Annotated in this window: 44 protein-coding genes and 1 pseudogene (1 of these 45 cut by a window edge); 19 read left to right on the plus strand and 26 right to left on the minus strand. The window is 73.9% G+C overall.

From position 1 onward, the window contains the following. Positions 1–420 precede the first annotated feature (420 nt). Positions 421–870, plus strand: a complete 450-nt coding sequence (locus IH25_RS0134365; protein WP_030620007.1) for a PTS sugar transporter subunit IIA — start codon at positions 421–423, stop codon at positions 868–870. 75 nt (positions 871–945) lie between these two features. Continuing rightward, positions 946–2,616, plus strand: coding sequence for a phosphoenolpyruvate--protein phosphotransferase (gene ptsP, locus IH25_RS0134370; RefSeq protein WP_030620010.1), 1,671 nt, complete (start codon positions 946–948; stop codon positions 2,614–2,616). Positions 2,617–2,719: 103 nt separating this feature from the next. On the opposite strand, the gene IH25_RS0134375 is transcribed toward ptsP, so the two are convergent. Both IH25_RS0134375 and IH25_RS0134380 read right to left on the minus strand, forming a co-directional pair. Beyond that, positions 2,720–3,613 (minus strand): hypothetical protein, encoded by an 894-nt coding sequence (locus IH25_RS0134375; RefSeq protein WP_030620013.1) that lies wholly within the window; start codon positions 3,611–3,613, stop codon positions 2,720–2,722. 190 nt (positions 3,614–3,803) lie between these two features. After that, positions 3,804–5,771 carry an acetoacetate--CoA ligase gene (locus IH25_RS0134380; RefSeq protein ID WP_030620016.1) on the minus strand — a complete coding sequence of 656 codons (1,968 nt, stop codon included), beginning with the start codon at positions 5,769–5,771 and terminating at the stop codon, positions 3,804–3,806. A 213-nt stretch (positions 5,772–5,984) separates the two neighbouring features. Here IH25_RS0134380 and IH25_RS0134385 point away from each other — a divergent pair, with 213 nt between their 5' ends. Then, entirely contained in the window at positions 5,985–8,345 is a 2,361-nt protein-coding gene (locus IH25_RS0134385) for a glycoside hydrolase family 31 protein (RefSeq protein WP_030620020.1), read from the plus strand. A gap of 10 nt (positions 8,346–8,355) precedes the next feature. Here the strand turns inward: IH25_RS0134385 and IH25_RS0134390 are convergent, their stop codons facing one another. Then, the gene (locus IH25_RS0134390) at positions 8,356–8,892 is read right to left on the minus strand and encodes an NUDIX domain-containing protein (RefSeq protein WP_030620023.1); all 537 of its coding nucleotides are present in this window, start codon (positions 8,890–8,892) and stop codon (positions 8,356–8,358) included. Positions 8,893–9,350: 458 nt separating this feature from the next. Here IH25_RS0134390 and IH25_RS0134400 point away from each other — a divergent pair, with 458 nt between their 5' ends. After that, a complete protein-coding gene (locus tag IH25_RS0134400) occupies positions 9,351–11,000 on the plus strand; it encodes a GGDEF domain-containing protein (RefSeq protein ID WP_030620026.1) in 1,650 nt (549 codons plus the stop codon). A 232-nt stretch (positions 11,001–11,232) separates the two neighbouring features. Here the strand turns inward: IH25_RS0134400 and IH25_RS0134405 are convergent, their stop codons facing one another. The 5 genes and pseudogenes from IH25_RS0134405 to IH25_RS0134420 all read right to left on the minus strand — a co-directional run bounded on the left by IH25_RS0134405 (position 11,233) and on the right by IH25_RS0134420 (position 15,999). After that, positions 11,233–11,838 (minus strand): GTP-binding protein, encoded by a 606-nt coding sequence (locus tag IH25_RS0134405; RefSeq protein WP_030620029.1) that lies wholly within the window; start codon positions 11,836–11,838, stop codon positions 11,233–11,235. Continuing rightward, a pseudogene (locus tag IH25_RS42685) lies at positions 11,819–12,055 on the minus strand (hydantoinase B/oxoprolinase family protein); the annotation flags it as partial. The pseudogene IH25_RS42685 and the gene IH25_RS0134405, both read right to left, overlap by 20 nt. A gap of 312 nt (positions 12,056–12,367) precedes the next feature. Continuing rightward, on the minus strand, positions 12,368–12,763 hold the full coding sequence (locus IH25_RS0134410; RefSeq protein ID WP_030620031.1) for a DUF742 domain-containing protein: 396 nt from the start codon (positions 12,761–12,763) through the stop codon (positions 12,368–12,370). A gap of 9 nt (positions 12,764–12,772) precedes the next feature. Next, positions 12,773–13,207, minus strand: a complete 435-nt coding sequence (locus IH25_RS0134415; RefSeq protein WP_030620033.1) for a roadblock/LC7 domain-containing protein — start codon at positions 13,205–13,207, stop codon at positions 12,773–12,775. Next, positions 13,204–15,999 (minus strand): nitrate- and nitrite sensing domain-containing protein, encoded by a 2,796-nt coding sequence (locus IH25_RS0134420; protein WP_030620036.1) that lies wholly within the window; start codon positions 15,997–15,999, stop codon positions 13,204–13,206. Before IH25_RS0134420 ends, IH25_RS0134415 begins: the two co-directional genes overlap by 4 nt. A gap of 498 nt (positions 16,000–16,497) precedes the next feature. Here IH25_RS0134420 and IH25_RS0134425 point away from each other — a divergent pair, with 498 nt between their 5' ends. After that, on the plus strand, positions 16,498–16,935 hold the full coding sequence (locus IH25_RS0134425; RefSeq protein ID WP_387875839.1) for a hypothetical protein: 438 nt from the start codon (positions 16,498–16,500) through the stop codon (positions 16,933–16,935). A 90-nt stretch (positions 16,936–17,025) separates the two neighbouring features. Next, positions 17,026–17,865, plus strand: coding sequence for an IclR family transcriptional regulator (locus IH25_RS0134430; RefSeq protein WP_245172972.1), 840 nt, complete (start codon positions 17,026–17,028; stop codon positions 17,863–17,865). 152 nt (positions 17,866–18,017) lie between these two features. Here IH25_RS0134430 and IH25_RS0134435 read toward each other — a convergent pair whose 3' ends face one another. From IH25_RS0134435 to IH25_RS0134450, 4 genes are all read right to left on the minus strand, one after another. Beyond that, on the minus strand, positions 18,018–22,658 hold the full coding sequence (locus IH25_RS0134435; protein WP_030620044.1) for a hypothetical protein: 4,641 nt from the start codon (positions 22,656–22,658) through the stop codon (positions 18,018–18,020). Between the two features lie 89 nt (positions 22,659–22,747). Beyond that, on the minus strand, positions 22,748–23,626 hold the full coding sequence (locus tag IH25_RS0134440) for a hypothetical protein (RefSeq protein WP_030620047.1): 879 nt from the start codon (positions 23,624–23,626) through the stop codon (positions 22,748–22,750). Between the two features lie 31 nt (positions 23,627–23,657). Then, a complete protein-coding gene (locus IH25_RS0134445) occupies positions 23,658–25,187 on the minus strand; it encodes a hypothetical protein (RefSeq protein ID WP_030620050.1) in 1,530 nt (509 codons plus the stop codon). Positions 25,188–25,381: 194 nt separating this feature from the next. Beyond that, positions 25,382–26,089 (minus strand): GntR family transcriptional regulator, encoded by a 708-nt coding sequence (locus IH25_RS0134450; protein ID WP_030620052.1) that lies wholly within the window; start codon positions 26,087–26,089, stop codon positions 25,382–25,384. Between the two features lie 127 nt (positions 26,090–26,216). On the opposite strand from IH25_RS0134450, the gene IH25_RS0134455 reads away from it, so the two are divergent. The 4 genes from IH25_RS0134455 to IH25_RS0134470 all read left to right on the plus strand — a co-directional run bounded on the left by IH25_RS0134455 (position 26,217) and on the right by IH25_RS0134470 (position 29,991). Next, positions 26,217–27,539 (plus strand): MFS transporter, encoded by a 1,323-nt coding sequence (locus tag IH25_RS0134455; RefSeq protein ID WP_030620054.1) that lies wholly within the window; start codon positions 26,217–26,219, stop codon positions 27,537–27,539. 127 nt (positions 27,540–27,666) lie between these two features. Beyond that, entirely contained in the window at positions 27,667–28,425 is a 759-nt protein-coding gene (locus IH25_RS0134460; protein ID WP_030620055.1) for a LamB/YcsF family protein, read from the plus strand. Continuing rightward, positions 28,422–29,039, plus strand: coding sequence for a 5-oxoprolinase subunit PxpB (gene pxpB / locus IH25_RS0134465; protein WP_030620057.1), 618 nt, complete (start codon positions 28,422–28,424; stop codon positions 29,037–29,039). Before IH25_RS0134460 ends, pxpB begins: the two co-directional genes overlap by 4 nt. 82 nt (positions 29,040–29,121) lie before the next feature. Then, complete coding sequence (locus IH25_RS0134470) at positions 29,122–29,991, plus strand: 5-oxoprolinase subunit C family protein (RefSeq protein WP_030620060.1); 870 nt, start codon at positions 29,122–29,124, stop codon at positions 29,989–29,991. A gap of 335 nt (positions 29,992–30,326) precedes the next feature. On the opposite strand, the gene IH25_RS0134475 is transcribed toward IH25_RS0134470, so the two are convergent. The 4 genes from IH25_RS0134475 to IH25_RS0134490 all read right to left on the minus strand — a co-directional run bounded on the left by IH25_RS0134475 (position 30,327) and on the right by IH25_RS0134490 (position 35,088). Then, complete coding sequence (locus tag IH25_RS0134475) at positions 30,327–31,514, minus strand: glycosyltransferase (RefSeq protein WP_030620062.1); 1,188 nt, start codon at positions 31,512–31,514, stop codon at positions 30,327–30,329. After that, positions 31,511–32,638 (minus strand): glycosyltransferase family 4 protein, encoded by a 1,128-nt coding sequence (locus IH25_RS0134480; protein ID WP_030620064.1) that lies wholly within the window; start codon positions 32,636–32,638, stop codon positions 31,511–31,513. Before IH25_RS0134480 ends, IH25_RS0134475 begins: the two co-directional genes overlap by 4 nt. A gap of 337 nt (positions 32,639–32,975) precedes the next feature. After that, positions 32,976–34,394, minus strand: a complete 1,419-nt coding sequence (locus tag IH25_RS0134485) for a hypothetical protein (RefSeq protein WP_030620065.1) — start codon at positions 34,392–34,394, stop codon at positions 32,976–32,978. Positions 34,395–34,695: 301 nt separating this feature from the next. Continuing rightward, on the minus strand, positions 34,696–35,088 hold the full coding sequence (locus IH25_RS0134490) for an ankyrin repeat domain-containing protein (RefSeq protein ID WP_030620067.1): 393 nt from the start codon (positions 35,086–35,088) through the stop codon (positions 34,696–34,698). Between the two features lie 302 nt (positions 35,089–35,390). Here IH25_RS0134490 and IH25_RS0134495 point away from each other — a divergent pair, with 302 nt between their 5' ends. After that, the gene (locus IH25_RS0134495; RefSeq protein ID WP_030620070.1) at positions 35,391–35,585 is read left to right on the plus strand and encodes a hypothetical protein; all 195 of its coding nucleotides are present in this window, start codon (positions 35,391–35,393) and stop codon (positions 35,583–35,585) included. A gap of 40 nt (positions 35,586–35,625) precedes the next feature. Next, on the plus strand, positions 35,626–37,236 hold the full coding sequence (locus tag IH25_RS0134500; RefSeq protein WP_030620079.1) for a membrane protein: 1,611 nt from the start codon (positions 35,626–35,628) through the stop codon (positions 37,234–37,236). Between the two features lie 347 nt (positions 37,237–37,583). On the opposite strand, the gene IH25_RS0134505 is transcribed toward IH25_RS0134500, so the two are convergent. Further along, positions 37,584–39,089 carry an SCO1417 family PLP biosynthesis transcription factor gene (locus IH25_RS0134505; RefSeq protein ID WP_030620089.1) on the minus strand — a complete coding sequence of 502 codons (1,506 nt, stop codon included), beginning with the start codon at positions 39,087–39,089 and terminating at the stop codon, positions 37,584–37,586. 103 nt (positions 39,090–39,192) lie between these two features. Between IH25_RS0134505 and yczE the strand changes: the two genes are divergently transcribed. The 3 genes from yczE (at position 39,193) to IH25_RS0134520 (ending at position 41,406) form a co-directional block, all read left to right on the plus strand. Further along, the gene (yczE, locus tag IH25_RS0134510) at positions 39,193–39,933 is read left to right on the plus strand and encodes a membrane protein YczE (RefSeq protein ID WP_245172973.1); all 741 of its coding nucleotides are present in this window, start codon (positions 39,193–39,195) and stop codon (positions 39,931–39,933) included. Positions 39,934–39,935: 2 nt separating this feature from the next. Further along, on the plus strand, positions 39,936–40,706 hold the full coding sequence (locus IH25_RS0134515; protein WP_030620100.1) for a glycerophosphodiester phosphodiesterase: 771 nt from the start codon (positions 39,936–39,938) through the stop codon (positions 40,704–40,706). Positions 40,707–41,031: 325 nt separating this feature from the next. Then, positions 41,032–41,406 (plus strand): RNA polymerase-binding protein RbpA, encoded by a 375-nt coding sequence (locus tag IH25_RS0134520; protein ID WP_003977404.1) that lies wholly within the window; start codon positions 41,032–41,034, stop codon positions 41,404–41,406. A 579-nt stretch (positions 41,407–41,985) separates the two neighbouring features. Here the strand turns inward: IH25_RS0134520 and IH25_RS0134530 are convergent. From IH25_RS0134530 to IH25_RS0134540, 3 genes are all read right to left on the minus strand, one after another. Next, positions 41,986–42,780: a polyprenol monophosphomannose synthase gene (locus IH25_RS0134530; protein WP_030620113.1), complete on the minus strand. Its 795-nt coding sequence runs from the start codon at positions 42,778–42,780 to the stop codon at positions 41,986–41,988. Between the two features lie 559 nt (positions 42,781–43,339). Further along, positions 43,340–44,956 carry an amidohydrolase gene (locus IH25_RS0134535; protein WP_030620117.1) on the minus strand — a complete coding sequence of 539 codons (1,617 nt, stop codon included), beginning with the start codon at positions 44,954–44,956 and terminating at the stop codon, positions 43,340–43,342. Between the two features lie 89 nt (positions 44,957–45,045). After that, positions 45,046–45,486, minus strand: a complete 441-nt coding sequence (locus IH25_RS0134540) for an Lrp/AsnC family transcriptional regulator (protein WP_030620120.1) — start codon at positions 45,484–45,486, stop codon at positions 45,046–45,048. Positions 45,487–45,721: 235 nt separating this feature from the next. On the opposite strand from IH25_RS0134540, the gene IH25_RS0134545 reads away from it, so the two are divergent. Beyond that, entirely contained in the window at positions 45,722–46,156 is a 435-nt protein-coding gene (locus IH25_RS0134545; RefSeq protein ID WP_030620122.1) for a hypothetical protein, read from the plus strand. Between the two features lie 511 nt (positions 46,157–46,667). On the opposite strand, the gene IH25_RS0134550 is transcribed toward IH25_RS0134545, so the two are convergent. Beyond that, positions 46,668–47,840, minus strand: coding sequence for an acyl-CoA dehydrogenase (locus IH25_RS0134550; RefSeq protein WP_030620125.1), 1,173 nt, complete (start codon positions 47,838–47,840; stop codon positions 46,668–46,670). A gap of 323 nt (positions 47,841–48,163) precedes the next feature. Here IH25_RS0134550 and IH25_RS0134555 point away from each other — a divergent pair, with 323 nt between their 5' ends. Then, positions 48,164–49,396: a glycoside hydrolase family 18 protein gene (locus tag IH25_RS0134555; RefSeq protein WP_030620128.1), complete on the plus strand. Its 1,233-nt coding sequence runs from the start codon at positions 48,164–48,166 to the stop codon at positions 49,394–49,396. Positions 49,397–49,503: 107 nt separating this feature from the next. On the opposite strand, the gene IH25_RS40990 is transcribed toward IH25_RS0134555, so the two are convergent. The 4 genes from IH25_RS40990 to IH25_RS0134575 form a co-directional block, all read right to left on the minus strand. Beyond that, positions 49,504–49,644, minus strand: a complete 141-nt coding sequence (locus IH25_RS40990; protein ID WP_107058523.1) for an SCO1431 family membrane protein — start codon at positions 49,642–49,644, stop codon at positions 49,504–49,506. A gap of 111 nt (positions 49,645–49,755) precedes the next feature. Beyond that, on the minus strand, positions 49,756–51,126 hold the full coding sequence (locus tag IH25_RS0134565; RefSeq protein WP_030620131.1) for a peptidase C39 family protein: 1,371 nt from the start codon (positions 51,124–51,126) through the stop codon (positions 49,756–49,758). Between the two features lie 190 nt (positions 51,127–51,316). Then, positions 51,317–52,855 (minus strand): amino acid permease, encoded by a 1,539-nt coding sequence (locus IH25_RS0134570; protein ID WP_030620134.1) that lies wholly within the window; start codon positions 52,853–52,855, stop codon positions 51,317–51,319. A gap of 82 nt (positions 52,856–52,937) precedes the next feature. Beyond that, positions 52,938–53,894 (minus strand): hypothetical protein, encoded by a 957-nt coding sequence (locus IH25_RS0134575; protein WP_209445408.1) that lies wholly within the window; start codon positions 53,892–53,894, stop codon positions 52,938–52,940. Between the two features lie 346 nt (positions 53,895–54,240). On the opposite strand from IH25_RS0134575, the gene IH25_RS0134580 reads away from it, so the two are divergent. Next, entirely contained in the window at positions 54,241–54,831 is a 591-nt protein-coding gene (locus IH25_RS0134580) for a uridine kinase family protein (RefSeq protein ID WP_030620141.1), read from the plus strand. 467 nt (positions 54,832–55,298) lie between these two features. Beyond that, positions 55,299–57,167, plus strand: a complete 1,869-nt coding sequence (locus IH25_RS0134585) for an AAA family ATPase (RefSeq protein WP_030620145.1) — start codon at positions 55,299–55,301, stop codon at positions 57,165–57,167. A 60-nt stretch (positions 57,168–57,227) separates the two neighbouring features. On the opposite strand, the gene IH25_RS0134590 is transcribed toward IH25_RS0134585, so the two are convergent. Continuing rightward, positions 57,228–57,490: the 3' end of a hemolysin family protein gene (locus IH25_RS0134590; RefSeq protein ID WP_030620148.1), read on the minus strand. The gene runs 811 nt beyond the window's last position; the window shows 263 of its 1,074 coding nt (coding positions 812–1,074); its start codon lies off the right edge, out of view; its stop codon occupies positions 57,228–57,230.

Genomic DNA, 57,490 nt, shown 5'->3' on the forward strand with positions numbered 1-57,490 from the left:
ATCTGGCGTTGATTTTTGGCACGCTGTTGAGTTCTCAAGGAACGGTCGCTTCCTTTGTACTCACCCTCTCGGGCTTTCCTCCGGGCGCTTCCCTTCGGTGTTTCAAACTCTACCAGGGTTTTTCCGTCTCTCTGACCACCCTCCTGCGAGCACGCAGAAGAAGATCCAGAGATCAGGATCTGATGAGTTTGGTTGCCGCCAGGGGCTGGGCACTGTTTCGTGCCTCTTGCCCCGAGCAGGGTTACGACTGTACACGCGGCCTTGAAGGCCATGCAAATCGCCTTGGTTGGTGGTCTAGACCACTAGCTGGTAGCTTCTATCCGGAACCGCCAGTTCATTTGACATACGCTGCTGCTCAGTGCGCCGTCCGGGACAGGCGGTGACGGTCCGCGAGCAGCTCCACTCCTTGGGAGGCTTCCCATGACCACCGTGACGTCCCCACTCGCTGGACGGGCCATCGGACTGGCCGCAGTGCCGGATCCGGTCTTCTCCGGGGCCATGGTCGGCCCGGGCACCGCTATCGATCCCGCGCGCGAGGCCTCCGAGGCGGTGGCGCCCGTGGACGGCGTCATCGTCTCTCTGCACCCGCACGCGTTCGTCGTGGTCGACGACAGCGGCCACGGGGTGCTCACCCACCTCGGCATCGACACGGTGCAGCTCAACGGCGAGGGCTTCGAGCTGCTCGTCGCCAAGGGGGACAGGGTCACCCGCGGCCAGGCCGTCGTCCGCTGGAACCCGGCCGCCGTCGAGGCCGCCGGCAAGTCCCCGGTGTGCCCGGTCGTCGCCCTGGAAGCCACTGCCGAGTCCCTCTCCGAGCTGCGTGACAGTGGTGACGTGAAGACCGGCGACAGCCTCTTCTCCTGGAACTGACGGCCGGGCCGTCCCAGGACGGTGTACAGGACAACCACCGCGGCGGGACCCGCCGCACTATCGGAGACGGGTGAGATGGAGACAACGCTGCGAGGCGTCGGCGTGAGCCATGGCGTGGCGATCGGCGAGGTTCGGCACATGGGCACGGCGGTGCTGGAGCCGCCGGCCAAGCAGATCCCCGCCGAGGACGCCGAGCGGGAGCAGGGCCGCGCCCGGCAGGCCGTGGACGCCGTGGCCGCCGATCTGATGGCGCGCGGCAATCTGGCGGGCGGCGAGGCCCAGGCCGTGCTGGAAGCGCAGGCCATGATGGCCCAGGACCCCGAGCTGATGGCGGACGTGGACCGGCGGATCGCCGTCGGCAGCACCGCGGAGCGCGCGGTGTACGACGCGTTCGCGGCGTACCGGGAGCTGCTGGCCGGTGCCGGTGAGTACCTCGCGGGGCGCGTGGCCGACCTGGACGACGTGCGGAACCGTATCGTCGCGCGGCTGCTGGGCGTGCCGATGCCGGGTGTCCCGGACAGCGACCAGCCCTATGTCCTCGTGGCCCGGGACCTGGCTCCGGCCGACACGGCGCTGCTGGACCCCTCCCTCGTACTCGGTTTCGTGACCGAGGAGGGTGGTCCGACCAGCCACAGCGCGATTCTGGCGCGGGCGCTGGGGGTGCCCGCCGTGGTGGCGCTGCCGGGTGCCGGTGAGCTGGCCGAGGGCACGGTGGTCGCCGTGGACGGCAGCACGGGTGATGTCTTCGTCAGCCCCAGCGAGGAGAAGAAGGCGCAGCTTTCGGCCGCGGCCGCGGAGCGCAAGGCGGCGCTGGCCGCCTCGACGGGTCCCGGTGCGACCGCGGACGGGCACAAGGTGCCGCTGCTGGCCAACGTGGGCGGGCCGGCCGATGTGGCGGCGGCGGTCGAGGCGGGTGCCGAGGGCGTCGGTCTGTTCCGTACCGAGTTCCTGTTCCTGGACGACAGCAAGAAGGCTCCTTCCGAGCAGAAGCAGGTGGAGGCCTACCGGCAGGTGCTGGAGGCGTTCCCCGAGGGTCGTGTGGTCGTGCGGGTGCTGGACGCGGGCGCGGACAAGCCGCTGGACTTCCTGACGCCGGGGGACGAGCCGAACCCGGCGCTGGGTGTGCGGGGCCTGCGGACGCTGCTCGACCACCCGGAGGTGCTGCGCACCCAGCTGACGGCGCTGGCGAAGGCCGCCGAGGGGCTGCCCGTCCACCTCGAGGTGATGGCGCCCATGGTGGCGGACCGCCGGGACGCCAAGGCGTTCGCGGACGCCTGCCGGGAGGCGGGGCTCCAGGCCAAGTTCGGTGCGATGGTCGAGATCCCGTCGGCCGCGCTGCGGGCGCGCTCGATCCTGCGGGAGGTGGAGTTCCTGTCGCTGGGGACCAACGACCTCGCGCAGTACACGTTCGCGGCGGACCGGCAGGTGGGTGCGGTGTCGCGGCTGCAGGACCCGTGGCAGCCGGCGCTGCTCGACCTGGTGGCGCTGTCGGCCGAGGCGGCGCGGGCCGAGGGCAAGAGCTGCGGGGTGTGCGGTGAGGCCGCGTCCGATCCGCTGCTGGCCTGTGTGCTGACCGGTCTGGGTGTCACCTCTCTGTCCATGGGCTCGGCGTCGATTCCGTATGTCCGCGCCACGCTGGCGAAGTACACGCTGGCGCAGTGCGAGCGGGCCGCGGCGGCGGCGCGTGCGACGGACAGCGCCGAGGAGGCGCGCGCCGCGGCTCAGGCGGTGCTGTCCGGCGAATAGCCGAAACGGTGCCATGGCCGTGCCGGTGGCTTGGTGCCGTCGGTCAGGGGCGTCCTGCCTTCGGGCGGGGCGCCCCTGCCGCGTTCCGGCGGTGGGCGGTGGCTCAGTGGCGGTGGGCCGCCGCCGTGCCGTCGTCTCCGAGGTCGGGAGCCGCTCCGTAGTCGACGCCGGACTCGGGTGGGACGATGTCGCCGGATTCGACGTCGGTGCAGTAGGCGTCGAAGACTTCCGAGGCCGTCAGGGGTTCGAGGGCGCCGCCGCGCAGTCGCCAGCCGTGGACGCGGTCGGCGGTGCCGGCGGCGCTGGTGCGGATGACGAGTCCGCCGGGGCTGCGGGTGGCCAGTCCGAGGGCGAGGACGCTGGTGAACTCCAGGGCCTCCGCCTCGTCCAGGCGGGTCGCGCCGGTGCCGTCCTGCTCGCCGTGCAGGACGGAGACGAGGGTGTCCGGTGGGCCGGAGACGGTGCAGACGAGGTGCCTCTCGCCGGGTGGGGCGGTGTCGAGGATGCGGACCAGGAGTTCGGAGGCGCGGGTGAAGGCGGCCCTGCCGATGTCCTCGCCGCAGGTCGGACAGGGGCCCAGGCGGGTGAGGAGGGTGGTGGCGTACTCCCAGGTGGCTTGGCGTACGGCTTCGTCCACGAGCCGGGGCAGGAGGTCGGTGAGCGGGCGGCCGTCGTAGGGCACGGTGGGGCCGGTGGCCGCGAGGTGTGCGGTGAACCGGCTGCGGCTGGCGGAGGCGTCCGGGTCGAGTCCGGTGTCCGCGCAGTACGCCGCGTAGTCCTCCGGGTCGAACAGGGCGAGTGTGGTGTGGCTGCCCTGTGCGGCCCGGGTCTTCAGGACCGTCTCCAGGTGCCGGAGGTAGGTCGTGTGGTCGTCGAAGGTGAAGCTGCGGTAGCGCCGCATGGCGCGGAAGTCGTGGTCGTCGGTGAGGACGCCGATGGTGCCGGCGATCTCGCGGCGCAGGACGCGTCGCAGGGTCTGGTGGTCGGTGTGCGCCATGAATTCCCCCAATGCGCGGTCGATCAATGCTCACTCACCGTAACGGTCGGCACTGACAACGGCCGTCCGCCGGGGCTCGCTGATCGGGGTGAGGAGGGTGTTTCCCCAGGTCATGGCTGGTGTGGAGGGAGTCGGTCCCGGACGCCGCGGTGGGGTCCGGGACCTGTGCGGAGGGTGATGTTCCGGTGGGTCAGGCGCGCTCGCGGGCCAGTTTCTCGTAGAAGGCGAGCAGGGCGAGGTTGTCGATGGAGCCGGGGTTGACCGCCTTGTCCAGGGGGGTGCCCTGCAGGAGGCGCTTGACCGGGACCTCGATGCGCTTGCCGGTGAGGGTGTGCGGGATGCCGGGGACCTCGATGATCTCGTCGGGGACGTGCCGGGGTGAGAGCTGTTCGCGGATGGCCCGCTTGACGCGGTCCAGGAGCGTCTCGTCCAGGACGGCGCCCGGTGCGAGGTGCACGAACAGCGGCATCCAGTAGCCGCCGTCGGGTTGTTCGACGCCGATGACGAGCGACTCCCTGATCTCGGGCAGGCGTTCGACGACCTCGTAGATGTCGGCCGAACCCATGCGTACGCCCTGCCGGTTGAGGGTGGAGTCGGAGCGGCCGTGGATGATCACGGAGCCCCGGGAGGTGACGGTGATCCAGTCGCCGTGGCGCCAGACGCCGGGGTAGGTGTCGAAGTAGCTGTCGTGGTAGCGGCTGCCGTCGGGGTCGTTCCAGAAGTGGATCGGCATGGACGGCATGGGCTGGGTGACGACCAGTTCGCCGACCTCGTCCACGAGGGGACGGCCGCTCGGGTCCCAGGAGCTCAGGTCGGTGCCGAGGCCGGGTGCCTGGAGTTCGCCGGTGTACACGGGCAGGGTGGGTACGGCGCCGGCGAAGCAGGAGCAGACGTCCGTGCCGCCGCTGACGGAGGCGATCCACAGGTCCTCGCGAACCTCGTCGTGCAGCCAGCGGAAGCCGTCGGGCGGCAGCGGGGAGCCGGTGGTGGCGACGCACTCGACCGTGGAGAGGTCGTAGTCGCGGGCGGGGTGGACGCCGGCCTTGCGGCAGGCCATGACGTAGGCGGCGGAGGTGCCGTAGAGGGTGGCCCCGGTGCGTTCGGCGATCCGCCACTGGGCGCCGGTGTCCGGGTGGCCGGGGCTGCCGTCGTACAGGACGATCGTGGTGCCCGTGAGGAGGCCGGAGACGAGGAAGTTCCACATCATCCAGCCGGTGGAGGTGTACCAGAAGAAGCGGTCCTCGGGGCCGAGGTCGCAGTGCAGGCCGAGCTGTTTGAGGTGTTCGACCAGGATGCCGCCCTGCGACTGGACGATGGCCTTGGGCAGGCCGGTCGTGCCGGAGGAGTACAGCACCCACAGCGGGTGGTCGAAGGGGACCTGCTCGTAGACCGGCTCGGTGTCCTGGGCGGTCAGCGCCGACCATTCCAGGGTGCCTTCGGGGGCGTCGGTGCCCAGCAGCGGGATGTGGACGACGGCGCGCAGGGTGGGCAGTTCGCGGCGCAGTTCGGCGACGATCTCGCGGCGGTCGTGCTCCTTGCCGCCGTAGCGGTAGCCGTCGACGGTGAACAGGACGACGGGTTCGACCTGCTGGAAGCGGTCGAGGACGCTGCGGGCGCCGAAGTCGGGGGCGCAGGACGTCCATACGGCGCCGACGGCGGCGGTGGCGAGGAGGGCGACGACGGCCTGCGGGATGTTGGGGAGGTAGCCGCTGACGCGGTCGCCGGGGCGTACGCCGAGCGCGCGGAGTTCGGCGGCGAGGGAGCCGACCTGGCGGCGCAGCTCGGACCAGGTCACCGGGCGGGGTTCGTGGGTCTCGTCCACGCACAGGAGGGCGGGTTCGCCGGGGCGGTCGGCCGCGGCGCGCAGGGCGTGTTCGGCGTAGTTGAGGGTGGCGCCGGGGAACCACTGGGCGCCGGGCATGGCGCGGTCGCCGAGCACGCGCGCGTAGGGCGTGGAGAAGCGTACGTCGAACCACTCCGTGACGGCTTTCCAGAAGGTGTCGAGCCGGTCGACGGACCACCGGTGCAGGGCCGGGTAGCCGCCCTCGGCCGGGGCGCCGTGGTGTTCGGCGGCCCATGCCTGGAACCGGGTGATGCGGGCCTTGGCGATCCGCTCCGGATCGGGCTGCCAGAGCGGCTGGGGGTTCGCGGTCGACATGGGAGCCTCCCGGGCTGTGCGCGTCGTGTGCGTCGGTCCGCGCACGGGCTGGGGTGTGCGCGTGACGCGGCTGACACGGACGATGCCATGTGATCGACTTCTGCACCAGGGTTCGCCCCACATAGTCGCTGTCGTGAAGATGTGGCCCGGCCACGGGTGAACGGCAGTTGAACGGCACGCGCGCGTGGGGCGCTCAGTGGCAGGGTGAGCAGCATGGACGGTCGTGACCTGGTGCGTTCGGTGAGTGTGGTCGGTTCGGGGAGGGCGGCTCGGGGTTTGCGCACCATGCGGGCCGCGTGGCGCAGGAGGCGTATCGACGCCGAGGGGCTGCCGCGGCGGGGGCCGGAACTGGCCCGGGTGCCGGGGCAGGTGCGGGACGTGGAGCCGGGTCCGGGCGGCGGTCTGATCCGGTTCGCCCGTTCCGAGCTGCGGATCGTCGTGGCGGCGAACGGAGCAGTGTTCTGGGGCTGGGACGGCGCGGGCCCGCTGCCGTCGTACGCACTCGCGGGCGATGGTCCGGAGCCGGATCCGCGGGCGGTGCTGGAGCCGGACAAAGACGGCGGCTGGCGGGTGGTGGCGGAGCGGGTGACGGTGGTCGTGTCGCGGCACGGCGCGGTGCAGGTGTGCACGCCGGGCGGGGTGGTGCTACGGCGGGAGCTGCCGCCGCGCTGGTGGGAGCCGGTCGGCGGGGGCGCGGCGCGGTGGATGCAGCGCTCGGAGGTGGCGGCGGACGCCCGGTTCTTCGGGCTGGGCGGGCGGGCGTCCGGTCCGCGGCTGCGGGACGGCAGGTACCGGCTGTGGAACACCGACCCCGGCCGGGCGTTCGGGCCGGATGACGATCCGCTGTATCTGACCATGCCGGTGCAGCTGGTGGTGGCGGACGCGGGCACGCACCTGGTGTTCCACGACACCACCTGGGACGGCTCGGTGGTGCTGCGGGAGGGCGAGGAGGGCGCCGGGTCCGGGCACGACCGGGCGGGGCGCTGCGAGGTGCACATGGACGGCGGCCCGCTGCGCTGCTGGGTGGTGGTGGGCACTCCCGCGCGCGTGCTGTACACGTGGGCCTCGCTGACCGGGGCGCCCGCGCTGCCGCCCGTGTGGGCCCTGGGGCACCAGCACGCGCGGTGGGACTTCGACGGCGAGCAGGACGTGCGCCGGACCGTCGCGGGCTACCACGAGCGGGGGCTGCCGCTGGACGCCGTGCACCTCGGTGCCGGCCACTACGACGGCCACCGGGTGTTCACCGTCGATCAGGAACGTTTCCCCAAGCTGCCGGTGCTGGCGGAGGAGCTGCGCCGGGACGGGATCCGGCTGGTGTCGGCCGTGGGACCGGCGGTGCGGGCGGAGCCGGGCGGGGCCGTGTACGACGGCGGCGGCGCGGTGGACGCCTTCGTGCGGGACGCGCGGGGCCGCACGGTGGAGGGCCTGGCGTGGGCCGGCGAGTCGGTGTTCCCGGACTTCACGCACGCGCGCGTGCGCGCGTGGTGGGGCGGGCTCTACCGGGAGCGGCTGGAGCAGGGCTTCGCGGGGTTCTGGCACGACATGAACGAGCCCACGTCGTTCGGCGCCTTCGGTGAGCCGACGCTGCCGCGTTCGGCCCGGCACGCCCTGGAGGGGCGCGGCGGTGACCACCGGGAGGCGCACAACGTGTACGCGCTGTGCATGGCCCGGGCGGCCTACGAGGGGCTGCGCGAGCTGGCGCCCGAGGAGCGGCCGTTCGTGCTCTCCCGTTCGGGCTGGGCGGGGTCGCAGCGGTACGGCGGCACGTGGTCGGGGGACGTGGCGGCGGGCTGGCCGGGGCTGCGGGCGTCGCTGGCGCTGGTGCTGGGGCTGGGGCTGTGCGGGGTGCCGTACTCGGGTCCGGACGTGGGTGGCTCCGACGGCAGTCCGTCGCCGGAGCTGTATCTGCGCTGGTTCCAGCTGGGCGCGTACCTGCCGTTGTTCCGGACCCACGCGGGTCCGCGCGCGGGGCGCAGGGAGCCGTGGGAGTTCGGTGCCGAGGTGCTGGAGCACGCGCGCGCGGCGCTGCTCGAACGCCGGCGGCTGCTGCCGTACTTCGTGACGCTGGCGCATCTGGCCCGGCGGACCGGGGCGCCTTATGTGCGGCCGGTGTGGTGGGGGTCGCCGGAGGACCGGGCGCTGCGCGACTGCGAGGACGCGTTCTTGCTGGGCGACGGTCTTCTGGTGGCGCCGGTGCTGGAGCCCGGGGCCGGCCGGCGTGTGGTGCGGCTGCCGCGGGGCCGCTGGTACGACACGGCGACGGAGGAGGTCTACGAGGGGCCCGCGCAGGTCGTGGTCGACGCGCCGCTGTCCCGGGTGCCGGTGTTCGCGCGCGCGGGGTCGGTGCTGCCCGTGCGGGGTGGCGACGGCGGGCTGGAACTGGAGGTGTGGGCGCCCGCGCGCGGGCGGGCCGGGGGTGGTCTGGTGGTGCGGGACGCGGGCGACGGGTGGGACGCGCCGGAGATCGAGCGCTATGCCGCCCGCGAGCGGGCCGGACGGGTGGTGGTGACCCGGGAGCGGGAGGACGGCGCGGCCGAGCCGCCCTACCCGGTGCGCGTGCGCGGGCTGGGGTGAACCGCCCGGCTCACACGTAGCGGCCCTCGAACCAGGCTTTGACGGCCACGGTGTGCAGCGGGAAGGCGAGTTCCTCGGGCCTGCGCAGCAGGTGCCAGCCCTCGGTCTCGTCGGTGGGGGCGGAGGCCGGCAGTGCGTCGGCCGGGCGTTCCGGCAGCAGCCCGAACAGCAGCAGGTGCCCGTCGGGCGCGCTCATGGCGTCCACGAGCCGTACGTCGCGGGCGGCCGCGTCGATGCCGGTCTCCTCCCTGAGTTCGCGGACGACGGCGTGCTTCCAGTCCTCGCGGTCGTCGACGTAGCCGCCGGGCAGGGCCGTGCCTCCGCGCGCGGGGGCGACGGTGCGGGTGATGACGACCAGGGCGGTGCCCTTGGTGTCGTACACGGGCTGGAGCGCGATCGCGACCGGCAGCGGGTTGCGGTAGGCGACGGTCCCGCAGGACGGGCAGGTGCGCGGCCAGCCGGAGATGCCCTCTCCAAAGGGCGCTCCGCAGCTCGAACAGTGCGAGTCCGGCGCGGAATTGACAGTGGGTTGTTGAGTTTCGGACACGCGCGGACTGTATCCGATCACAGGAGGAGCGCGTTCCGGCAGTGAGCCGTCAAGAACGGGCGGATCGGGAAGAGGCGGCCGGAATCACCCCCGTCGGTCCCGGCCGCCCCCGCTGTAACACGACGCCGTCCGGGGCCCTTCGGTTCACCGCTGTGGCCTGCGCATTTTCCGGTTGCCCGCGGCACACTTCTGACGGCTCGTCAGCGGGCTTTCCCGGGAAGCACCTTGCCGTACACCCGTAACCCGGTGGTCGCCGACCGTCAGGTCGCCGGGGCGCGGGTGGGCATCACCGCCGACCAGGGGCTGTTCGGACACGGGTCCTCGGCGATCGCCGTACGGTGAGCGGGACGGGCCGGCGCGGGACGGGCCGGACCACTCTGTGTGACCGCCACGGAATCCTGCGTGAACGTCTCATGAACTGCGCCCGGGCGTGCGCGGGCGGCGCCCATCATGCTCCCGTGCACTCCTGGACGGATACTCTCCGCTTCGCCTTCCAGCCGGTGGTCAACCTGAGGACGGGCGCGGTCGCCGCACTGGAGACACTCGCCCGCCCGGAGACCGGCGACATCCTGGCCGAGGCCCGCCGGGACCCGGAGTTGGACGGCAGGCTGGCCGTGCTGGCGTTCCGCGCGGCGGCGCGCAAGGAGACGCTGCTGCCGCTGCACCTGAACGTGTTCGCGGCCACGCTCGCCGACCTCGGCGGCCTCACCCCGCTGCACGACGCCGTGCGCGGCGCGGGACGCATGCCCTGGGAGGTGACGCTCGACATCGTCCCGCCCTATACGCACGTCCCGCACCGGGCTCTGCTGGAGGCGGTGGCCGCCCTGCGCGAGCAGGGGTTCCGGATCAGCGCGGACGGCATCGGGGACGGCGACGTACCACTCAGACTGCTCACCGACCTCTCCCCCGGCCTGGTCAAGCTCGACGCCTCGCTGCTGGCGCGGCCGGCCGCGGTACGGGCGATGCGGACACTGTGCGAGGAACTGGGCGCCCTGGTGGCGGTGGAGGGCGTGGAGACCGAGCACCAGTGCGCGGCGGCCCTGGCGGCCGGTGCGCAGCTGGCGCAGGGCGAGCTGTTCGCGCCGCCGGCCCGGATCCCCGCCGTGGACGTATACGTTCCGTCCCTCGCGCCCGGCGCCCCGACCGTACCCCGTTCCGGTCCGTCGGTGCGCGAGTTCGTGCGGCCCGCCGCCGTACTGCCGCTGTCCGCCTCGGCGGAGCGGGTACGGACCCTGCTGACCGGCTCCCCGGATGTCTCCGGGGTGCTGCTGGTGGACCCGGCCGGGCGGCCCGTCCGGTCGGTGCACCGCTCGCGGTTCCTGCTGTCGATGTCCACCCGCTACGGGCACGCCCTGTACGCCGACCGGCCGGCGTACAAGCTGGGCGACCCGCCCCGCACGGTCGGGGTGGACGCGACGGCCTGGGAGGTACTGGACGTGGTGGCGGTCGGCGGCCGGGACCGGACCTCGGACGATGTGGCGGTGGTGGACGAGCGGGGCCGGTGCGTGGGGGTCGTACGGCTGGCGGACCTGGTGCGGGCGCTGGCCGAGAGCCGGGTGGAGGAGGCGGCCGGGCTCAACCCGCTGACCCGGCTGCCCGGTTCGGACGCGATCGTGGGCGAGGTGGACCGGCGGATCGCCGAGGGACGGGCGTTCGCGCTGAGCTGGCTGGACATCGACCACTTCAAGCAGGTCAACGACGGGGCCGGGTTCGCCGCGGGCGACGAGCTGATCCGTGCGGTCGGCGGCGCGCTCCAGCGGGCGGCGGGGCAGGCGCGGGTGGGGCACATCGGCGGGGACGACTTCCTGGTGCTGGCCGACGAGGAGGCGCTCGATCCGCTGGCGGCGGCGGTGCTGGACGCGTCCTGGACGGCGGGCGGACGGCCGGTCACGCTGTCCCTGGCCACCGTCGTCTGCGCTCCGGGCAGCGTCGGCGACCACCACCAGGCCGCCGCCCAGCTCGCTCCGCTGAAGAAGGCGGCCAAGGCGCTGCGCGGCGGCAGCTGGGTGCTCGGCCGGGCCGGGCTGCCCGGCCAGGAGGTCCGGCGCGGCGTTCCCGGACCGGCCCCCGCGCAGACCGGGTTCGCGGCCGCCGAGCCACAGCGGTGAACGGCCGTCGCGGCGCGCCTGTGTCCGGGAGGCGGCAGGGGGGCCGCTGTCACCGCCGCCGTCCACAGCCTTGACGCCCCTGCGACGCCGGTGAAAACTTCCCGGTGTCAGACGACATCGCCGTACATTTTCGGTGTTATCCGGCACCAGGGCACGGGTGCGTCCTGTCGCACGGCCCGTACCCCGGTCGGCGGGGGTACGGGCCGTGTCCGCAAGGGGGCGCGGGAGGCGGTCAGCCGGTGGCGGCCCGGCGGCGTTCGGCCGTGTGCGCCATCGCGTGCCGGACGAGGCCGATGAGCACCTCCTTGACCGACTCCCGGTCGCGGGCGTCGCACAGCAGCAGGGGCACGCCGTCGTCCAGGTCCAGTGCCTGGCGGACGGCCTCGGCGGGGTAGCGCGCGGCGTCGTCGAAGCAGTTGACGCCGACCAGGAAGGGTATGGAACGCCGCTCGAAGTAGTCGACGGCGGCGAAGCAGTCCTCCAGGCGGCGGGTGTCGGCGAGGACGACGGCACCGAGCGCGCCCTCGGACAGCTCGTCCCACATGAACCAGAACCGTTCCTGCCCGGGTGTGCCGAAGAGGTAGAGCACCAGGTTCTCGCGCAGGGTGATGCGCCCGAAGTCCATGGCCACCGTGGTGGTGTGCTTGCCCTCCACACCGCTGATGTCGTCGACCGGCCGTCCGGCCTCGGTGAGCAGCTCCTCGGTGCGCAGCGGTCTGATCTCGCTGACCGCGCCGACGAGGGTCGTCTTGCCCACGCCGAAGCCGCCGGCCACGAGGATCTTGAGCGTGACGGGCTCGACCGGGGGCTTGCCGCGCTCAGAACGCCCGAAGATCATCGATCTCTTCTCCTGCTTGATGGGGGTCGGGCGACGGTCGGCCGTAGCCGCCGCCACCGGGGGTTTCGATGACGAGTACGTCTCCGGCGCGGACGTCGGCCGAGCCGCTCCCGCCGAGGCCGGTGACCGTGCCGTCGGCCCGCTCCACCCGGTGGGCGCCGAGCGTTCCGGGTGCGCCGCCGGCCATGCCGTGCGGCGGCACGCGGCGGTGCGGTGGAGGGGTACGTCGCGCCAGTGGCCGCCGGTGTGCGGACGGGCGGCGCCGGGCGCCTGGGCGCGGCCTTCGCACGGGGCGAGGGCGGAGAGACCGGGGGCTTCGATCACCACGGGGCGGTCGAGGGTGAGAGTACGTGGCGCGATGACGTTCTTCGCAGTCCCGCCGCATGGCTTCGGGACCGGTCAGGGCGGACAACAGCGTGTGCGTGAGCAGCCGGCCGTCCGGGCGCCGCGCGACGATGTCCGTGAAGGTGCCGCCTCGGTCCACCCGGAACTGCCGGCCAGTCACGTCACTACCCCGCTCTCGCGCCGGTCACAGCGCCCGGAGGCCGTTGATCACGTCGCGCAGAATACTCTCGTCCGGCAGCTCGGCCGGCGGCACCGGGCGGGTCACGTGGACGTAGCCGGTGTGCACCAGATCGCCGATGAGCACGCGGACCACGCCGATGGGCAGGTCGAGTTCCGCGGCCAGTTCGGCGACCGACTGGGGCTCGTCCCGGCACAGCCCGACGATGTCCACGTGCTCGGGGGACAGCGTCGGGTCCGTTTCCGGGTCGTCGGCGTCGAGCTCGGTGACGACCACCGCGATCAGGTCGAGGCGATGCTGGCCCTCACTCGTGGTGCGACCACGCGTCATGGCGTACGGCCGGACCACCGGCCCGGCCTCGTCGTCGAACCAGTGCTTTCTTCCCTGACCGTCTCCGCTCATGCCATCCCACTACCCGCCTGCGGGCAGATCGGTGCGCGGGGCGGTGCCCAGATGCACGCCGACCCGCTTGACCAGCAGCGTCATCTCGTAGGCGACCTGTCCGACGTCGGAGTCGGCGTCCGAGAGGACGGCGAGGCAGCTGCCGTCGCCGGCGGCGGTGACGAAGAGGAAGGCGCCGTCCAGCTCCACGATGGTCTGCCGGACGCCGCCCGCGTCGAAGTGGCGGCCCACGCCCTTGGCGAGGCTGTGGAAGCCGGACGCGACGGCGGCCAGGTGCTCGCTGTCCTCCCTGGCCAGGTCCTTGGACACCCCGGTCGGCAATCCGTCGCCGGACAGGATGACGGCCTTGCGGATACTGGCGACCCGGTCCACCAGGTCGTCCAGGAGCCAGTTCAGCTCCCCCTTGTTCGTCGCCGTGTGGCCGGTGGCCTTCGGTGCGGTCATCGACCGTCTCCCTTGGTCGTTCCTTGTGCTGTGCCGTTGTGTGCCCCGTCGCCCGCGGCGTTCTCCTCCCGGCCGCGCTGCCAGCCGCGCTGGAGCGAGGCCATCCGGCTGCGGACCTCGTCGGCGTCCCGGTCGGCGGGCTGCGCCGCGCGCCCGGCGCGCCGTTCGGTGTCCTGCTTGAGCTGGGGGGCCAGGCTCGCCTGGCGTACCCGCCGGGGCAGCGGGCCGGCGCCCGGCTGCGGGGCCGGGTCGCCGGCGGGCGCGGTGGTGCCGCCGGGGGGCGGCGCCTGGTCTCCCGGACCGCCGGGGCCAAAGGACCGGGACCGGGTGCGCCTGGGCAGCTCCGGGGCGTCGGGGGTCTCGCCGCCGCCCGGAGCCGGGGTCCCGGGCCGGTCGCCGGCGGGGTCGGCCGGGGAGCGCCGGGCGGCGGTGCCGCGGCGGCGGGAGGGCAGGGGGGCCAGTCCGCCCGGGTCGGGGGCCTCCGGTCCGGCGGTGGATCCCGGGGCCGGTTCGCCGCGGCGGGGCCGCTGGTCGGTGACGGGCTTGCCGTGCGAGCTGACCAGCTTGGGGGTCTGCCGCCGGGGCAGCGGTACGGCCCCGCGGTCGCCGTTCTCCCGTGCCGGCCGGCCGGCGGGCTGCTCGTCGCCGCCCGGGCGGGACCGGCGGGGCCGGAACAGGCCGCCGCGCTCGCTGTCCTCGTCCGGGAGGGCGCCGGGGAAGTCCTCCAGCGCGTCGAGATCGACGGGCGCCTCCAACTCGACGGGGCCGTCCAGCACGGAGGTCGGCGGGCCGGGCAGCCGCAGCGGTTCCGGGGACCGCCCGCCGCGGCCGAGCGCCTGCTCGGCGCCGTTGCCCGCGCGGTCCCGGTCGAGCCGGAAACCGACGCCGTTGGTGTCGGGGACGTCCTCGGTGAGCAGCGCGTCGGGGATGAACACCACGGCGGTGGTGCCGCCGTACGGCGACGGCTGGAGGGAGACCCGGACGTTCTGGCGCTGGGCGAGCCGGCTGACGACGAACAGGCCCAGCCGGTCGGTGTCGGAGAGTTCGAACTCGGGCGTCTCGGCGAGGCGGAGATTGGCGTCGAGCAGCGCCTCGGCCGTCATACCGAGGCCCCGGTCGTGGATCTCCAGGGTGAAGCCGTTGGCGACCCGCTCGCCGACGACCTGGACGGCGGTGTGCGGCGGCGAGAAGACCGTGGCGTTCTCCAGGAGTTCGGCCACGAGGTGGGTGAGGTCGGCGACGGCGGGTCCGGTGACGGCGACCCGCGGCAGGCGCCGGACCTCGATGCGCTCGTAGTCCTCGACCTCGGCGACGGCGGCGCGGACCACGTCCATCAGCTGCACGGGGCGGCGCCACTGCCGGGAGGGCGCGGCACCGGAGAGGATCACCAGGCCCTCGGCGTGCCGGCGCATGCGGGTGGTGAGGTGGTCCAGGCGGAACAGGTCGGCGAGTTCGTCGGTGTCCTCGGTACGGCGCTCCATGCTGTCGAGCAGGGTGAGCTGCTTGTGCAGCAGCACCTGGCTGCGGCGGGCGAGGTTGACGAAGACCTCGGAGACCCCGGCGCGCAGCTCGGCCTGCTTGACGGCGGCCTCCACGGCGGCCCGCTGCAGGGTGTTGAGGGCCTGTCCGACCTCGCCGATCTCGTTCTTGTCGTACTCCAGGCGCGGCACCTCGGTCTCGACGTCGACCTGCTCCCCGGCGGACAGCCGGCGCATCACGCTGGGCAGCCGGACGCCGGACGCCTCGTGGGCCTCCAGGCGCAGCTGGCGCAGGTCGCGGATGAGGGCGCGGCCGATCCGGATGGACAGGACGATGGAGACGAGGAGGGCGATCAGTCCGAGGAGGCCGACGACGGCCGCCTGCGCGATGACGCCGACGGCCACCGGGCGCATGCGGTCCTGGTAGCGGTCGCTCGCCTGGTCGTCCAGGGTGCCCAGTTCGTCCAGGACGGTGGCCGCGGCGGAGTCCCAGCTCTTGGCGGTGACCCCGCGGGGGGTGCCGGAGTCCATGGCCGCGACGGTCCGTTCGGCTCCGCGCAGGGGTGCCGTGGTGGGGTTCTTCCAGAAGCGTTCGTAGCGTGCGCGTTCGGCGGCGGGCAGCAGCGGGAGGCTGATGTCGTACAGCAGGGTGCGCTGGGCGACGAGGTCGGAGATCTGACGGGCCTCGTCCCGGGTGAGCCGGCCGACGACGAGGGACGAGCCGAGCAGGGCGTCCTCGCGGGCGAGCAGTTCGCGGGCCCGGGTGAGGTTGACCAGGGCGCGGGCCTGCTTCTCGACCTCGACGTCGTCGATGCCGACGAGGGAGGCGAGCAGCGCGTAGCAGGGGTCGACGAGGCGGTTGTAGAGGCCGAATGCCTGGGCCCGGGTGAGGGAGCGCTCCTCGACGCTGTGGCGCAGGGAGCCGAGGTCGTCCAGGGAGTCCAGGACGGCGGCCAGGTGTTCGCGGTCGTCCGCCTCCAGGTCGTCCCGGGTGTCCTGGTCCTCGGCGTTCCGGCGCAGCACGGTGATCGACCGGTCGGTGGCGGCGCGGGTGCGCCGCAGTGCGGACAGGGCCTCGGAGGCCCGCGGGTCGGCGAGGTAGACGAGGGCCTGACGGCGTTCCTGCTGGAGGGCGCGGACGGTGTCCTCGGCGGGGTAGCCGATGTCCTCGACGGTGTCGGACACGCGGAAGAGCTGGGCCACTTCCCGGCCGGCGAACACGGTGGCGAACGCCCAGACGCCGGTCAGGGACACGAGCGGCACGAGAAGCAGCGCCACGATCTTCCGGCGGATCGACTTCCCGCGAAAGCGCATGGCCTCCCCCAGCTCGACCCCCGCAGGTCGGGGGTGTTCATGTCCGTCAGCAAACGGCGCGAGCCTACTACCGCCCCACAGGTAACTCGAAGACGTGTCCGGCGGGTGAAGTTCCGCATCGCAGGCGAGAGATGGCGAGTTGTCCGGGCATTAGGGGAGATTGCCACCGCGATCCGGAGGGACACGACCGGCCGCTGGTGGCAACTTTGGCGGGCGGTTGGCCGGATTTTTTCGCCACGCGGGAATCTTCGCCCGGTCTCGTTCGTCCTTCTCTATGGGAATTGGGGGCGGAATAGGCCACAGCGGCCGCACCTCGCGTCCCGGCGGCGTAAAGCGGCGCAAGCCGGGCAGCCACTGGGGAGACGGGGTCTTGGGACTCCGGGGGCGAGCGGTCTGCCGGCGGTGGGGAGTGACACGGTGACGGGCACGGCTCAATGGCGCGAGGCGCCCGGGGAAAGCAGCGGGGCGGGACGCTCGCGGACACGGTGGGAGCGCACGGTGCCGCAAGGCGGCGGGGATCCCGGCGGCGACGAACCGCGGTACGGCTACCGGCCGTTGTGGGTCGAGGAGCCCGCGCGCCGGCATCCGGTGCCCGATCCGGTGCGTGCGGCGGCGGTGCGGGCCGTCCTGGTCATCGCGGTGACGCTGATCCAGGCGATGGTGGCGTTCCTGTGCGCGCTGGCCGGTTCCTGGCTGGCGTTCCCGATGGTGATGGGCGGCGTGGCCGGCACGGTGGTGGCCACATGGGCCGCGGTCGACGTGTGGGTGACCCGCCAGGTGTGGAACCAGCGGCACGGCGTGGTCTCGGAGCCGAGCAGCACGGCCCGGGCCCTGCGCCGGGAGCGGCGGGCCCGGCGCCGCGAGGAGCGTGCGGCCCTGCGGGAACAGGAACGGATACGCCGCAGGGGTGGGGCGGGACAGCTGTCGCACTCCTGACCGGGCGCTTCGATAGCATCGGTTTCGTAGCGCGCACGACGACGCGCTGTGCGCAACGAACGCGGTCCATCAGGTGACGAGAGCCGAGCCATGCCCCGTACGCAGAAGCAGCCCGACCGCAGCGAGGAGGCCGGGCGGGAGCCGGGGCGTCCGGAGAGGCAGCGCGGTCGCGGGGCGGCCGGCGCGGTGCAGTCGGTGGACCGTGCCGTGAGCGTGCTGGAGAGCCTCGCCCGGCACGGCGAGGCGGGCGTCACCGAGATCGCCGAGGAGCTGGGCGTCCACAAGTCCACGGCGTTCCGGCTGCTCGGCGTCCTGGAGAACCGGGGCCTGGTGGCCCAGGCCAAGGACCGCGGGAAGTACTGCCTGGGGGCCGGTGTGCTGCGCCTGGCGGGTGCGGCGGCGGTGCGTCTGGACATCTCCCAGGAGGGCGTCCCGGTGTGCCGGGAGGTCGCCGACGAGCTGGGTGAGACGGTCAACATCGCCGTCCTCGACGACGACGCGGCGGTCAACATCATGCAGGCCCGCGGCACCGCGGCCGTGACCGCGCAGAACTGGCTGGGCCGACGCACCCCGCTGCACGCCACGTCCAGCGGCAAGGTGCTCCTCGCGCACCTGCCGCCGACCCTGCGCGAGGGTCTGCTGGCCCGTCCGCTGACGCGTTTCACGAACCGTACGGTCACGGGTGCGGCGGTGCTGCGCGCCGAGCTGGAGGCCGTGGTCCGGCAGGGGTACGGCGTCACGGTCGAGGAGCTGGAGCTGGGGCTCGCGGCCGTCGCGGCCCCGGTGCGCGCGCACGACGGGGAGGTGATCGCGGCGATCAGCGTCTCGGGTCCGGTGTACCGGCTCGACGCGGACCGGCTGCCCGAGGTGGCCCGGCGTACGGCCGCGGCGGGCGCCGAGCTGTCCCGGCGGATGGGGTACGGCTTCTAGCGCCCGGCTTTCACCGCGGCTTCCGACGCGTGGCTGCTGGCGCACGGCCCCTGACAGGCGGCGGCGTTCGGCGGCACCGCGCCGCCCCGGCCCGTTCCGCATCGCGCGGTGCGCTGCGCGATGCGGAACGGGCGGGGGCGGACCCGAGTCCGCTACGGAGCGCTCGGCGCCGGCTTCCGGAACATCCGCGTCGCCGTGATCTCGCTGTGCACCGTCTCCCCCGCCTGGGGCGGCTGGGGCAGACCGGGCCGCAGGTGTTCCTCGACGCTGATGTACTTCAGGCCCGCCCGCAGGTCGGCGTCGTTGCGCAGGCGGATGACCAGCGGGAACTCGGCGAGGGCGGTCGTGTCGAACAGGCCCGTGGTGTACAGCAGCTGGACGCCCAGCGCGTCGGACACGGCCCGCTGGAGCTCCAGCAGATAGGTCGCGTTGGCGCGGCCGATCGGGTTGTCCAGGAACAGCGTGCCCGCGTGCCGGTGCTTGTCTCGGCCCCGGTCGTTGGAGCGCAGCGCTGCCATCGTGCAGTACAGGGCGATGGCCGCGGTGAGCAGCTGGCCGCCGGAGAACACATCGCCCATCTGGCCGACGGGGACCCGTTCGGCGCGCAGTACGGCGTCGGGCTTGAGGATCTCGACGGCCACGCCCTTGGGCTGGAGGGCCGCGGCGACGCCCCGCAGCAGCAGCGACATGCCGTCGCGGCGCAGGTCGGAGTTTTTCTTCACGGCCGCGCGCGTGGCCTCGTCGATGACCTCGCCGAGCCGTTCGGTGAGCGTGGCCTGGTCGGGTTCCTCGAAGCGGATGCGCAGGAACTCCTGCCCGGACCACTCGCCGAGGCCCTCCGGCAGCCGGGAGAGCCGCTGGGCGGAGCGCAGGGTGGCGAGGGCCGACTCCACGAGGCCGCGCAGCCGGTCCACGATGGAGTCGCGGTTGCGTTCCAGCTGGGCCAGCTCGTCGGTCAGCACGCGCAGCCGGGGCGCGAACGCGTCCGCCCACTTCTGGGCGTGCTCGGGCAGCGCGGAGGCGGGCAGTTCCCGGATCTGCTGCCGGGCGGGGGTGCGGACCTGCTCGTAGCGCGTGGAGTTGGCGTGCCGGACGAGGACGTCGCTCGCCTCGCGCACGGCCGCCTCGGCGGCGGACAGATCGGCGGCGCAGCCGCGCAGGGAGCGGCGGGCCTCGGCGGCGGAGTGCCGGGCCTCCTCCAGGGTGCCGGGGTACGGCTCCGGCTCCTCCGGCTCGTCCTCGGGCGCCTGCTCGCGCAGCAGGTCGCGGAGCATGGCGGCGATCTCGTCGAAGCCGCCGGCCGCGTCCTCGGCGGCGCGGTGGGCCTCCAGCAGCTCGGTGTGCGCCTCCCGGGCCTCGGCCAGCGCCTCGGTGCGGGCGGCGAGTTCGGCCGTGGCGGTGCGCAGCAGGGCCTGGGCGTGCTCGGCGTCGCGCGGGATCAGTTCCTCGGGCAGCTCGGTGTGCGCCTCGCCGTCCTCGGGGGCGAGCCGCTCGGCCTCGCCGCGCAGCCGCCCGAGCTGCTCGCTCGCGGTCGACATACGGGTCTCCAGGAGCTGCACCAGCTCCTCCGCGCGCGCGGCGGCGGCCTGCCGGGACGGTCCGTCGGAGCCGTCGGGCGACTGGAGCAGTTGCTCGGCGCGGGTGCGGACCTTGTTGCTGAGCCGGTCCAGTTCGGCGCGGGCGGCGCTTTCGTCGCTCTCGGCGCGGGCCTGCTCGGCGCGCAGGTCGGCGCCGACGCCGACCTTCTCGTACAGCTGGGAGGCGGCCCGGTAGGCCTCGCGGAGGGCGGGCAGGGAGGCCTTCGGGGCGTCCGCGTCCGCCGCGGGTACGTCGTCGGGGGCGCCGGCGATCTCGGAGCGCTCGGCCCGCAGGGCGCGGGCGGTGCGGCGGGCGTCGTCGGCGGCGCGCTGCGCGGCCCGGCGGTCCTCGTCGGCGGCGCGGGCGCGCTCCAGGCAGGCCTGGGCGCGGGCCTCGGCCTCGGCCGCCTCGTCGGCGAGTTCACGCAGTTTCGCCTGCCAGCCGGCGCGCTCGCGCAGCCGGAAGGCGAGACCGGCGAGGGCGTCGGCGGCGCGCCGGGCCTTCTGCGCGGCCTCCTGCCGCTCGTCGCGGACCCGCGCGGCCTCGGCCGAGGTCTCCTCCGCCTCCGCGCGGACGGTCCGCGCCTCGGCGAGTTCGGCTTCGGCCTCCTCGGCGAACGCGCGGGCCTGCTCGGCGGCCCCGGCCAGCTCGGTCAGGCGGCCGGCGGGGCAGCCGGTGCGCCAGGAGGCGAGCCGGGCGGCCAGTTCGCGGTCCTTGCCGAGGCGGGCGGCGAGGACGCGGATCTCCTCGTCGCGCTCGGTGGCCCGGGCGCGCAGTGCCTGCCGTTCCTCGTCGGCGGCGTGTTCGTCGTGCATGGCCGGGTTCGGCGGCACCAGGAACACGTCACCGGGGGTGGTGTCGGCGGCGGGCGGCGGGGCGAGCAGCGCGGCGGCGGTGCCGACGGCCACCGCGGAGCGGGGCAGCAGGGCGGCGTCGCCGAGGACCTCGCGGGCGCGCGCGTGCGTGTCCGGGTCGGTGATGATCACACCGTCGACCAGCTCGGGGCGGGCGGCGAGCACGCGCGCGTGGTCGGCCGGGTCGACGGCCTGGGCGAGGTAGCGCCAGCCGGGGAGCGCCGGGATGCCGTGCTCGCCGAGGAACTCGACGGTGGCCAGGACGTCCGGGCCGGGCGGCAGCAGTCCGCCGTCACCGAGGGCGCCGAGGATCCGGGCGTCGTCGGCGGCGGCCGTGCGCAGGTCGAACAGGTGCCGTTCGGCGGTGGACACGGCGTCGTCGAGGAGTTCGCGCAGTTCGTCGGCGAAGCGGTCGAGTTCCTCCGGCGTGAGCGCGCCCTCCGTGACGGCGCGGGGGGCCGGGGCGGCGTCGTCCGGCCCGGTGCGCGGGCCGGGCACGCGGATTGTGCTCGGGGCGCCGGGCAGGCTCAGCAGTTCCGCGAGCCGTTCCTCGGCGGCCAGCGACTCGGCGAGGCGCCGCTCGGCCTCGTACGCCCGCTCGGCGGCGGTCGCGGCGTCCGCCGCGCGGGCCGCGGTCAGCTCGGCGCGGGACTCGGCGGCGGCGGCCTCGCGCGCGTGCTCGGTGGCCTTGCGGGCGGCCTCGCGGGCCGCGTCCCAGGCGGCCACGGCGGTCTTCTCGGCGTCGCTGGCGGCGAGCGCGGCCCGTGCCGGGTCGGCGTCCGGGGCGCTGTCGTCCAGCCAGCCCGCGCGGACCGCCTCGGCGGTCTCCTGCTCGACCTCGGCGAGCCGCTGGCGCAGGTGCCCGGCCTCGCTGCGGGCCCGCTGCGCCTCGGTGGCGGCGGCGGTGGAGTCGCGGTGGGCGAAGTCGCCGGCCTCCTGGAGGGCGGCGGAGCGCTCCTCCTCCTCGTTGGCCAGGTTCTCGGCGCTCTCGGCGGCGGCGTGCAGGGCCCGTACGAGGTCCACGGCGGCCTTGGCGCGGGCGGCGAGCGCGGGGGCCGCGTCCCGTTCGGCCTCCTGGATGGCGGCGGACACGCGTGCGACGCGGTCGGCGGCGGCCCGGTGGCGCAGCACGGCCTCGGCGGCCTGCCAGGCGGAGTGCAGGGTGCGGGCGTCGGCCAGTTCGCGCTTCTGCGCGGCGGCGGACTTCTCGGCGGCGGCCAGAGCCAGGGAGGCGTGCCGGTAGGCGAGTTCGGCGGCGATGAGGGCGCTGCGCTCGCGGGCGCCCTCGGAGTGGGTGACGGCGTAGGCGGCGGCCGTGACCCGCTGGGCGAGGTCGGCGGCCCGGACCCGCTCCCGCACGGCCCGCGCGGACAGCCGCCGGGCCAGCGTGCGGGTACGGCGTTCGGCACCCGCGTGCACGTCACGCGCGCGTGCCCGGGCGTCGGCCGCCTCCACGATCCTTCCCAGCAGGTCGACCGAGCCGGCGGTGAAGTCCCGTTCGGCGATCAGCTCGGCACGCCGGCCGAGCTTGCTGCCGAAGCCGCTGACGAGGTCGGCGAGGCCGTCGGTGTCGCGGGTGTCGGTGACGGCGCGCAGCAGCAGGTCGGTGAAGTCGGAGTCCTTCTTGACCGCGAAGAGGCCGGCCGCCTCGCCCTCGTCGGCGTTCATCTCGCGCTGGTAGCGGAACAGTTCGGGGTCCAGGCCGAGGTCGCCGAGGTGCTCGGTCCAGCGCTCGTGGATCTCCTCCCAGTGCACCTCCAGGTGCGGGTAGGCCTTGCCGGCCTCCATGAGGGCGTCGCGGAAGCCCTTCATGGTGCGGCGGCGGCCGTGCGCGCCGGAGGTGCCCTCGGCGGGCGGCCGTACGGCGGTGGCCTCGGCGACGGGCAGGCTGTCCAGGCTCAGCCCGGGGCCGGGGCGGAAGGAGTACCAGGCCTCGGCGAACTTGCGCGGGTCGTTGGAGACCTGCCGTCCGCGCCACTCGCTGACCTTGCCGACGACCACGCACTCGCCGGTCTGCACGTGCTGCCATTCCAGGGCCACGTGGCCGCAGTCGTCGGCGAGCAGGAACTTGCGCAGCACACCGGAGCTGGCGCCGCCGAGGGTGTTGCGGTGGCCCGGCAGCATCACCGAGAAGATCAGCTTGAGCAGGACGGACTTGCCGCCGCCGTTCTCCAGGAACAGCACGCCCGCGGGCGCGGGCCGGCGCGGCGGGCCGGACGGCTCCTCCTCGAAGAACTCCGCCTGCGTGGGCGCCGGGTCGGGCACGGGCTCACCGACACCCCGCAGGTCAAGCACGGTGTCGGCGTAGCGCGCACCGGCGGGACCGATGGAGTAGAGGCGGACCCGGGACAGCTCGTACATGGCGGACTCTCGTCAGTGTTCTTGCGGTGGAGGGGGGCGGGGTTCTTGCGGGGCGGGGACGTTCGAGGGTTCTTGCGGTGCGGGGGTGTTCAGGAGTGGAACGGCAGCCCGGCGTCGGCCACCAGGTCCAGGTCGTCGGTGTCCTCGGCGGGCAGCAGGGTGGCCGTGCCGTCGGTGACCGGGACGACGCCCAGCTCGGACAGTTCGGCCAGGGCGGCGTTGCCGGCCATGTCGCGGACCTGGAGCTGGTAGCGGGCGGTGGTGCGGTAGGTGCCGCCGTTGTCGTCGCCGGTGCGCTGCAGGAAGCCGGAGTCGGTGAGGAAGGCCAGGGCCTTGGCGACGATGCCGGTGGTGGAGGCGGCGGGGCGGCGGGCGTCCTTGGTGGCGCCGGTGGCGCTGCGCCGGGCCCAGATCCGCCAGGCCGCCTCCAGGCCGGGGGCGTCGGTGGCCGGGTCGGTGTTCTCGCCGCGCTCCTCGGCGCGCTCCTCCAGGCGGCGGCAGGCCTGCCGGACGAAGGCGTCGACACCGTTGACGGTGACCCGGCCGATGTAGGAGTCGTCGGCGAGGTCCTCGGGGCGCGGGAACGCCAGCGCGGCGATGGCGAGATGGGCGAGGCCGTGCAGGAAGCGGTCGCCGGAGTCGGCGGCGGTGCGGCGCGCGTAGTCGCCCATGCGGACGGCGAAGACCGAGTCCTCGGCGGCGGTGACGGCCATGCCCGCGCGCGGGGACACCTCCAGCACGATGAGTCCGAGGCCGGCGGCGACGGCGTCGGCGAGCCGGGCGAAGGCCGGGTCCTCGCGGTAGCGCCGCAGCAGTTCGGTGTACTCCTGGTCGCGCGCGGGCGCCAGCTTGGGCTGGAGCCCGAAGGCGACGAGCCGCGCCGCGTCGGCGGCGTCGGCGGGGGTGACGGCGGTGGACGCCGGCGGGGCGGGTGTCTCCGCCTCGCTCCACTCGACGTGCTCGGTCACGGGTTGGGCTCCTTGTCGCGGTGGTGCTCGGTCATGCTGCTTCCGTCCGGTCGGCCGCCATCCCGGCGGCGTCCAGCAGGGCCGTGCCCACGATGAGGTCGGCCCCGCCGAATTCGGGATCGTCCAGTTCCGTCCCGTCGTCCACGGCGAACAGCAGCTTCTCCTCGCCCTGCCGGTAGGCGGTGCCGACGGCGGGGCTGGCCGCGTGGACCGCGAGCAGCGCCACCAGGTAGGCGAGGTCGGGGTCGCCGGTGCGGCGGGCCTCGGCGAGCAGCCCGGACAGTCTTCTGGGCGCGTCCGGCGGCAGGTCCAGCAGTTCCGTCGCCGCGGCGAGCTGTTCCTCGCTGAACCGGCTGTCGTCGGGCGTGGCGATCAGGTCGGGCTCGGGCATCTCCGCGCCCAGGTGCTCCCGTTCCACCGGCGGGGTCAGCAGGATGTCGACAAGGTCGCCGACCCGGACGGACACCGGTGTGCGCGGTCCGGTGCCGCGCGCGAAGAACGCGTCGGTGACCCGGATCGCCTGCTCCAGCGACAACGGCAGGACGGGGGCGACGAGATGGCCGTAGAGGTCTATCCCGGACGCCGCCGCGGGGGTGGCGAAGGCCTGCCGGTCCTGTTCGGCGCGGAACAGCGGGCCGGCCTCCAGCAGGCGCGACTGGAGCTGGGTGTGGCGCCGGATGCAGTCCTTGACGATGTCGACCAGCTCGGCGGCGCGGCGCTTGTGCTCGGGCTCCTCGGTCTCGTCGCGGGCCTTGCGGATGTTGGTGAGGATGGCGTTCTCGTGGCGGTAGCGCTCGGCCACGTGGTCCAGGGCCTCGGCGATCATGTCGGGGACGGTGTTGAGCCAGTCGACCGCGCGGACGTTGCGCCGGGTGGCCTCCAGGGCGCGGCGCAGTGACTCGGAGTACTGCACCGTGCGGTAGCGGGCCTGTTCGGCGGCGAGCTGGGCGTCGGCGAGCCGGCCGCGGCTGATCAGCACCTCCAGCTTGACCTCGGCGGCGATCTGGGCGCTGGTGACGTCCGTGTCGAGGGCGCCGACCAGGACGTTGACCGCCTCGTCCGTGGTGCGCAGGTAGACCGTGCCGCCGGGGCCGGGGACCTCCTCGATCAGCTTGAAGTCGTAGTCACGGCGGACGTAGGTGCCGTCCGGCGCGAAGGTGCCGTAGACCGCGCGGAAACCGCGGTCCACGCTGCCGACGTTGATCAGGTTCTCCAGGACCCAGCGGGCCACGCGCTCGTGTTCGGCGGTGGACCGGTGCGGTGCCTGGGCGGCGATGCGCGGGACCAGCCGGGCGACGACCTGTTCGTGGTCGGCGCCCGTGTCGAAGTCCATGTTCAGCGTGACCAGGTCGATGGCGGCCAGCGCCACCTCGGCCATCCCGTACACCGAGTACTCGCCGGCCAGGTTGGCCTTGCGCGCGTCCAGGTCGTGCAGCGGCGCGGTGCAGGCGAGCGCGCGCAGCCGACGCGCCAGCCCCTCGTCGGCGGCCGGGCCCTGCGCGGGGCGCGGCCCCGCGCTGAGCTGGGGCGGAACACGGTCCGTCGTTGCAGGCGAAGTCACGGTGCACAGACTAGGTCCTGGGTCTGACATCGACCCAAACGGCCCAGAAGCGACGGCCGTCACACAGGCGGAAGAGGACCGGCCGCGCCGGTTCGGCCAGGGCGCGCCGCGCCGGTTCGAGGGGCCGGCCGCGCCGGTTCGCGCGGAACCGGCCGGGTCGGTCGGCTCAGCTCGGGAAGGGGTGGCCGCAGTGTTCAGGAGGGACCGGCCGCGTCCTCGCCCACGCGGCGGCGGTAGACCTCGACGACCCGCTCCAGAGAGTCCGCGAGGTACGTCTCCAGGAGCCGTTCCGCGCCTTTCGTGTCCCCGGCCTGGAGCGCCCACAGGATCCGGGCGTTGCGGGCGAGGTAGGGCTCGTGCAGCCGGTGCGGGTCGTCCACCACGTGGAAGGCCAGGCGCAGCTCGGCGAAGACGCTGCGCATCAGCTCGTCGGTGCGTTCGCTGCCGGCCAGGGCGACCAGTTCCCGGTGGAAGTGGATGTTGGCCGTGCCCACGCCTTTCCAGTCGTTCTCCGCGGCGGCCGTGTGCCCTTCCTCGACGGCCGCGACCAGTCCGCCGAGCCGGTACGGCGGTGCGCCGAGGCCGCGGACGACGGCGCACTCGACCAGCGCGCGCGTGCGGTAGATGTCCTCCACGTCCTCGACCGTCAGGACCCTGACGAAGACGCCCCGGTTGAGTTCGTGGATCAGCAGACGCTCATGGGTGAGCAGGCGGAACGCCTCGCGCAGGGTGTTGCGGGAGACGCCGAGGGCCCCGCCGATGCTGTCCTCCGACAGCCGGGTGCCGGGCGGGAAGTAGCCCTCGGCTATGCGGCTCCTGAGGATGTCGGAGACCCGTTCCGCGGTGCTGGTACGCCCCAGGAGGACACGGTCGCCGGCCAGTCCCGTCAGCTGCTCTGCCATGCCCGGAATTCAAGCGCAGACATCAGAACGAGACAACATGGGTATTGAGGGATCGTTGAACGATCCTCTACGGTGCTCCGCACGGCTCACTTCCCAGCACCCTCCGTCCCCCTTCTGCGAGGTGCCCATGAGCACGACCCCACCGCCCCGGCCCGGGCCCTCCGCCGGCGTACGGCCGGCGCAAGGCGAACGGGCCGGTGAGGACGGCGCGTTCGGCTGGCTGCGCGCCCTCGGGCCGCGCGGCCGACGCGCGTTCGCCGGGGCTTTCGGCGGATACGCCCTGGATTCGTACGACTACTTCACGCTGCCGCTGAGCATGGTGGCGCTCGCCGCGTACTTCAACCTCGACAGCGGCCAGACCGGTCTGTTCACCACGGTGACGCTGGTGGTCTCGGCGGTCGGCGGCGCCGTGGCCGGCGTGGTCGCGGACCGGGTCGGCCGGGTCCGGGCGCTGATGATCACGGTGGTCACGTACGCCGTGTTCACGGTCGCCTGCGGCTTCGCCCCCACCTACGAGACGCTGCTGGTCTTCCGCGCCCTCCAGGGCCTCGGCTTCGGCGGCGAGTGGGCGGTCGGGGCGATCCTGGTCGCCGAGTACGCGGGCGCGCGCCACCGGGGCCGTACGCTCGGCGCGGTCCAGAGTTCGTGGGCGGTCGGCTGGGCACTGGCGGCGGTGGTCTACACGCTGGTCTTCTCCTTCGTCGACGAGGACCTGGCCTGGCGGGTGATGTTCTGGACCGGGGCGCTGCCGGCGCTGCTCGTGGTGTGGCTGCGCCGCCGGGTGCGGGACGCTCCGACGGCGACGGCGGCCCGGGAGCAGGACTCGCGGCGCGGCTCGTTCGCGGCCGTCTTCCGCCCCGGCCGGGACGGCGTGCCGGGCCTGCTGCGCACGACGCTGCTGGCGAGCCTGCTGTCGACGGGCGTGCAGGGCGGCTACTACACGCTCGCGACCTGGGTGCCGACGTACCTGAAGTCGGAACGCGGTCTGTCGGTGGTGGGCACCGGCGGCTATCTGGCCTTCCTGATCTCCGGCGCGTTCCTCGGCTACCTGACCGGCGGGGTGCTGACCGACCGGCTGGGCCGGCGCAACAACATCTGGCTGTTCGCGCTGCTGTCGGCGCTGTGCATCCTGGCGTACGCGAACATCCCGCACGGCGCCGACACCCTGCTGCTGGTGCTCGGCTTCCCGCTCGGCTTCTGCATGTCGGCCATCTTCAGCGGTTTCGGCTCCTACCTGAGCGAGCTGTACCCGACGGCGGTGCGCGGCACCGGGCAGGGCTTCACGTACAACACGGGCCGCGCGGTGGGCGCGGTGTTCCCGACGGCCGTCGGGTTCCTCGCGGACAGCTGGGGCGTCGGCGGCGCGCTGGTCTTCGGCGCGATCGGCTACGGCGTCGCCGCGCTGGCCCTGCTGGGACTGCCGGAGACCCGCGGGAGGGAACTGGCCTGAGGCGCGCGGGACGGCCGGCCTGCCGGCCTTGCGAGAACCACCGCGGGCGACCGCCGTACGGAACGGCCGGACGGAACGGCCGGACGGGCGGCCCGCACGGGACGAGATACCGGAGACACGAGACACCATGACCGCGATCGATCTGAACGCCGACCTCGGCGAGGGCTTCGGGCGCTGGCGGCTGACCGATGACGAAGCACTGCTGTCCGTCGTCACCAGCGCCAACGTGGCCTGCGGCTTCCACGCGGGGGACGCGCCCACCATGCGCCGGGTGTGCGAGCTGGCGGCCGAGCGCGGCGTGACGATCGGCGCGCAGGTCTCCTACCGGGACCTGGCCGGCTTCGGTCGGCGCGCGATGGACGTGCCGCCCGCCGAGCTGGCGGCCGAGGTGGCCTACCAGATCGGCGCCCTGGAGGTGTTCGCCCGGGCGGCCGGGGCGCGCGTGGCGTACGTCAAACCGCACGGCGCGCTCTACAACCGGGTGGTGCACGACGCCGGGCAGGCCCGCGCGGTCATCGACGGCGTGCGGCTCGCGGACCCCTCGCTGCCGGTGCTTGGTCTGCCCGGCTCGCGGTTGCTGGAGCTGGCCGCCGAGGCGGGGCTGCCGGCCGTTGCGGAGGCCTTCGCGGACCGCGCGTACACCGACGAGGGCACGCTGGTGCCGCGCGGTCGGGAGGGCGCCGTGGTGACCGACCCGGACACGGTCGTCGAGCGCTCGCTGAGCCTGGCGCGCTCCGGCGCGGTCATCGCGCAGTCCGGCGCGCGGATCCTGGTGCGTGCCCGGTCGCTGTGCCTGCACGGCGACACGCCCGGCGCGGTGGGCCTGGCCCGCCGGGTGCGCGAGCGGCTGGTGGCGGCGGGCGTGCGGGTGGAGGCGTTCGCATGAGGGCGCTTCCCGTGGGCGACGACGCGCTCCTCCTGGAGGTGTCCTCCGGGGAGGAGGCGCAGGCCCTGCACGCGGTGCTGCTGCGCCGCCGCGCGGAGGGCGCGCTCACCGTGCGGGAGATCGTTCCCGCGGCCCGTACGGTCCTGCTCGACGGGCTGGCCGACCCGGACCGCTGGGCGGCGGAACTGACCGCCTCCCGGATACCGCGGGTGCCCTCCCGCGCGCGCGAGCTGATCGAACTGCCCGTGCGCTACGACGGCCCGGACCTCGCGGTGGTCGCCCGGCACTGGGGGGTGACCGAGCGGGAGGCGGTCCGGATCCACGCCGGTAGCGAGTTCACGGTGGCCTTCTGCGGCTTCGCCCCGGGATTCGGCTATCTCACCGGGCTGCCGGAGCGCTACGCCGTCCCGCGCCGCGCCACCCCGCGTACGGCGGTACCCGCGGGCGCCGTCGCGCTCGCCGGGCCGTACACGGGGGTGTACCCGCGCACCTCTCCCGGCGGCTGGCAGCTGATCGGCACGACGGACGCGGTGCTGTGGGACCACACGCGCACACCGGCCGCGCTGTTGACCCCGGGGGCACGGGTGCGGTTCGTACCGCTGGGGGACACGTGACGGGCAAGGAGGCGCGAGGAGCCTCTCTCGCCCACGCGCGCGTGGACGACGTCCGGGTGGCCCCGACCGGGGAGGTGGGCGCGTGAGCGACCGGGTGCTCGTCGTGGTGCGCTCCGGGGCGTTGACGACCGTGCAGGACCGGGGACGGCCGGGGTACGCGCATCTCGGCGTGCCCCGTTCCGGGGCGCTCGATCCGCCCGCGGCGGGGCTGGTGAACCGGCTCGTCGGCAATCCGCCGGACGCCGCCGTCCTGGAGACCACGCTGAGCGGCTGTGCGCTGCGCCCGCGCTCCACGGTGACGGTCGCGGTCGGCGGCGCCCCGAGCCCGGTGTCGGTGGGCGGCCGTCCGGCCGCGTGGGGCGCCCCGGTCGTGGTGCCGGCGGGCGAGCTGCTGGAGGTGGGCGCGGCCACGGCCGGCGTACGCGGCTATGTGGCCGTCTCCGGCGGCATCGCCGTCGAGCCGGTCCTGGGCAGCCGCGCCACCGACCTGCTGTCCGGCCTCGGCCCGGCCCCGCTCACGAACGGTACGGTGCTGCCGCTGGGCATCCCGGCCGGCCCTCCCGCGCGCGTGGACGGCGCCCCGCAGCCGGCTCCGCCCGCCGAGCTGGTGCTCCGGGTGACCCTGGGCCCGCGCGACGACTGGTTCACGGCGGGCGCGGTCCGGGATCTCACCAGGCGCGCGTACCGGGTGTCCTCGGCGAGCAACCGCATCGGTCTGCGCACCGAGGGTCCCGCGCTGGAGCGGGCCCGGTCCGGGGAACTGCCCAGCGAGGGGATGGTGCTCGGCGCGGTGCAGGTGCCGCCGGACGGGCGTCCGGTGGTCTTCCTCGCGGACCATCCGACCACCGGCGGCTACCCGGTGATCGCGGTGGTGCGCGCCGCCGACCTGCCGGCCGCCGCACAGGCACCGCCGGGCACGCCGGTCAGGTTCGTCCCGGTACGCCGCCGCTGACCCCGGCCGCCGCCCCGCCCGCACCACCGCCGGAACACGACCGCAGGGAGCACTGCCCGAGCCCTGCGGTCCGGCCGCCCTCGTCGGTGGTCTCCCGCGCGGCGGGCGGCGCACCGGAGCGGTTCACCGATCGCGCGGCCGGACGCGGCGCGGCCCCGGGACCTGCCGGACAACGGGACGCCGGGCAGCGGGCAGCGGGCAGCGGGCAGCGGGCAGCGAACGGAACGGCTGTCGACCGCGTGACCGGACGGAAACGCGGCCCCAAGGCCCGCCGGGCAAGCGGCGCTCGCCGCCCCGGCGCCGCGCCGCGCCGCGACCGGCGCGCGGCGCGGCCGTCATGCCGCGCCCGACGGCATCGCGGGCCGACGGGCGTCGGCGTCGGCGGGGCGTGGCACCCCCACCGCGTCGTGGGCCGCGAGGAACGCCTCCACGGCCGCTCCCCAGCCGAAGCACTCCGCACGCGCGCGTGCCGCTTCCCGCCGCCCTGGTTCGGCGCGGGCCAGGAGCTGTTCCACGGCGTCCGCGAACGTCTCCGGGCCGCCGGCCGCGGTGGCCCCGGCGGAGCCGATGACCTCGGGCAGCGCGGAGCGGGCGCTCGCCACCACGGGGGTGCCGCACGCCATGGCCTCCAGCGCGGCCAGACCGAAGGTCTCGGCGGGCCCGGGCGCGAGGCACACGTCGGCGGACGCCTGGAGCGCGCCGAGGGCGGCCCGGTCGGACACGTGCCCGAGGAAGGTCACCGGAAGTCCGCGGGCGCGGGCGTGCCGCTCCAGCCGGGCCCGCAGCGGCCCGTCCCCGGCGACCACCAGCACCGCCCGCCGTCCGCGCCGCAGCAGCGCCTCCAAGGCGTCCAGGGCCGTGCCGGGCCGCTTCTCCACGGACAGCCGGGAGACCATCACGAGCAGCGTCTCGTCCACGCGCGCGTGGCGGGCCCGCAGCCCCGGGTCGCGCAGCGCGGGGTGCCGTTCCATCAGATCGACGCCCAGGGGGGCGCGTACGACGTTGCGCGCGCCGGCGCGGACGAACTCGCGCTCGGCGAACCCGGTGGTGCACACCACCCGTGAGTAGACGTGCGCGGTGCGGGTGTTGAGGGAGTCGGCGGCGCGCCGGGCCACGGGTCCGGGCAGGCCCCAGGTGCGCAGGACGCCGTCGGCGGTCTCGTGGGAGACCATCACGGCGGGCACGCGCGCGCGTCGGGCCCAGCGGCCGGTCCAGCGCAGGGTGGTCCGGTCGGAGACCTCCAGGCGGTCCGGGGCCAGCTCGGTCAGCAGGGCGGCCACCCGCCGCCGGTCGGTGAGGACGCGGTAGCCGCCGGTGCCGGGCAGCGGTGGGCCGGGCAGGGTGATGACCCGGCCCTGCTCGGTGTCGCGGTCGGTGTGCCGTGCGCCGGGCACGATCAGGACGGGCTCGTGGCCGGCGGCCAGATAGCCCTTGCCGAGTTCGCGCAGGGCGGTGCGCAGGCCGCCGGAGGCGGGGGTGACGAAGTTGGCGAGGCGGACGATGCGCAGGGACGGTCCGGTCATGCCGCCACCGCCGTCCGGCGGGCCGCGAGCACCTGGTCGTAGTGGTCGATCAGCTGGTCGCCGACGGCGGCCCAGGTACGGCCCTCGACGCTCGCGCGGGCGGCGGCGCCGTAGGCGGCCCGCCGCGCGGGGTCGGCGGCCAGGGCGCGGACGGCTTCCTGGACGGCGGTGGCGTCGCCCGGCGGGACGAGCAGGCCGGTGCGGCCGTGGGCGACCAGGTCGAGCGGGCCGCCGGCGGCGGGCGCGACGACCGGCACCCCGCTGGCCATGGCCTCCTGGACGGTCTGGCAGAAGGTCTCGAAGGGGCCGGTGTGCACGAACAGGTCCAGCGAGGCGAAGATCCGGGCGAGTTCGCCGCCGGTGCGCCGGCCCAGGAAGACGGCGCCGGGCAGGGCCTCGGCGAGCTGGCCCCGGCTGGGTCCGTCGCCCACGACCACGACCCGCACGCCGGGCAGCCCGCAGACGCCGGAGAGGAGCTCGACGTGCTTCTCGGGCGCGAGCCGGCCGACGTAGCCGACGATCCGTTCGCCGTGCGGGGCGAGAGCGCGGCGCAGCACCTCGTCACGGCGGTCGGGCCGGAACCGTACGGTGTCCACGCCGCGCGGCCAGAGCGCCACCCGCGGTACGCCGTGTTCCTCCAGGTCGGAGCGCGCGGCGCTGGAGGGGGCCAGGGTGCGGTCGGCGGCGGCGTGCACGGAGCGGATCCGCCGCCAGGCCGCGGCCTCTCCGGCGCCCATGTAGGTGCGGGCGTATCCGGCCAGGTCGGTCTGGTAGACGGCGACGGCGGGGATGCCGAGCCGGGCGGCCGCGGCCATGCCCCGTACGCCGAGGACGAAGGGGCCGGCCAGGTGCACCACGTCGGGGCGGTGTGCGACGAGGGCGGCGGCGAGACGCCGGCTGGGCAGGGCGACACGGACCTGGGGGTAGCCGGGGAGCGGCAGGGAGGGCACCCGGATCACCTCGCACGGGGCGTCCGCGTCCGGGCCGGTGCCGGGCGCCGGAGCGGGGGCGACGACGAGCGGGTGGTGACCGCGGTCTACGAGGTGCCGGGCGGTCTGGAGCGCGCAGTGGGCCACGCCGTTCACATCGGGGGGAAAGGACTCGGTCACGATGACGACACGCATACGGGTGTTCTCGCCGCGCCGGACGTGCCCACGTCAACTTCGATCTTTCCGGCCGGAAAACGTCCCATGAGCGTTGTGCCGCCCGACACTCCCCCGCTGCACAGGAAAAGCCCACACGAGATGCCGCCCCCACTGGACAGACAGCCCGCACAAGGTTCCGCCCCGGCTGCACAGGCAATCCTCGCCAGGTTCCGCCCCTGCGGGTCAGGCGGCCGTCACGGCGGCCTGACCCGCGGGTCATCCGGAGTTCACCCGCCGGACGTACGTCCGCCCGGCCGGGAGCGTGAGCGAGGTCAGCCGAGGGCGGCGTGGAGCCCGAAGCGGCTGCGAGCGTGGGTCAGCCGAGGGCGGCGTCGGGCCCGAAGCGGCTGCGTACGGCCGTCTGCACCTCGGCCTCCTCGGCCGGGTCGGCGGCCAGCCGGCGCAGGCGTTCCACGACCCGGGTGTCACCGGTCTCGGCGTGCCGGGCGGCGAGCTCGCGGGTGGTCTCCTCGCAGTCCCACAGGCACTCGACGGCGAAGCCGGCGGCGAAGGAGGGGTCGGTCGCGGCCAGCGCGCGGGCGGCGCGGCCCCGCAGGTGGGAGGAGGCCGTCTCGCGGTAGACGTGCCGCAGGACGGGGGCCGCGCACCCGATGCCGAGGCGTCCGGCGCCGTCGACGAGGGTCCACAGGGTGGGCGCGTCGGGCCCCTCGGCGCGTACGGCCTCGCGCAGGGCGGCGAGGACGAGCTCGCGGTCGCGGGCACCGCCGCGGCAGGCGAGGATGCGGCCGGCGGCGGCGCCGAGCGCGTCGTGGCGCCGGGCCCAGCCGCGCGCGCGGTCCACGGCGGCGACACTGCGCATCCGTTCGAAGGCGTCGACGGCGGCCTCCACGACGACCGCGGTGCCGTCGGCGACCGCGGCCTCGATCAGATCGAGCGCGGCGGGGTCGTCGCTGTCGGCGAGGTAGCGCAGGGCGGTGCAGCGGGCACCGTCGATGCCGTCCCTGGCGGCCCGGAGGATCTCGGGGCGGTCCTCGGGGCCGGCCACGGCGACCAGACAGCGGGCGGCGGGCACATGGAGGGCGGCGCCGCGCTCCATGCCCTGCTGGGCCCATTCGAAGACGGCGCGCACGCTCCAGCCGGGCCGGGGGCCGGTGGGGCGCATCTGCCGCTGCCAACGGTCGAAGCAGCCGGCTTCATGGGCGGCGCGCACGCGTGCGGCGATCGACGGGCGCGGATCGTCGGCCCACAAGCGCCAGGGCCGCGGTTCGAAGGCGTCGCGCACGGCGGCGGCCAGTTCGGCCTCGCCCTCGGGGTCGGTGGCGAAGCGGGCCAGGACGGGGGCGGCGAGGGCGCGCAGGCCCGCGTCGTCGTCCCGCAGGGCCAGCTCGTCGAGGGCCCAGGCCCAGTTGGAGCCGTGCGCGGCGTACCTGCGCAACAGGTCGAGGGCGTCCCGCCGGCCGTAGGAGGCGAGGTGGCCGAGGACGGCGAGGGCCAGGCCGGTGCGGGACTCGTCGGTGTCGAGCACGTCCTCGGCGTCGAAGAGGTGCGCCTCCACGGCGTCGAGTCCGCCGTTCAGGTCGAGGTAGAGCCGGGCGTAGTAGAGGGAGCGGTTCTCCACCTGCCAGTCGTGGCGTGGGTCGCGCAGCACACAGTGGTTCAGGGCCGCGAGCGCTTCGGCGCGCGGGGCCGTCAGCGCGTGCAGCGTGCCGTCGCCACGGCCGCGCTGGAGCAGCCCGAGCAGGGTGCCGCTGGGCGCTATGACCGGATCGAACATGGGAAACAGCCTCACATCAAGCGTCGACGCAACCGGTGAACACGCGTTACCTGGCCGCGCGACACAACGTCGGAGCGCCCGCCGTTTCCTGCTTGCTGTAGACCATCTCTCTCTGCCTCTCGTCGGTGGCCCATGCGGACCGCATCACGGCCCGCGCGGTGCGGCAACACCTGCCCAGCCATCGCGTCCGTGAATCACGTCGTCATGATGGCCCGCGCTGTGTGCTGCCGCGACCGTATTTCCGGCGGCCCTGTACCGCCTCCCCCGTTTTCCGTGTCGTTGCTGGTCGGAATAACTCGCTTCAGCGCGCGCCGAACAGTTCCAGAAGCTCCGTCTTGCCGAACATCCGGGCCGTGTCGACGGCCGACGGGGTCCCCTTGGAGGGGTCGGCGCCGCCCTCCAGGAGGGCCTTGATCACATCCGTCTCACCCTTGAAGACGGCGCCCGCGAGCGGGGTCTGGCCCCGGTCGTTGATCTGGTCGGCGGCGGCACCACGGGCGAGCAGCGCGCGCACCGCGTCGGCGTGGCCGTGGTAGGCGGCGAGCATCACCAGGGAGTCGCCGCGGTCGTTGGTGAGGCCGGCGGGGACACCCGCGTCGACATACGCCACGAGCGCCTCGGTCTGCCCCTGCCGGGCCAGATCGAAGATCTTGGTCGCCAGCTCCACGACCTCGGGGTCGGGGGCTTCACTCATGGCCGGACCGCCTCTCCATGCTGATTGGGGGACTGCTCCGCTGATGCGGGGACTGCTTCGTACGAGTGAATCGCCAGCGTACTGGCTCTCGGGGCACATGACCCGATGTGCCCGAGGTAAAGATCACCGACGGGCCCCGCAGGAGGCAACAGCATTGGTCAACCAGGCCGCAACCGCTTCCTCCGAGCGGGCGAAAACCACCGGTTTTCACCCAGTTGCACCTTTAATCGTATGGATACATCCTGTGATCCTGGAAGAACTCATGGTGACTGTCCCCCACCTTCGACACCAGGAGGCCCCAAATGATCCTGTCCCTCTCCGGCGTGCTGCTGCTCGGCATCGTCGTCTTCCTGTTCTTCCGCAAGGACGGGCTGAAGGGCTCGCACGCCACGGTGTCGGCCCTGTTCGGTTTCTACCTGTCGACCACAGGCATCGCCCCGAGCATCAAAGCCGGCGGAGAGAGCCTGGCCAGCCTCCTGGGCGGCATCAAGTTCTGACCCCGCCCGTACCGCCCGCACGCACGATCAGGAGTCAGCAGTGGCCCGGCGCCCCCTCCCCCGCATTCTGAGCAAGGACAGCGCCCAGCTCGCGCGGATGCAGCTGGCCCGGAGCAGGGAGCTGGCCCGGACGGCGGCCGACAGCGCCACCGACATCCTCCATCCGCTGATCACGGTCACGCGCGGGCTGCGCGTGCTGGCCTCGGCCGGCCGTCGCAGGTGGGCGGACACGCCCAAGGACAGACGCGGGCCGCTGCTGTTCCTCGCGGCCTCCGCGGTCATGGTCGTGGCCCTGATGCCGTACGGGCCGCTGCTCGCCGTCGTCACGGTGATGGCGGCGGCGGCCTGGCAGGGCCGCGACCGCACCCCGTCGGCGCCCGCCGGACCCGACGCCTCCCAGACCGAACGCCTCAAGGCGCTCTACGACGCCCTGGTGCCGTACTTCACCGCCCCCGAGGATCCCGCGCCGCTGTACGCGCACGGCGGGGAGTGGGAGAAGGCCTTCACCGCCTACGAGTTCGACGACGCCGGGCGGGTCGGCCACCTGGTGATCCGCTACCCCGCCTATTTCCCGGACGGCGAGCCCGAGGCCCGCGCGCGGGTCGAACAGCTCCTCACCGCCAAGGCCGGGCGCGGCCGCGAGTACCACTTCGACTGGGACGAGGAGGGCAACCGGCTCACCGTCACCGTCCTCGCCCCGCTGCCCGCCGACATCCCCGCCCAGCCCTTCGTCACCGCGCCCGGCGAGACCGTCCTCGGCTACACCGACCCCAGCGAGGTCCAGCGCACGCTCCCCCTCTCCTACGGGGAGGAACGGATCGACGTCCCGCCGGTCGTCTGGCGCACCGGCATCCGCTCCACCGAGCCGCACCTGCTGGCCGTCGGCCACCCCGGCAGCGGCACGTCCACCCTGCTGCGCTCCATCGCCCTGCAGGCCCTGCGCCACGGCGATGTGCTGATCGTCGACGGCGGCGGCACCGGCGAGTACGCCTGCCTGACCGGCCGGGACGGCGTCCTGGCCGTGGAGTGCGCGCTCGCCGGGGCGCTGGCCAGTCTGGAGTGGGCCGCGCGGGAGACCGAGCGGCGGCTCATCGCGGTCAACCTGGCCCGGCAGGCGGGCGACCCGCCGCCCGCGGACACCCGGCGCCCGCTGTGGATCCTGCTGGACCGGCCCGCCGTCTTCACCCACCTCGCGGCGGCCGACGGGCGGGGGGACCCGCAGGCGCTGCTCCAGGTGCCGCTGCGGCACGGCCGCGCGGCGAACGTGACGGTGGTCGTCGCCGAGCAGTTCGACAGCGCGGAGACGCTCGGCGACGCGGTACGGCAGCACACGCGCGCGCGTGTCGTGCTCGGGGCGACCGGTCCGCAGCAGGTGGAGGCGGTGCTCGGGGCGGCACCGCGCACGACACCGCCGGCACGGGTGCCGCCCGGGCGCGGCTACGCCCGCCTGGGCTCCGGCCCGGTGCACCGGCTCCAGGTGCCGCGTACGCCCGACCCCTACGACGACGCCACGAGCGACGCCGACCGGCAGGCGGTGCTGGAACTGCTGCCCACGCGGGCCCCCGACGCGGGGGCCGGTCCGGCGGACCTGTCGAAACCGGCGCCGGAGAAGACACCGGTAACGGCGGAAGCCGTGGCGGCGGAGTCCTGACCGGACCGGCGCCCGGCCACCCTCGGCACACGCCGGGCGGCCGGGCGCCCACGGCCGCCGAAGCGCACCACGCGCCGGGCAGCCAGACACCCACGTCCGCCAAAGCGCACCACGCCCCGAACGGCCAGGCACCCCGGCCGCCGAAGCGCACCACGCGCCGAACGGCCAGGCACCCCCATCCGCCGAAGCACGGCACCGCCGGGCAACCGGGCGCCCCTCGACACCCCAGCGCACAGAGCGCCGTCCGAGCCGCCGACGCCCCTCCGCACCCCTCGCCCGCAGGGCCACCCGAACCACCAGGCGCCCCCGGCCCACCCCGTGGACGGACCCCCCGCCCGCGAGCCGGGCTAGGCCACGAACGTGCGCGGTGACTCCGTCGCCCCCGTCGCTCCCGACTCCACCAGGCGGGCCGCCGCCGCCAGCCGGGACGCCGCCTCGTCCGCCACCGCTCCCCCGACGGTGAACGGAAGCCGCACATAGCCCTCGAACGCGCCGTCGACGCCGAAGCGCGGCCCGGACGGAACCCGGACGCCCGTCCGCTCGCCGGCCTCCGCGAGGCGGGAGCCGGACAGGCCGCCGGCCCGGACCCAGAGGGTCAGCCCGCCGCGCGGCACCTCGAACTCCCAGTCGGGCAGCTCCCGGCGCACCGCCGCCACCAGGGCGTCCCGGTTCTCCCGGGCCTGCGCCCGGCGCAGCTCGACCGCCTGCGCCCAGCCGTCCGTGCTGAACAGCCAGTTCACGGCCAGCTGCTCCAGCACCGGCGTGCCCAGGTCGGCGTACGCCCGCGCGGCGACCAGGCTGCGGATGACGTCCGGCGCCGCGCGTACCCAGCCGATGCGCATCCCCGCCCAGAACGCCTTGCTGGCCGAGCCGACCGTGATCACCGTGGAGCCGGCCGGGTCGAACCCGCACACCGGCCGGGGCATGGCGTCCCGGACGTCCTCGTCGAGCCACAGCTCGCTCATCGTCTCGTCGGCGACGAGCACGGTGCCGGCCGAGCGCGCCGCGTCCACCAGCCGGCGCCGCTGGTCCTCGTCGGCGAGCGCCCCGGTGGGATTGTGGAAGTCGGCGACCACGTAGGCGATGCGCGGCGCGGCCTCGCGCAGGACCTGGCGCCAGCGGTCCATGTCCCAGCCGGACAGGCCCTCGGCCATCGCGACGGGGACCAGCCGGGCGCCCGCCTCGCGCATCAGCTGGAGGATGTTGGCGTAGGACGGCGACTCGACGGCGATGCGTTCGCCGCGGCCCCCGAAGAGGTGGCAGATCGCGTCGATGGCGCCCATCGCGCCGGTCGTCACCATGATCTGCTCGGGCATGGTGGGGATGCCGCGCGCGGTGTAGCGCTCGGCGATCATCGAGCGCAGCGCGGGCAGCCCGGCCGGGTAGTCGCCGTGGGTGTGGGCGTACGGCGGCAGTTCCTCCAGGGCGCCCTGCACGGCCCGGGTGAGCCACGGCTCGGGCGCCGGGAGCGAGGCGCAGCCCAGGTCGATCATCGAGCCGAGGGCCTCCGGGGGCAGCGGTTCCAGGCCGCGCGCGGGGATCGGGTTGCCGGCCGGTACGGCGGTCCAGCTGCCGGCCCCGCGCCGGGACTCCAGGAAGCCCTCCCCGCGCAGCGCCTCGTAGGCCGCCGCGACGGTGGTGCGGCTGACGGCGAGGGCGAGGGCGAGCTCGCGTTCCGCGGGCAGACGCGCGGCGACCGGGACACGGCCCTCCAGGACGAGGAGCCGGATGCCGTCGGCGAGGGCGCGGTAGGCGGGGGGACGGCGGGTGCCGGGGCCGGCCGGACGGTCCTGCTGGGAGGTGAGGAGCCGGGCGAGCTGCGCGGCCCCCACCGCCGAGGTCCACTGCGCCATGAAGATCAGTCCACCTTCCCCGGATTGGCCATGGATGGCGAGGATCGCCAAGCCACAGAGTGACATGCGTCAGGCCACCGCCACCACCCAGGGGGGTATTCCCATGTCCACCGCCGGCCCCGCGCCCACCACACCCACCGCCGGAACACCCGCGTCCGCGACCGGAACACCCACGCCCGCCACCGGCACACCCCCGTCCGGCCGGCGGCTCGGCCGGCGCCTGGTCCAGCTGTACGCGGGGCTCGCGCTCTACGGTGCGAGTTCCGCGCTGCTGGTGGCGGCCGGGTTGGGCCTGGAGCCGTGGAACGTGCTGCACCAGGGGCTCGCGGAACTGACCGGACTCAGCATCGGTGTCGTGTCGATCGTCGTGGGCGCGGCGGTGCTGCTGCTGTGGGTCCCGCTGCGGCAGCGGCCCGGGCTGGGCACGGTCTCCAATGTCTTCGTGGTCGGCCTGGCGATGGACGGCACCCTCGCGCTGCTCCCGGACGTCCGCTCCCTCGCCCTGCGCGTGCCCCTGCTCGTCGCCGGCGTCGTGCTCAACGGCATGGCGACCGGCCTGTACATCGCGGCGCGCTTCGGTCCGGGCCCGCGCGACGGGCTGATGACCGGGCTGCACCGGCGCACCGGCCGGTCGGTCCGGCTGATGCGGACGGCGGTGGAGGTCGCGGTGGTGATCACCGGGTTCCTCCTGGGCGGCACCATCGGGGTGGGCACCGTGCTGTACGCCGTCTCCATCGGTCCGCTGGCGCAGGTGTTCCTGCGCTGGTTCGCCGTCCCGTCGGCACCGGCGGGCAGCACGGTCGTCGCCGGGGGGACACCCGAGCGGGTGATACTGCGTCCGTGACCTTGACGACGCCCGCCCCGCGCCACCCCTATCTCGACCACCCGGGGCCGATCGCCTTCGCCCACCGGGGCGGCGCCGCCGACGGCCTGGAGAACACCGTGGCGCAGTTCCGGCGGGCCGTGGAGCTGGGCTACCGGTACATCGAGACCGATGTGCACGCCACGGCGGACGGCCGGCTGGTCGCCTTCCACGACGCCACGCTGGACCGGGTCACCGACGGCGCGGGCCGGATCGCCGACCTGCCCTGGGCGGAGATACGGCACGCGCGCGTGGCGGGCCGGGAACCGGTACCGCTGTTCGAGGAACTGCTGGAGACCTTCCCCGGGGTGCGCTGGAACGTCGACGTCAAGGCGGAGCCGGCGCTGCGCCCCCTGCTGGAGCTGATCGAGCGCGCCGACGCCTGGGACCGGGTCTGCGTGGGTTCCTTCTCCGAGGCGCGGGTGCTGCGCGCGCAACGGCTGGCCGGTCCCCGGCTCGCCACCTCGTTCGGCACGCGCGGGGTGCTGGGCCTGCGGCTGCGCTCCTGGGGCCTGCCGGCCGCGGTGCGCCGGTCGGCCGTGGCCGCACAGGTGCCCGAGGCCCAGTCGGGCGTGCCCGTCGCCGACCACCGCTTCGTCCGCGCCGCTCATGCGCGCGGACTCCAGGTGCACGTGTGGACGGTCAACGAGCCGGAGCGGATGCACCGGCTCCTGGACCTCGGAGTCGATGGCATCATGACGGATCACATCGGCACCTTGCGCGAGGTCATGGAGGAACGCGGCGTCTGGGCCTGACCGCCCGGAACGCCTCCTTCCCGGCCTTTCGCGACAGGCGCCGGCGCCGGTGGTTCCGGAAGCGATTTCGCACTCGGCGCGGAAGGGCGGTAGTGTACGCGTTTGGCCTGCCAGGCGTACCGTTACTGCGCGTCAAAGATGCCGAAACGCTGGGTGACATCTGCTAGCAGATGTGACAAACCGGGCGCCTGTGGGTAGAACAAGGGGCGGCTACGACGGCGACGCATGACCCGGAACGGGAATCTTTACCGCCGACCGGACGTTGACCGGATGACGACGACAGCGACACCTGTCCTGTGGGCGACAAGCCCGGGAGGCACGATTCATGAGTGAGCGAGCTCTTCGCGGTACGCGCCTCGTGGTGACCAGCTACGAGACGGACCGCGGCATCGACCTGGCCCCGCGCCAGGCCGTGGAGTACGCATGTGAGAAGGGGCACCGCTTCGAGATGCCCTTCTCTGTGGAGGCGGAGATCCCGCCGGAGTGGGAGTGCAAGGTCTGCGGTGCCCAGGCACTCCTGGTGGACGGCGACGGCCCCGAGGAGAAGAAGGCCAAGCCCGCGCGTACCCATTGGGACATGCTGATGGAGCGGCGCACCCGCGAGGAGCTCGAAGAGGTCCTCGAGGAGCGTCTGGCGGTGCTGCGTTCGGGCGCGATGAACATCGCGGTCCACCCCAGGGACAGCCGCAAGAGCGCCTAGCCCCTCGCGGGGCTCGGCCGGTACACAGCGCGATATATACGACGGCGGGCGCCGTACATGGTCTCCATGTACCTGTCTCTTATACACATCTCCGAGCCCACGAGACCTCTCTACATCTCGTATGCCGTCTTCTGACCGCCCGCTGGACGGGCGGGAGCAGCAGGAGCAGGCCCGCCGCGTCCGAGACCAGGCCGGGGATCATCAGCAGCAGACCGCCGAGCATCATCAGGCCGTTGCCGCCGCCACGGGCCGGCGAGCCGCCCTGGCGCATGGCCTCGTTCAGGCTCGCGAAGGCGCGGCGGCCCGCCCGCTTGATGACCACGGAGCCGGCCACCAGGCCCGCGACGAGAAGCAGGAACACCGTGAGCCCGCCGGCCGCGCCCGCGACCAGGGTCAGCAGCCAGATCTCCAGCACCAGCCAGGCGGCGAGGCCCAGCGGCAGATACCTGCGCAGCCGTGAGCGCCGGCGGCGGGCGGTGTTCGGGGAGGTCGGAGCGCCAGTCGTCATGTTCCCAGTGTGCCTGGGCGCGGCTCAGCACCGGATAAGGGAGTGACCGGCCGGGGCCGTGACCCGGTGTGCTAAGCGCGCTTGTCCTTGGCGGTGAACCGGCCGATGCGGTCCCCGACGCCCCAGGAGGTGACCCGCCACAGCGCCTCGACCACGATGTCCCGGCTCATCTTGGAGTCGCCCAGCTCGCGCTCGACGAAGGTGATGGGGACCTCGACGACGTGATAGCCGGCCTTCACCGCGCGGCGGGCCAGGTCGACTTGGAAGCAGTAACCCTGCGAGGAGACCTCGCCCAGGCCCAGGCCCTCCAGGGTCTCGCGGCGGAAGGCCCGGAAGCCGCCCGTCACGTCCCGGATCGGCACGTCGAGCATGAGGCGCGAGTAGGTGGAGCCGCCCCGCGAGAGGAACTCCCGGGACTTGGGCCAGTTCACCACCCTCCCGCCGGGCACCCAGCGGGAGCCGAGGACCAGGTCGGCGCCCTTGAGGGCGGTGAGCAGCCGGGGCAGCTCCTCGGGCTGGTGCGAGCCGTCCGCGTCCATCTCGATCAGCACGCCGTAGTCCCGCTCCAGGCCCCAGCCGAAGCCCGCGAGGTAGGCGGCGCCGAGGCCCTCCTTGCCCTTGCGGTGCAGCACGTGGACGTGGTCGTCGGCGGCGGCGAGTTCGTCGGCGAGCTTGCCGGTGCCATCGGGGCTGTTGTCGTCCGCGATGAGTACGTGCGCCTCGGGGACGGCGCCGCGTACCCGGCCCACGATGGTCTTGATGTTCTCCGCCTCGTTGTAGGTCGGAATGATCACCAAGGCCGTGCCGAGCGGACCGAACTGCCGTCCCTGGCCCTTGGCCGCGAGGGCCCCGTCGCCGTCGTTCACTGCTGCCCCTTCATGTCGTACGCAAGGGTCCACCATAGTGGCCGCCGACTGGGAAGACGCGATGGCGCGGGCATCTTGTGGTGTCGTTTCCCCGGGAACGGGGTAGGAGTGTTGCTTTTCGGCGCTTTCCCGCCGCGCGGCGAACGGAACGCCCGCACGGCGGATGGGGGCCCGGCGCCCTTCGGGCCGACCTGGGACCCGCTGGCTGCGGATCTACCGAGAGCCGTTGTCTAGGGAGCGCCCGGGCCCCATCCGGGTCACACCGGCCGACCGTCCGGGGCGTTCCCTCGCCGGCGCGGGGCGCTGAGCCTGGCTCCCAGTGACGGTGCCCCGGTGCGGCACACCGTCCCTGACCCAGCGGCGCTGCGACGAGCCGTGCGAACAGCCCCGGTCGGGCGTTTCGGTGGTGGACTCGGCCGAACCTACCGGCCCCCGGCCGCCGACTGTCAACAGCCCTCTGAGCTGGGACGACGGTGCCGGTTTCGCGGGCGGTGGGGAGGATGCGCAGGTGGGGCGGCGGGGCTGCGGCGGCCGGTGGCCGCCGCGCCACCCCGACAGATCACTCGCCCGGCCGTACGAACACCGTCCGTCCGCCCACCACGGTGCGCAGGCAGACCGGCAGGTCATGGCCCGGGGTGAGGTCGGGCAGGCCGGGGGTGCCGGAGCGCGGGTCGGTGGACCAGCGGGCGACCCGGTCGTCGGGGGCCTGTACGACGAGCCGGTCCGTGCGCCAGACGGCGTAGTCGGCGGGGGCGCCGGGCACCAGGACGCCCGCGTCGTCCCGGCCCACGGCCCGCCAGCCGCCGCGGGTGTGCGCGGTGAACGCGGCCCGGACCGAGATCTGGTGCTCGGGCGTGCGGTGGAAGGCGGCGGCCCGGACCGTGCCCCACGGGTCGAGCGGGGTGACCGGGCTGTCCGAGCCGAACGCCAGCGGGACGCCGGCCCGCAGCAGCGCGGCGAACGGATTGAGGGTGCGGGCCCGTGCGACACCCAGCCGCCGGGCGTACATGCCGTCCTCGCCGCCCCACAGCGCGTCGAAGGCGGGCTGCACGGAGGCGATCAGGCCCAGTTCGGCGAAGCCGGCGACGGTCTCGGGGGTGAGCATCTCGGCGTGCTCGACCCGGTGCCGGGCGGCGCGGATACGAGCCAGGCCCACCTTCTCGGCGGCGGCGCGCACGCCCTCGACCACGGCGGTCACGGCGGCGTCGCCGATGGCGTGGAAGCCGGCCTGGAGGCCCGCCTCGGTGCAGGCCACCACGTGGGCGGCGACGGCGTCGGCGTCCAGGTAGGCGGTGCCCGAGTGGGCGGCGTCGGCGTACGGCTCGTGCAGGCAGGCGGTGTGCGAGCCGAGGGCGCCGTCGGCGAACAGGTCGCCGGCGGCACCGGCCGCGCCCAGCTCACGGGCCTTGGCCACGCCGTCCCGGCCCTGCTCGGCCCAGTAGCCGACCACGCGGGGGCCGGGCGACCCGGCGGCGAGCCGCAGCAGGGCGGTGAAGTCGTCCTCGGAGGAGATCTTCGGGCCCCCGCACTCGTGCACGGTGCCGATGCCGAGCGAGGCGGCGTGCGCCAGCGCGGCGCGCTGGGCCTCCTCCCGCTGGGCCGGGGTGATGGCGCCGAGCGCGGCCTCGCGTACGACGTGATGGGCGTCCCGGGTGAGCGGGGCGTCGTCGCGGGGCACGGCGGCGGGGACCAGGTCCAGCAGGGCGGTGCTGACGACCGCCGAGTGCACGTCGATGCGGGACAGGTACAGCGGGCGTCCGCCGGTGGCCTCGTCCAGTTCCGCGCGGGTCGGCGGGCGGCCGCCGGGCCAGCGGGCGGCGTCCCAGCCGTGGCCCAGCAGCACCCGGTCGCCGGGGCGGGCGGCGGCGAACTCGCGGACGCGGGCGAGGGCCGCCTCCAGGGAGGGGGCGCCGGACAGGTCGAGTCCGGTCAGGGCGAGACCGGTGGCGGTGGTGTGCACATGGGCGTCAGTGAAGGCCGGGGTGACCAAGGCGCCGTCGAGGTCGACCACCTCGTCGACGCCGTCGGCGAAGGCGTCGGCGGCGCCCTCGGAGCCGACCCAGGCGACGTGGCCCGCCTCCACGACCATCGCCGTCGCGAAGGGGTCGGCGGGGCTGTGCACCTCGCCGCGGCGGAGCAGGACGGTCTTGGGGGGCTCGGCGGTGCGGTTGCTCATGGTCGACAGTTTCTCTCGGCGCCACCGGTGGGCCGCGCCCGGGGCGTGTCCGGGCGGCACCCGGGGCCGGTCCGCCGTGCCGGGCCGGGTCAGATCTTCGGCGGGCGGGCCTCGTAGGGGGTCGAGAGGACCACGGTCGTACGGGTCGACACTCCCGCCAGCGAGCGCACGTGGGCCAGGAGTTCCTCCAGTTCGTGCGGGGTGGCCACGCGCACTTTGAGGATGTAGTTCTCGTCCCCGGCGACGCTGTGGCAGGCCTCGATCTCGGGGACGCCGGCGAGGCGGTCCGCGATGTCGTCGGGGGCGCTGGGGTCGAACGGCTTGACCGAGATGAACGCGGTCAGCGGCAGCCCGACGGCCTCCGGGTCGACCACCGCGGCATAGCCGCGGATGACGCCACGCTGTTCCAGCCGGCGCACCCGCTGGTGCACGGCCGACGTGGACAGGCCCGTGGCCTTGCCCAGGTCTGTGTAGCTCATCCGCCCGTCCTTGACGAGCAGCTGCACGATCTGACGGTCCAGCTCCTCCATGCCGCCAAAACCTACAGTGCGCTTGATCTCCACGGATACCTCGGAGACGCAGGTCATGGCCCGTTCCCCGGAAAAAGCACCGGGACGGGCATCTGCGCGCGGCATGTGACGAACACCACACGACTCGAACAGGCTCCGTGATGTTCTCGTGATTACCGCGGAGACCGGACGGGAAGTGCTTGCTGTGGTCGAGGCCGCAGTGCCTTTCACGGCCCAGCCTTAGGGGGAGAATCCCATGCAGAGTGCCCATCGCCCTGGTCGATCTACGTCCGCACGGCCGCAGCCGGTCGTCGAGCCCGAGCCGGAGGGCGTCGAACCCGACGCCTACGACGAGGAACTCGACGCCTACGACACCTTCGAGATGTACCGGGTGATCTGCCCGGACTGCGCGCAGCCGATCGCGCTGCTGGCGGACGAGGAGGTTCTGCCGGAGCACGCGTTGTGCGCCTCGCCGTGGAACCCGTTCGGGCTCACGGTGTGCGCGGGCACGGGCCGTCCGGCGGCCGACGCCCGCCCCGCGGACGAGTCCGTCGAGCCGCAGGAGCAGGACACCGCCCTGCTGCTCACCCTTCCCCAGGGCCTGGACTGGCGGACGCAGCCCTTCTCGCACGTCGGCGGCCCGGGCTCGCGCCCGATGCGCGTACCGGCGATGCGCGACCAGGCCGCCTGAGCCGGCCCACTCTTCCTCGTCTTTCGCCCCGCACCATGGCGCACCGGTTGTCGTGGTGCGGAATCGGCGTGCCCGGGTGCGCGGCGCCCGGCCCGGGGACCACGACGAACGACGGGACCTCTTGCGGTTCCGGCGGGCCGCGCCGGCGCACTTCGGGCTCTCCGGGGTGCGGGACGGCCGCGGAACACGCGCTGGTCACCGGGGCGTTGACGGGGTGTCGGGCCGGACGGAACACCGGACAGGTGTGGACTGACGCTCGATTCCGCCGAGGGGTGACCTGTCCGGCCGCCGGCGCGTTGCCCGGGTATGACCCCCACGTACCCGGCGACCGGGCGTCAGCGCCGTATCTTCGTCCCCCGCCCGGCGGAGACGCTTCCGCCGCCCCCGTCCCAGGACCCGCCGATCTACCGCGATCTGATGCGGGCCTGGGCGGACCGGGGCCGCACCCTGCCGGGCCGCCATGACCCGGAGTGGGCCAGGCTGGCGGCCCCGACGGTGCATCCGGGGCAGTTCAGCGATCTTCTGGGCCCGCCACATGACGGGCGATGACCATCCGCTGGATCTGGTTGGTGCCCTCGACGATCTGCAGGACCTTGGCCTCGCGCATATAGCGTTCGGCCGGGAAGTCGGCGGTGTAGCCGTAGCCGCCCAGGATCTGCACCGCGTCCGTGGTGACCTTCATGGCGGTGTCGGTGCAGTGCAGCTTGGCCATGGCGGCCTGCTTGGCGAACGGCCGCCCCGCGTCCCGTAGCCGGGCGGCGGCGAGGTAGAGCGCGCGGCCCGCCTCGATCTGGGTGGCCATGTCGGCGAGCATGAAGCGCAGGCCCTGGAAGTCGGCGATGGGCCGGCCGAACTGGCGGCGCTCGGTGGCGTACCGGACCGCCTCGTCCAGGGCGGCCTGGGCCAGGCCGACGGCGCAGGCCGCGATGCCGAGCCGGCCGGAGTCGAGCGCCGACAGGGCGATGGAGAAGCCCTGCCCCTCCTCGCCGATGCGCCGGCCGTCCGGGACGCGGACACCGTCGAAGTGCACCTGGGCGGTGGGCGAGCCCTTCAGGCCCATCTTCCGCTCGGGCGCCGCGCCGCTCAGGCCGGGCGCGTCGGCGGGGACGAGGAAGGCGGTGATCCCGCGCGGGCCGTCCTCGCCGGTGCGGGCCATCACCGTGTAGAAGTCGGCGATGCCGCCGTGGGTGATCCAGGCCTTGCTTCCGTCGATCACCCAGGTGTCGCCCTCGCGGACGGCCTTGGTGCGCAGGGAGGCGGCGTCGGAGCCGGAGGACGGCTCGGACAGGCAGTAGGCGCCGAGCAGGCCGCCGCCCAGCATCGCGGGCAGGTGCTCGACCTGCTGCTGCTTGCTGCCGTAGGTGGCGAGCGCGTAGGAGGCGAGCGTGTGGACGCTGACGCCGAGGCCGACGGTGAGCCGGGCGGCGGCCAGTTCCTCCAGCACCTGGAGGTAGACCTCGTACGGCTGGTCGCCGCCGCCGTACTCGGCGGGGTACGGCAGGCCGAGCAGGCCGGATGCGGAGAGCAGGGTGAAGACCTCGCGCGGGAAGCGTCCCGCGTCCTCCTCCTCGGCCGCCTTCGGCGCGATCTCGCGCTGGGCGATCTCCCGGACCAGGGCGAGCAGATCCCTCGCCTCTTCCGTCGGCAGTTGACGCTCCACCGGCTGCGGCGCGCGGTCGGACATGGCGTCGGCTCCTCCCTGTTCGGACACCGGCGGCACGGCCCGTGGTGGGGGCGGCTCCGCCTGATCGATCCGCTGTGCCGAGGCGCCCGCTTCCGGGTCTCGGAAGCTGCTGACCAGCGGCATGCGCTGTGAGTATGCCCGATCGGCGACCTCCCGTCACCAGTTAACGACCGCTCACTTCAGGATTCCCGCGCGGGCATCACCCGTCCGTGAAATTGGTCCGCACCATTGACCCACTGGTCTAGTCCTCCTAGGGTGCAGCCACGCCTTACCGCGTTCATGCCAATCGGCGCGCGTTCCCCTCCCCCACGAGGAGACACCCGATGCACACTCCCCACCGCTCGCTCGTCCGGGCACTGCTGTCGGCCGCGTGTACCGCCGCCCTCGGCGCCGGCCTGCTGGCCGGGACGGGCACCGCCACCGCGGCGGCGCCGAGCGCCCCCGAGGCCACGGCCGGCTCCAAGGTCGTCGGCTACTTCACCGAATGGGGCACCTACGACCGCAAGTACTACGTCAAGAACATCGAGACCTCGGGCTCCGCGGCCAAGCTGACCCACATCAACTACGCCTTCGGCAACGTCACCGGCGGCAAGTGCGCCCTGGGCGACTCCTACGCGGCCACCGACCGGGCCTACACCGCGGCCGAGTCCGTGGACGGCGTCGCCGACACCTGGGACCAGCCGCTGCGCGGCAACTTCAACCAGTTGCTGAAGCTGAAGAAGAAGCACCCGGGCCTGAAGGTCCTGTGGTCCTTCGGCGGCTGGACCTGGTCGAGCGGCTTCGGCGAGGCGGCGAAGAACCCGGCCGCGTTCGCCCAGTCCTGCTACGACCTGGTGAAGAACTCCAAGTGGGCCGGTGTCTTCGACGGCATCGACATCGACTGGGAGTACCCGAACGCCTGCGGCAACACCTGCGACACCAGCGGGCGGGACGCGTACCGCACCGTGATGGCCGCACTGCGCGCGAAGTTCGGCTCCGGGAACCTGGTCACCGCGGCGATCACCGCGGACGCCACCAGCGGCGGCAAGATCGACGCGGCGGACTACGCCGGTGCCGCGCAGTACGTGGACTGGTACAACCCGATGACGTACGACTACTTCGGCGCCTGGGACGCGAAGGGCCCGACCGCCCCGCACTCCCCGCTGAACTCGTACTCGGGCATCCCGAAGGCGGACTACTACACCTCCGCGACGATCGCCAAGCTCAGGGGCCTCGGCATCCCGGCCTCCAAGCTGCTGCTCGGACTCGGCTTCTACGGGCGCGGCTGGACCGGCGTCACCCAGGCGGCGCCCGGCGGTACGGCAACCGGCCCGGCGGCCGGCACGTACGAGCAGGGCATCGACGACTACAAGGTGCTCAAGACCAAGTGCCCGGCGACCGGCACGGTGGCCGGCACCGCCTACGCCAAGTGCGGCAGCGACTGGTGGAGTTACGACACCCCGGCGACCATCGCCACCAAGATGACGTACAAGAACCAGCAGGGCCTCGGCGGCACCTTCTTCTGGGAGCTGAGCGGCGACACCTCCAACGGTGAGCTGATCAAGGCGATCAACTAGCCGGATCGGCGGCACCGGCCGTCCGCCCGCCCGTCAGTCGTCCCGGCGGGCGGGCGGCGGCGGTGACCAGGCCGGCGAGCGGGTCCCGCCGGACGGGACGCGCCGGATCAGAGCAGTCCGAGCTGGGTCACGAGCATCGCGAACACCGCGACGAGGACCCAGCCCATGACGTGCTCGAGCAGGTCGGGGCCGTCTTCGCGGGGGCCGCCGGTGACGGCGCGGGCGGCGGTGGCCGGGTGTGCGGTCATGGTGTCACTCACAGAAATCGGACGTCTACGGTGTAAATCCCCCGCCCCTGTCGTCCACCATGCCACCCGCGTCGGCGTTTGCGGCGATGAGCTTGGTCACAGGGCGGCGGCTCAGCGCACGCCCACCGCGGCGAGCGCCCTGCGCTGATGCGGGGTCGGACGGGCCGGGAAGTACAGGTAGCAGACCCCGCCGGTGCCGGAGACGACCTTGCCGGAGGCGTTGTACCGCTTCGTCCGCAGCCAGATATTTTCCCATTCGCGCCGTTTGTAGACGCGCCGCACCGCCTCGTCGCTCGGCGAGGCCGGATCGCCCGCGATCACGTCCCCGTCGGCCGTGAAGCCGATGACCGTCATCAGGTGGCCGGCGGTGCCGTAACCGGCCCCGGTCAGCTCGCTCTTGAGGAACGACTGGGAGGTGATGGCCGGGATGCCGGCCGCGATCAGCGTCTCCAGGTCGGTGAGGGAGGCGAGCCGGGTGACCACACCCTGCAGGCCCGGGAAGGTGGCCGCGTAGGCGGCGTTGAAGGGCCAGTTGCCGCAGCCCGCGTACTGGTGGTCGTAGGTGAAGCGGGCCGCGTGGCACACCTGCGGGTCGGCGTAGGCCGGGTCCACCCAGGACAGCTGCTCGGGGCTGAGCCGGCCGCCCCAGTACTCGATGATCATCTGCGAGGAGGTCGGGCTGCACCAGGCCTCGCCGCCGTTGTCGTACTCGGGGTACTGGCCCTTGTGGATCTCCTGCGAGTAGCGCGGGACGGCCAGTTCCCGGGCGAGGCCGGGGGTGGAGGCCGGGACGGTGAAGCGGTCGGGGACGTCGGAGCCCATCGCGCCCAGCCGCCAGACGGTCGGGGTGAGCCGGGTGCCGGGCCTGCGGTAGAGGGTCAGGCGCAGCCGGTACGACGTCAGGCGCAGGCCGCTGCCCGGGTCGTCGACGGCGAGGGTGTCGGTCCACACGGTGCTCTTGCCGTCGCCCTGGCCGTCCACCGAGGTCCGCCGGATGTCCCGGTCGCCGGACGCCCAGCGGCCCAGCACGTACCAGGGCGTGCCGGTGCCGTCGGAGTACGTGCCGCCCAGCTCGACCTGGAGCCAGGTGCCCTCGGGGGTGTGCGCGTTCCAGGAGGCGACGACCTCGGTCGCGGGCACGGTGAGCCGGTGCTCGGGGCCGGTCCAGGTGGCGTACTCCCAGGCGGCGGTGGTGCCGGTGTGCGGGTCGGTGTAGTCGGTACGGCCGGCGGGGGCGCCGATCACCACGCCGGGCCGGCGTCCGGCGGCGGCCCGGGTGCCCTCGGCCGTTCCGGAACGCCAGTCCCGGTACGTGGTCCAGGCGTGGTAGTCGACCGGGCGGCCCGGCACGGGCGCGGGGTCGTCGGCGTGGCGGGCGGATCGCGGCGCGGCGGCGGCAGCGGGGGCCGCGGTGCCGGCCACCGTCGCGGCGACGGCCGCCGCCAGGACGGTTCTGCGGGAGGGCTGTTCGGCTCTGCTCATGGGCGCGACGACCCCCAGGGTGTCCGAGTCGGGCTGGTCCGGTGCGGCCACTATGGAGCAGGGCGAATCGCGCTGCCAGCACTTCGACGCATGCCGCGCCAGGAATATTGGTCTCGGCCACTGGCGGCCGGAGCCCGGGGGTGTCCGCCCGCGGGCCCCGGGCGGTCGTCCGCCCGGGGCCCGGCAGGGGTCAGACCAGGTCCATCGCGGCGACCTCGTCGGGTCGTCCGTAGCTCACCGGCCCCTGGAAGCGGCGGCGGGCCGTGGCGAACCACCACACCGTGGCGATCAGCAGGACGACGGCGAGCGCGATCGGGGCGTAGTTGAAGGAGTCGACGGTGATCGGGGAGGCCTGCGGGAGCATGAACAGCACGCTGCTGAGGAGGATCCACACCACCGCCAGCCAGCCGATCGGACGGCCCCAGCGGCCCAGGTGCCAGGGGCCGGGCTGGAAGGAGTCGCCGAGCCGCAGCCGCAGGAAGATCGGCACGGCGTAGGCGAGGAAGAGGCCGACCACGTTGACGCTGACGATCGCGGTGAACGCCGTGTGCGACCACCAGCCCGGCACCACCAGCGCCAGCGAGCAGCCGACCGCGAGCCACACCGCCTTCACCGGCGTACGGGTGCGCAGCGAGACCGAGTGCCACCAGCGGGAGCCGGGCATGGCGCCGTCCCGGGAGAAGGCGAAGATCTGCCGGGTGTTGCTGGTGAGGTTGGCCAGACCGCAGAAGAGCATCGCGCCGATGACGATGAGCAGCAGCACCTTGGCGGTGCGCAGCCCGAGGCCGTCGATGAGGATCTGGATGGGCGGGGCGGCCGCGCCGGCCACCTTGGCGTAGTCGCCGATGCTGTAGACCAATGCCAGCATCAGCACCAGGCCGGCGACCGCCGAACAGGCGATGGCGCGGGTGATCCCCTTCGGGGCGCTGACCGTCGCCTGGACGGTTTCCTCGGACATGTGGAAGCTGCCGTCGAACCCGGTGAAGGTCCAGCTGGTGACCAGCAGGCCGAGCATTCCGCCGTAAAGCCCGCTGGTGAAACCGGTGTTGTTCTCGAAATGCGTGACAAAGGACGCCGACTGGTGGTGGTCGGGCATCACGACGAGGGCGCCCACGATCACGACCAGTCCGATCAGCAGCCACCATACGGAAATGCGGTTCAGTATCGCGACGAGCTGGACCGTGTAGGTGTTGGCGAGTCCTTGCAGGACGATGATCAGGGCCGTGATCAGCACCGTCTGGTGTGCGGTCGGGTGGTACGACGGCCACTGAAGCTCCACGAACACCTGGATGAAGGTGGCCGCGGCGTATCCGGTGGCGGCCGTGCCGCCGATCTGGCCCACGAAGTTCAGCCAGCCCGTGAACCACGACCAGGCGCCCTTGTGCCGCTTGGCGAGTTTACCGGCGGAGAAATACAGGGCACCGCTCGTGGGATAGGCGGAGGCGACCTCCGCCATGGCCGCTCCGATGAGCAGGACCATCACCGAGACACCGATCCAGCCGAACACGAGAATCCGCGGGCCGCCCGCGTTCATACCGAATCCGAAGGACGAGAAGATTCCCGAGAGGATATTGATGATGGTGAACGAGATCGCGAAATTGTCGAACGCTTTGAAGCGGCGGGTGAGCTTGCGCGGATAACCCATCGCGTGCAGCGTGGCGTCGTCGTCGAGCACGACGGCGTCCGCGGCCCGGGCACGCGCCCGGGAAGTCGACGTCCGTTCCGACACGGATCGGCCTTTCTCTGGATGGGGACAAGAAGGGGCAAGGAGGGACGAGAAGGAGCAAGGAGGAGCAAGGAGAGCGGATGGGTCAGCCCGGCCCCGGGACGGGCAGGCCGCAGGCGCGCCGGGCCCGGGACAGCTGCTCGACGGGGTCTCCGAAGGCGCTCCAGGGCATGCGCGAGGCGTACGGGCCCATCGCCGCGAACACCGCCCGGGCCTCGAACTCGCGCTGGGCCATCACCAGCGCGTGCGCGAGGTAGGCGAGGTCGAGCACCGGGGTGAAGCGGTAACCGGCCACCGCGGGCAGCCAGTTCTGGTAGATCGCCAGCGCGGTGGAGCGCCACTGGGGCTGTTCCCAGACCCGGTCGGCGAGCAGCTGGGTGGGGTTGTAGCTCTCCACCAGGGCCACCAGGGGCAGCAGCCGCAGAGGGGAGTCGGCGGGTGCCCGCTGGCTGAGGAAGGCGGCGACGTCCCAGGCGGCGGTGACCGAGCCGCCGTGGCGGGTGAAGAAGCAGGACAGGAAGCGGTGGTGGGCCTCGCGGTGCCAGGGGTCCAGGGACAGGATGTGCGCGAACAGCCGCCAGGGGCCGGGCGGCGAGGTGAGCAGGCCCTTCGGGGCCGGGTCGCGCAGCCGGTGCAGCCGGGCCATGGAGAGCCGCGCGACCCAGGGCGTGGGGTCGGCGGGGGCCGCCTCGGCGGCCCGGTCGCAGGCGGCCAGCGCTATCCGCTCCAGCGCCTCGGCGCGCTCGTCGCGCGCGTCGGCGGCCCGCAGGGCGCGCTGCACCGCCACCCGCGCCCACATCAGCGCGGCCTCGGGGGTCGGCTCCTCGGCGAGCCAGCGCTCCACCAGATCGCTGCCGGCCGCCTCGGAGGCGAGCACCAGCGAGCGGTGGGCGCGCAGGCCGAAGTCGGTACGGGTCTCGGCGAGGGCCTCGTCGGCGGACCGGTAGCGCCCGGCACGCACGTCGACGCAGACACTCGCCAGCACCCGGTCGTCGGCCGCCGGATGCCACACATAGTGCCCTTCGAATAAGTCCGCGGCCATATCCCCCTGCCCGTCACCGTGCGGCGCATCACGTTGCGCAGGAGGCACCTTACTCAGCGTGGGCCACACCCGGAACGCCGAATTCGACATATCGGTCAGCGGATTCGGATTGTTTATCGACGCGTTCGACTGGCCCGCGGCCGGTGATTCAAGGCGGGACTTTTCCCGGTCCGGCCACTCCCCCGGCTCCCCGGCGGCTGCCGGCGGCTCGCACCGGCCCTGACGGCCCCCGTCGGCCCCGGCGGCCCGCAGCGCCCTCGCCGGTTGCCGCCCCGCCGACCCCCCGACACCCGCCACTAGACTGTCGCGCGGAAAACCGGCCCACCTCGCACCCCACCCTCGGGAAATGACCATTCACGACCTCGCCGCCCGGCTGCGCGGGCTCCCCCCGTCCCTGGGGCCGGTCCGGCTGATCGGCGTGGACGGGCACGCCGGATCCGGCAAGTCGACCTTCGCCGGGCGGCTGGCGCGGGCGCTGGGCGGGGCACCGGTGGTCCACCTCGACGACTTCGCCAGCCATGAGCACCTGTTCGCCTGGACCGGCCGGCTCACGACCCAGGTGATCGAACCGCTGGGCCGGGGCGAGAGCGGGTACGTCACCCCCTACGACTGGCGGGCCCGCGCCTTCGGTGCCCCGCTGCCGGTGCCGGCCGCGCCCGTGGTGCTGCTCGAGGGCGTCGGCGCCGGCCGCCGGGCGCTGCGGCCTCATCTGGCCCGGCTGCTGTGGATGGAGCTGCCCCGGGAGGAGTCCTGGGCGCGCGGCCGGCGGCGGGACGGGGCGGAGCAACGGGAGTTCTGGGACGGGTGGGTCGCGGCGGAGCACGCGCACTTCGTCACCGATCCCTCACGCCCCCACGCCGATCTCCTGGTGCTCCAGCGACCGGAGGGGTACGAGGTGCTGCCGGGACCGGCCGCGGACCCCCGGATCCCCGTCTGATGTGACGCTCGGTGACGGATCCTCCGCGATGTGGTGAACCTGTGAAGACTCTTGCGACAGAAGTTATCCCAGTACCTCAACTTCGCTTGACCGAGGGCCCGTACAAGACTTACGTTCTGAATGTGCGGCTTTCGGAGCCGCCCGCCGACACGAAGCCCCCGGTTGTTCCCCCGTGACCGGGGGCTTCGTTCTGCCCGCGGGACCCCCTTTCCGCGCGCCGGCGCGGCGGTCCTCTCACCCTCGGTCACGAAATCCCGTGCGCCCCGTCTGCCCCCACCTCGCCGAACGCCCTGTGCGGCACCCTTCGGCAGGTACCCGCACCGCGGGTACGATGCCCTCGGTGCGACCTTCGAGCGGCAGCCTCGCGCACCTGCAACTCCGTTCCGCGGTACGGCGGTTCGACCGCGGTGGCCATCGGGCGACTGCCCGCTGGTGAACCACGGGTGCACGGTCTGTGGGGGGACGGGATGGACTTCGGCACGCAGGGCCCCGAGGCGCCGGCCGACCTCGCCTGGCTGCGGGGCGTCGACGCCTACACGATGGGCGCCTACCCGCAGGCGGAGGAGGAGTTCCGCACCGCGGTGCGGATCGACCCGGGCATGGCGGACGCCTGGCTCGGACTGCACGCGCTCCGGGTCGACACCACCACCGCGCTGCTGCGCATGTTCCGGCACCGCGACCGCTTCGGCGAACAGCGCGCCCGGCACCGCCGCACCCTCAACTCCTGGTACTGGCTGGGCTGGTGGGTGCAGCCCGTGCTGGAGAGCCCGCGCGATCTGCTGCTGGCGCACGCCTCCCACTGGCTGGACGGCCGGCACGTGCCCGAGCTGGACCGCGCCCTCGCCGGCCTGCCCCCGGTCGACACCGACGCCCAGGTCCGCTTCCTGCACGCCTGCCGCGCCTATCTGGTCAAGGACTGGGATCAGCTGGTCCGGCACACCGATCCGCTGCTGGACGATCCCCTGCTCGGCATCGAGGCCGGTCTCTTCGGCGGCATGGCCCGGGTCCGGCTGGAGATGTACGGCCAGGCCGAACCCCTGCTGTCGGCCGCGCTGATGCGGTGCCGCAGCGAGCAGCCGCAGCGCAAGGAGCTGCGCTACTGGCTGGCGCGGGCGCACGAGGGCACCGGGCGGTCGGCCGCCGCGCTCCCCCTGTACCGGGCGGTGCACCGGGTCGACCCGGCCTTCATGGACACCTCGGCCCGGCTCGCGGCGATCGCCGAGGGCGACGGGTACGACGAGACGGGCGACCTCGCCGCGATCACCCTGACCGGCGCGGGACAGGACACGGTGGACGGCCCGGACGGGTTCGATCCGCTGTTCGGCACCGAGGGCCGCGATCTGCGGCTGCCGGAGCCCGACCTGCCGACCGGCCCGCCGCCGTCGGTGGCCGACCCCTCGGTGCGGACCAGAACCGGCCCCGCGGGTTCCGCCCCGCCGGTCCCGGCCGGGCCGACCGACCCCGCGTTACTCGAGCAGGCGCTCGCCGAGCTGGAGCGCATGGTGGGCCTGGAACCGGTCAAGCGCCAGGTCAAGGCGTTGTCCGCGCAGCTGAACATGGCGCGGCTGCGGGCCGGACAGGGCCTGCCGGTGCAGCCGCCCAAACGGCACTTCGTCTTCTCCGGCCCGTCCGGCACGGGCAAGACCACGGTCGCGCGCATCCTGGGCCGGGTGTTCTACGCCCTGGGCCTGCTCGGCGGCGACCATCTCGTGGAGGCGCAGCGGGCCGACCTGGTCGGCGAGTACCTGGGGCAGACGGCCGTGAAGGCCAACGAGCTGATCGACTCCGCGATCGGCGGGGTGCTGTTCGTGGACGAGGCGTACTCGCTGTCCAACTCGGGGTACGGCAAGGGGGACGCGTACGGCGACGAGGCGCTCCAGGTGCTGCTGAAGCGGGCCGAGGACAACCGCGACCACCTGGTGGTGATCCTGGCCGGCTACCCGGAGGGCATGGACCGCCTGCTGGCCGCCAACCCCGGGCTGTCCTCCCGCTTCACCACCCGGGTGGACTTCCCCTCGTACCGGCCGCAGGAGCTCACCGAGATCGGCAAGGTGCTCGCGGCGGAGAACGGCGACCAGTGGGACGACGAGGCGCTGGAGGAGCTGCGGTCGATCGCCGGGCACGTGGTCGGGCAGGGGTGGATCGACGAGCTGGGCAACGGACGGTTCCTGCGGACGCTGTACGAGAAGAGCTGCGCGTACCGGGACCTGCGGCTGTCGTCGTACGCGGGCCCGCTGTCCCGGGAGGACCTGGCGACCCTGCGGCTGCCCGACCTGATGCAGGCCTACGGCGAGGTGCTGTCGGGGCGGGGGCCGCAGGATCCGTCCGGCTACTAGCGGACCGCGGGATCCGTCCGGGTACTGGTTGAGCGCCCCCGAAGGGGCGCTCAACCAGGGCTACCCGGCGAGTGCCTCCTCCGGCTCGCCGCTCGCCCTGGGTTCCGGCATCTCCCGGTGCGCCGGGTCCCGGACCTCGCCCACCAGCATCTCCAGGACGTCCTCCAGGGCCACCAGGCCCAGCACCTTGCCGGTCGCGTCGGCGACCTGGGCCAGATGCGTGGCCGCCCGGCGCATCACGGTGAGGGCGTCGTCCAGCGGCAGCTCGGCGCGGAGCGTGGCCATGGGCCGCCAGACCTGCTGGGGGACGGCCCGGTCGGAGT

Source organism: Streptomyces achromogenes subsp. achromogenes (assembly GCF_000720835.1).
Classification (GTDB): Bacteria; Actinomycetota; Actinomycetes; order Streptomycetales; family Streptomycetaceae; genus Streptomyces; species Streptomyces achromogenes.

Bases quoted from the DNA above. Each gene is read 5' to 3' on its own strand.
- IH25_RS0134365 (WP_030620007.1), top strand. From the start codon at position 421: ATGACCACCGTGACGTCCCCACTCGCTGGACGGGCCATCGGACTGGCC.
- ptsP (WP_030620010.1), top strand. From the start codon at position 946: ATGGAGACAACGCTGCGAGGCGTCGGCGTGAGCCATGGCGTGGCGATC.
- IH25_RS0134375 (WP_030620013.1), bottom strand. From the start codon at position 3,613: ATGGCGCACACCGACCACCAGACCCTGCGACGCGTCCTGCGCCGCGAG.
- IH25_RS0134380 (WP_030620016.1), bottom strand. From the start codon at position 5,771: ATGTCGACCGCGAACCCCCAGCCGCTCTGGCAGCCCGATCCGGAGCGG.
- IH25_RS0134385 (WP_030620020.1), top strand. From the start codon at position 5,985: ATGGACGGTCGTGACCTGGTGCGTTCGGTGAGTGTGGTCGGTTCGGGG.
- IH25_RS0134405 (WP_030620029.1), bottom strand. From the start codon at position 11,838: ATGATCTTCGGGCGTTCTGAGCGCGGCAAGCCCCCGGTCGAGCCCGTC.
- IH25_RS0134410 (WP_030620031.1), bottom strand. From the start codon at position 12,763: ATGAGCGGAGACGGTCAGGGAAGAAAGCACTGGTTCGACGACGAGGCC.
- IH25_RS0134415 (WP_030620033.1), bottom strand. From the start codon at position 13,207: ATGACCGCACCGAAGGCCACCGGCCACACGGCGACGAACAAGGGGGAG.
- IH25_RS0134420 (WP_030620036.1), bottom strand. From the start codon at position 15,999: ATGCGCTTTCGCGGGAAGTCGATCCGCCGGAAGATCGTGGCGCTGCTT.
- IH25_RS0134430 (WP_245172972.1), top strand. From the start codon at position 17,026: ATGCCCCGTACGCAGAAGCAGCCCGACCGCAGCGAGGAGGCCGGGCGG.
- IH25_RS0134435 (WP_030620044.1), bottom strand. From the start codon at position 22,658: ATGTACGAGCTGTCCCGGGTCCGCCTCTACTCCATCGGTCCCGCCGGT.
- IH25_RS0134450 (WP_030620052.1), bottom strand. From the start codon at position 26,089: ATGGCAGAGCAGCTGACGGGACTGGCCGGCGACCGTGTCCTCCTGGGG.
- IH25_RS0134455 (WP_030620054.1), top strand. From the start codon at position 26,217: ATGAGCACGACCCCACCGCCCCGGCCCGGGCCCTCCGCCGGCGTACGG.
- IH25_RS0134460 (WP_030620055.1), top strand. From the start codon at position 27,667: ATGACCGCGATCGATCTGAACGCCGACCTCGGCGAGGGCTTCGGGCGC.
- pxpB (WP_030620057.1), top strand. From the start codon at position 28,422: ATGAGGGCGCTTCCCGTGGGCGACGACGCGCTCCTCCTGGAGGTGTCC.
- IH25_RS0134475 (WP_030620062.1), bottom strand. From the start codon at position 31,514: ATGACCGGACCGTCCCTGCGCATCGTCCGCCTCGCCAACTTCGTCACC.
- IH25_RS0134480 (WP_030620064.1), bottom strand. From the start codon at position 32,638: ATGCGTGTCGTCATCGTGACCGAGTCCTTTCCCCCCGATGTGAACGGC.
- IH25_RS0134485 (WP_030620065.1), bottom strand. From the start codon at position 34,394: ATGTTCGATCCGGTCATAGCGCCCAGCGGCACCCTGCTCGGGCTGCTC.
- IH25_RS0134490 (WP_030620067.1), bottom strand. From the start codon at position 35,088: ATGAGTGAAGCCCCCGACCCCGAGGTCGTGGAGCTGGCGACCAAGATC.
- IH25_RS0134495 (WP_030620070.1), top strand. From the start codon at position 35,391: ATGATCCTGTCCCTCTCCGGCGTGCTGCTGCTCGGCATCGTCGTCTTC.
- IH25_RS0134505 (WP_030620089.1), bottom strand. From the start codon at position 39,089: ATGGCGCAGTGGACCTCGGCGGTGGGGGCCGCGCAGCTCGCCCGGCTC.
- yczE (WP_245172973.1), top strand. From the start codon at position 39,193: ATGTCCACCGCCGGCCCCGCGCCCACCACACCCACCGCCGGAACACCC.
- IH25_RS0134520 (WP_003977404.1), top strand. From the start codon at position 41,032: ATGAGTGAGCGAGCTCTTCGCGGTACGCGCCTCGTGGTGACCAGCTAC.
- IH25_RS0134535 (WP_030620117.1), bottom strand. From the start codon at position 44,956: ATGAGCAACCGCACCGCCGAGCCCCCCAAGACCGTCCTGCTCCGCCGC.
- IH25_RS0134540 (WP_030620120.1), bottom strand. From the start codon at position 45,486: ATGGAGGAGCTGGACCGTCAGATCGTGCAGCTGCTCGTCAAGGACGGG.
- IH25_RS0134545 (WP_030620122.1), top strand. From the start codon at position 45,722: ATGCAGAGTGCCCATCGCCCTGGTCGATCTACGTCCGCACGGCCGCAG.
- IH25_RS0134550 (WP_030620125.1), bottom strand. From the start codon at position 47,840: ATGTCCGACCGCGCGCCGCAGCCGGTGGAGCGTCAACTGCCGACGGAA.
- IH25_RS0134555 (WP_030620128.1), top strand. From the start codon at position 48,164: ATGCACACTCCCCACCGCTCGCTCGTCCGGGCACTGCTGTCGGCCGCG.
- IH25_RS40990 (WP_107058523.1), bottom strand. From the start codon at position 49,644: ATGACCGCACACCCGGCCACCGCCGCCCGCGCCGTCACCGGCGGCCCC.
- IH25_RS0134565 (WP_030620131.1), bottom strand. From the start codon at position 51,126: ATGAGCAGAGCCGAACAGCCCTCCCGCAGAACCGTCCTGGCGGCGGCC.
- IH25_RS0134575 (WP_209445408.1), bottom strand. From the start codon at position 53,894: ATGGCCGCGGACTTATTCGAAGGGCACTATGTGTGGCATCCGGCGGCC.
- IH25_RS0134580 (WP_030620141.1), top strand. From the start codon at position 54,241: ATGACCATTCACGACCTCGCCGCCCGGCTGCGCGGGCTCCCCCCGTCC.
- IH25_RS0134585 (WP_030620145.1), top strand. From the start codon at position 55,299: ATGGACTTCGGCACGCAGGGCCCCGAGGCGCCGGCCGACCTCGCCTGG.